The sequence below is a fragment of the Amycolatopsis sp. A133 genome (genome assembly GCF_031082405.1).
Lineage (GTDB): Bacteria > Actinomycetota > Actinomycetes > Mycobacteriales > Pseudonocardiaceae > Amycolatopsis.
In genome coordinates, this window is sequence record NZ_JAVHJU010000059.1 from 57,064 (window position 1) to 114,734 (window position 57,671).

General features: G+C 68.3%; 42 protein-coding genes and 3 pseudogenes (1 of these 45 running past the window's edge). 24 read left to right on the forward strand and 21 right to left on the reverse strand.

Annotated features, from left to right (window positions below):
* Positions 1–445: 445 nt before the first annotated feature.
* Together Q5425_RS35430 and Q5425_RS35435 are read left to right on the forward strand one after the other, a co-directional pair.
* The gene (locus Q5425_RS35430; protein ID WP_308676738.1) at positions 446–850 is read left to right on the forward strand and encodes an effector-associated constant component EACC1; all 405 of its coding nucleotides are present in this window, start codon (positions 446–448) and stop codon (positions 848–850) included.
* 4 nt (positions 851–854) lie between these two features.
* Positions 855–5,030, forward strand: coding sequence for a caspase, EACC1-associated type (locus tag Q5425_RS35435; protein WP_308676739.1), 4,176 nt, complete (start codon positions 855–857; stop codon positions 5,028–5,030).
* 82 nt (positions 5,031–5,112) lie between these two features.
* Here the strand turns inward: Q5425_RS35435 and Q5425_RS35440 are convergent, their stop codons facing one another.
* From Q5425_RS35440 to Q5425_RS35475, 8 genes are all read right to left on the reverse strand, one after another.
* A complete protein-coding gene (locus Q5425_RS35440; protein WP_308676740.1) occupies positions 5,113–7,218 on the reverse strand; it encodes a DEAD/DEAH box helicase in 2,106 nt (701 codons plus the stop codon).
* Entirely contained in the window at positions 7,215–8,537 is a 1,323-nt protein-coding gene (gene brxD / locus Q5425_RS35445) for a BREX system ATP-binding protein BrxD (protein WP_308676741.1), read from the reverse strand. Before brxD ends, Q5425_RS35440 begins: the two co-directional genes overlap by 4 nt.
* Positions 8,534–11,206 carry a BREX-2 system phosphatase PglZ gene (pglZ, locus tag Q5425_RS35450; protein WP_308676742.1) on the reverse strand — a complete coding sequence of 891 codons (2,673 nt, stop codon included), beginning with the start codon at positions 11,204–11,206 and terminating at the stop codon, positions 8,534–8,536. Before pglZ ends, brxD begins: the two co-directional genes overlap by 4 nt.
* Positions 11,203–14,991, reverse strand: a complete 3,789-nt coding sequence (locus Q5425_RS35455; protein ID WP_308676743.1) for a PglY protein — start codon at positions 14,989–14,991, stop codon at positions 11,203–11,205. Before Q5425_RS35455 ends, pglZ begins: the two co-directional genes overlap by 4 nt.
* Positions 14,988–18,611, reverse strand: coding sequence for a BREX-2 system adenine-specific DNA-methyltransferase PglX (pglX, locus tag Q5425_RS35460; protein WP_308676744.1), 3,624 nt, complete (start codon positions 18,609–18,611; stop codon positions 14,988–14,990). Before pglX ends, Q5425_RS35455 begins: the two co-directional genes overlap by 4 nt.
* A 14-nt stretch (positions 18,612–18,625) precedes the next feature.
* Positions 18,626–22,972 carry a BREX system serine/threonine kinase PglW gene (pglW, locus tag Q5425_RS35465; protein ID WP_308676745.1) on the reverse strand — a complete coding sequence of 1,449 codons (4,347 nt, stop codon included), beginning with the start codon at positions 22,970–22,972 and terminating at the stop codon, positions 18,626–18,628.
* A 282-nt stretch (positions 22,973–23,254) separates the two neighbouring features.
* Positions 23,255–24,562 carry a hypothetical protein gene (locus Q5425_RS35470; RefSeq protein ID WP_308676746.1) on the reverse strand — a complete coding sequence of 436 codons (1,308 nt, stop codon included), beginning with the start codon at positions 24,560–24,562 and terminating at the stop codon, positions 23,255–23,257.
* A complete protein-coding gene (locus Q5425_RS35475; protein ID WP_308676747.1) occupies positions 24,559–25,155 on the reverse strand; it encodes a hypothetical protein in 597 nt (198 codons plus the stop codon). Before Q5425_RS35475 ends, Q5425_RS35470 begins: the two co-directional genes overlap by 4 nt.
* Positions 25,156–25,749: 594 nt before the next feature.
* Between Q5425_RS35475 and Q5425_RS35480 the strand changes: the two genes are divergently transcribed.
* Positions 25,750–27,693, forward strand: coding sequence for a DNA/RNA helicase domain-containing protein (locus Q5425_RS35480; RefSeq protein ID WP_308676748.1), 1,944 nt, complete (start codon positions 25,750–25,752; stop codon positions 27,691–27,693).
* A gap of 627 nt (positions 27,694–28,320) precedes the next feature.
* On the opposite strand, the gene Q5425_RS35485 is transcribed toward Q5425_RS35480, so the two are convergent.
* Together Q5425_RS35485 and Q5425_RS35490 are read right to left on the reverse strand one after the other, a co-directional pair.
* A complete protein-coding gene (locus tag Q5425_RS35485; protein ID WP_308676749.1) occupies positions 28,321–29,487 on the reverse strand; it encodes a hypothetical protein in 1,167 nt (388 codons plus the stop codon).
* Positions 29,488–30,338: 851 nt separating this feature from the next.
* A pseudogene (locus tag Q5425_RS35490) lies at positions 30,339–30,752 on the reverse strand (ATP-binding cassette domain-containing protein); the annotation flags it as partial.
* Between Q5425_RS35490 and Q5425_RS35495 the strand changes: the two are divergent.
* A pseudogene (locus tag Q5425_RS35495) lies at positions 30,738–30,950 on the forward strand (alkanesulfonate monooxygenase); the annotation flags it as partial. The pseudogenes Q5425_RS35490 and Q5425_RS35495 sit on opposite strands and share 15 nt — an antisense overlap.
* Before the next feature lie 141 nt (positions 30,951–31,091).
* Here Q5425_RS35495 and Q5425_RS35500 read toward each other — a convergent pair.
* Entirely contained in the window at positions 31,092–31,931 is an 840-nt protein-coding gene (locus tag Q5425_RS35500) for a TIGR03620 family F420-dependent LLM class oxidoreductase (protein ID WP_308676750.1), read from the reverse strand.
* 90 nt (positions 31,932–32,021) lie between these two features.
* Between Q5425_RS35500 and Q5425_RS35505 the strand changes: the two genes are divergently transcribed.
* A complete protein-coding gene (locus tag Q5425_RS35505) occupies positions 32,022–32,870 on the forward strand; it encodes a LysR family transcriptional regulator (RefSeq protein ID WP_308676751.1) in 849 nt (282 codons plus the stop codon).
* A 65-nt stretch (positions 32,871–32,935) separates the two neighbouring features.
* The gene (locus Q5425_RS35510) at positions 32,936–33,349 is read left to right on the forward strand and encodes a GNAT family N-acetyltransferase (protein ID WP_308676752.1); all 414 of its coding nucleotides are present in this window, start codon (positions 32,936–32,938) and stop codon (positions 33,347–33,349) included.
* 28 nt (positions 33,350–33,377) lie between these two features.
* Here the strand turns inward: Q5425_RS35510 and Q5425_RS35515 are convergent, their stop codons facing one another.
* Positions 33,378–34,493, reverse strand: a complete 1,116-nt coding sequence (locus Q5425_RS35515; protein ID WP_308676753.1) for an LLM class flavin-dependent oxidoreductase — start codon at positions 34,491–34,493, stop codon at positions 33,378–33,380.
* 25 nt (positions 34,494–34,518) lie between these two features.
* On the reverse strand, positions 34,519–35,004 hold the full coding sequence (locus tag Q5425_RS35520; RefSeq protein WP_308676754.1) for a winged helix-turn-helix domain-containing protein: 486 nt from the start codon (positions 35,002–35,004) through the stop codon (positions 34,519–34,521).
* Positions 35,005–35,120: 116 nt separating this feature from the next.
* On the opposite strand from Q5425_RS35520, the gene Q5425_RS35525 reads away from it, so the two are divergent.
* Positions 35,121–36,242, forward strand: a complete 1,122-nt coding sequence (locus Q5425_RS35525; RefSeq protein WP_308676755.1) for an LLM class flavin-dependent oxidoreductase — start codon at positions 35,121–35,123, stop codon at positions 36,240–36,242.
* Between the two features lie 4 nt (positions 36,243–36,246).
* On the opposite strand, the gene Q5425_RS35530 is transcribed toward Q5425_RS35525, so the two are convergent.
* The 3 genes from Q5425_RS35530 to Q5425_RS35540 form a co-directional block, all read right to left on the reverse strand.
* On the reverse strand, positions 36,247–37,581 hold the full coding sequence (locus Q5425_RS35530; RefSeq protein ID WP_308676756.1) for an NtaA/DmoA family FMN-dependent monooxygenase: 1,335 nt from the start codon (positions 37,579–37,581) through the stop codon (positions 36,247–36,249).
* Between the two features lie 11 nt (positions 37,582–37,592).
* Entirely contained in the window at positions 37,593–38,798 is a 1,206-nt protein-coding gene (locus tag Q5425_RS35535) for an LLM class flavin-dependent oxidoreductase (RefSeq protein ID WP_308676757.1), read from the reverse strand.
* Positions 38,799–38,910: 112 nt separating this feature from the next.
* Positions 38,911–39,399 (reverse strand): carbonic anhydrase, encoded by a 489-nt coding sequence (locus tag Q5425_RS35540; protein ID WP_308676758.1) that lies wholly within the window; start codon positions 39,397–39,399, stop codon positions 38,911–38,913.
* A gap of 261 nt (positions 39,400–39,660) precedes the next feature.
* Between Q5425_RS35540 and Q5425_RS45895 the strand changes: the two genes are divergently transcribed.
* From Q5425_RS45895 to Q5425_RS35585, 9 genes are all read left to right on the forward strand, one after another.
* Complete coding sequence (locus Q5425_RS45895) at positions 39,661–40,200, forward strand: hypothetical protein (protein ID WP_396135322.1); 540 nt, start codon at positions 39,661–39,663, stop codon at positions 40,198–40,200.
* Positions 40,179–40,637, forward strand: a complete 459-nt coding sequence (locus tag Q5425_RS35550; RefSeq protein WP_308676759.1) for an MFS transporter — start codon at positions 40,179–40,181, stop codon at positions 40,635–40,637. Before Q5425_RS45895 ends, Q5425_RS35550 begins: the two co-directional genes overlap by 22 nt.
* Positions 40,634–41,293, forward strand: a complete 660-nt coding sequence (locus tag Q5425_RS35555) for a hypothetical protein (protein WP_308676760.1) — start codon at positions 40,634–40,636, stop codon at positions 41,291–41,293. Before Q5425_RS35550 ends, Q5425_RS35555 begins: the two co-directional genes overlap by 4 nt.
* Positions 41,294–41,430: 137 nt before the next feature.
* The gene (locus Q5425_RS35560) at positions 41,431–43,041 is read left to right on the forward strand and encodes an ABC transporter substrate-binding protein (protein WP_308676761.1); all 1,611 of its coding nucleotides are present in this window, start codon (positions 41,431–41,433) and stop codon (positions 43,039–43,041) included.
* Positions 43,038–43,991 carry an ABC transporter permease gene (locus Q5425_RS35565; protein ID WP_308676854.1) on the forward strand — a complete coding sequence of 318 codons (954 nt, stop codon included), beginning with the start codon at positions 43,038–43,040 and terminating at the stop codon, positions 43,989–43,991. Before Q5425_RS35560 ends, Q5425_RS35565 begins: the two co-directional genes overlap by 4 nt.
* On the forward strand, positions 43,984–44,805 hold the full coding sequence (locus Q5425_RS35570) for an ABC transporter permease (protein WP_308676762.1): 822 nt from the start codon (positions 43,984–43,986) through the stop codon (positions 44,803–44,805). Before Q5425_RS35565 ends, Q5425_RS35570 begins: the two co-directional genes overlap by 8 nt.
* Complete coding sequence (locus Q5425_RS35575) at positions 44,802–46,364, forward strand: ABC transporter ATP-binding protein (RefSeq protein WP_308676763.1); 1,563 nt, start codon at positions 44,802–44,804, stop codon at positions 46,362–46,364. Before Q5425_RS35570 ends, Q5425_RS35575 begins: the two co-directional genes overlap by 4 nt.
* Before the next feature lie 165 nt (positions 46,365–46,529).
* Complete coding sequence (gene sfnG, locus Q5425_RS35580; protein ID WP_308676764.1) at positions 46,530–47,660, forward strand: dimethylsulfone monooxygenase SfnG; 1,131 nt, start codon at positions 46,530–46,532, stop codon at positions 47,658–47,660.
* Complete coding sequence (locus tag Q5425_RS35585) at positions 47,657–48,832, forward strand: acyl-CoA dehydrogenase family protein (RefSeq protein WP_308676765.1); 1,176 nt, start codon at positions 47,657–47,659, stop codon at positions 48,830–48,832. Before sfnG ends, Q5425_RS35585 begins: the two co-directional genes overlap by 4 nt.
* A 606-nt stretch (positions 48,833–49,438) precedes the next feature.
* On the opposite strand, the gene Q5425_RS35590 is transcribed toward Q5425_RS35585, so the two are convergent.
* Entirely contained in the window at positions 49,439–49,615 is a 177-nt protein-coding gene (locus tag Q5425_RS35590) for a hypothetical protein (RefSeq protein WP_308676766.1), read from the reverse strand.
* A complete protein-coding gene (locus Q5425_RS35595) occupies positions 49,609–50,361 on the reverse strand; it encodes an alpha/beta fold hydrolase (protein ID WP_308676767.1) in 753 nt (250 codons plus the stop codon). The genes Q5425_RS35590 and Q5425_RS35595 overlap by 7 nt, the downstream gene beginning before the upstream one ends.
* A 193-nt stretch (positions 50,362–50,554) precedes the next feature.
* Here Q5425_RS35595 and Q5425_RS45900 point away from each other — a divergent pair.
* A pseudogene (locus Q5425_RS45900) lies at positions 50,555–50,671 on the forward strand (SDR family NAD(P)-dependent oxidoreductase); the annotation flags it as partial.
* A 73-nt stretch (positions 50,672–50,744) separates the two neighbouring features.
* The gene (locus Q5425_RS35600) at positions 50,745–51,035 is read left to right on the forward strand and encodes a hypothetical protein (RefSeq protein ID WP_308676768.1); all 291 of its coding nucleotides are present in this window, start codon (positions 50,745–50,747) and stop codon (positions 51,033–51,035) included.
* Here Q5425_RS35600 and Q5425_RS35605 read toward each other — a convergent pair.
* Positions 51,001–52,578: a glycoside hydrolase family 44 protein gene (locus Q5425_RS35605; protein WP_308676769.1), complete on the reverse strand. Its 1,578-nt coding sequence runs from the start codon at positions 52,576–52,578 to the stop codon at positions 51,001–51,003. The two genes, Q5425_RS35600 and Q5425_RS35605, sit on opposite strands and share 35 nt — an antisense overlap.
* Positions 52,579–52,726: 148 nt before the next feature.
* Here Q5425_RS35605 and Q5425_RS35610 point away from each other — a divergent pair, with 148 nt between their 5' ends.
* The 3 genes from Q5425_RS35610 (at position 52,727) to Q5425_RS35620 (ending at position 53,899) form a co-directional block, all read left to right on the forward strand.
* Complete coding sequence (locus Q5425_RS35610; RefSeq protein ID WP_308676770.1) at positions 52,727–53,131, forward strand: hypothetical protein; 405 nt, start codon at positions 52,727–52,729, stop codon at positions 53,129–53,131.
* A 113-nt stretch (positions 53,132–53,244) separates the two neighbouring features.
* On the forward strand, positions 53,245–53,652 hold the full coding sequence (locus tag Q5425_RS35615) for a hypothetical protein (RefSeq protein WP_308676771.1): 408 nt from the start codon (positions 53,245–53,247) through the stop codon (positions 53,650–53,652).
* A complete protein-coding gene (locus Q5425_RS35620; RefSeq protein WP_308676855.1) occupies positions 53,624–53,899 on the forward strand; it encodes a tetratricopeptide repeat protein in 276 nt (91 codons plus the stop codon). Before Q5425_RS35615 ends, Q5425_RS35620 begins: the two co-directional genes overlap by 29 nt.
* Before the next feature lie 171 nt (positions 53,900–54,070).
* On the opposite strand, the gene Q5425_RS45905 is transcribed toward Q5425_RS35620, so the two are convergent.
* Both Q5425_RS45905 and Q5425_RS35625 read right to left on the reverse strand, forming a co-directional pair.
* Complete coding sequence (locus Q5425_RS45905; RefSeq protein WP_396135323.1) at positions 54,071–54,307, reverse strand: hypothetical protein; 237 nt, start codon at positions 54,305–54,307, stop codon at positions 54,071–54,073.
* Positions 54,308–54,676: 369 nt separating this feature from the next.
* Positions 54,677–55,603, reverse strand: coding sequence for a hypothetical protein (locus tag Q5425_RS35625; protein ID WP_308676772.1), 927 nt, complete (start codon positions 55,601–55,603; stop codon positions 54,677–54,679).
* Between the two features lie 324 nt (positions 55,604–55,927).
* On the opposite strand from Q5425_RS35625, the gene Q5425_RS35630 reads away from it, so the two are divergent.
* From Q5425_RS35630 to Q5425_RS35640, 3 genes are all read left to right on the forward strand, one after another.
* Entirely contained in the window at positions 55,928–56,299 is a 372-nt protein-coding gene (locus Q5425_RS35630; RefSeq protein ID WP_308676773.1) for an NYN domain-containing protein, read from the forward strand.
* A gap of 88 nt (positions 56,300–56,387) precedes the next feature.
* Positions 56,388–56,897 carry a hypothetical protein gene (locus Q5425_RS35635; RefSeq protein WP_308676774.1) on the forward strand — a complete coding sequence of 170 codons (510 nt, stop codon included), beginning with the start codon at positions 56,388–56,390 and terminating at the stop codon, positions 56,895–56,897.
* 361 nt (positions 56,898–57,258) lie between these two features.
* Positions 57,259–57,671 carry the 5' portion of a nuclear transport factor 2 family protein gene (locus Q5425_RS35640; protein WP_308676775.1) on the forward strand. It continues 79 nt past the right edge of the window, so 413 of the gene's 492 nt are visible here — the first part of the coding sequence; the start codon lies at positions 57,259–57,261; its stop codon lies beyond the right edge, outside the window.

Here is a 57,671-nt window from a genome sequence, read left to right on the forward strand (position 1 = left end):
ACTTCGGTACTGCCAACGTTGCGGCTCCCGGCTACGAGCGTTCCCGAAGCAAAGTCGCCGATTGTTGTGATATTCACAGAACCGGCGGTCTGAATTGTAAACTTGCCGCAAGTGGCCTATCTGAACTATTCGTTATCCCGGTGTTTACCCCTCGATACCAGCGCGCGTATCCGTGCGATTCTTCTGGCTCGACTTCATCGCGAATCCACCTCGATCCTGGGCGCTGTACCGGGCGTGCGGTCCCATAGCTGACCGGCCTACCTGCTCGGGTGGCCGACGGCGCGGTGTGCAAGCCCCGTGCGAGCGCTCCAAAGGCGTTACATCGACTTTCCCACCGGATTTGCCTATTGCATACTGAATGGTAGCCTGGTATGGGCGTCATTGTATTGCTGTTTGTTCCGGGAACCGGTTCCGGGGTGAAGAACGGCGGTGGCATGATGGCAGAATGCCAGTGATCAACCAGAAGCCTGGTGACGCTCATGCGTCGGATCCGTCCGAGTTGCAGCTGGTCGTGAGTGGGGCCGGCGCAGACTCGCAGCTGCGTGCGCTGCGCGAATGGCTGCTCCGCGAAGACGACCTGCGGGGCTGCCTGGAATTGCGGCATCGAGCGGTTGCGCCCGATGAAATGGGCGGAGTCCTGGACCTGCTCGCGGTGACGCTGGGCACCGGCGGCGCGGGAGTTGTGCTCGCTCAGTCTCTCTCGACATGGCTGACGCAGCGAAGGACCGACGTCACGGTCACCGTGAAAGCGCGAGACGGCCGCGAGGTCACTGTGGACGTGCGGCGCGCCCGCGATCCTCAGGCAGTCATCCGGGAGGTCGCGTCCCTGGTCGAGCCCGACGAGGGCTGACCGGATGACCACTCCCTGGTTCCCGGAGGCAGGTAAGTGTCGGGCGGTCTTGATCGGCACGAGCACCTACGGGGCGGCGGATCTGACCGCCATTCCCGCGGTAGCGAACAACCTGGCAGCACTGCGGGACGCCTTGACGGACCCGACGACGGGGCTGTTGACTGCAGAACACTGCGCGGTCGAAGGCCTCGACAGGCCGACATCGCTGGCCAGGGTCGGTATGGCGCTCGGCCGTGCCGCCCGCGAGGCCACCGACGTCCTGGTGGTCTACTACGCCGGTCACGGACTGCTTGACGACGACGGAAGCCTGCATCTCGGGCTCGAGGACACCGAGCCACAGAACGTCGGCTATAGCGGCCTTCCGGTAGCGCGGATCAAGCAGGATCTGGGGCAGGCCCGCGCCCGGGCGCGGGTCTTGATCCTCGACTGCTGCTTCTCGGGCCAGGCGATTGCGGCCATGGCTACTCCCAGCAGCCTCGTGGCCGGTCAGCTCACCCTCACCGGGACGTACACCCTCACGTCCAGCTCGGCCAACGTTCCTTCCCACGCCCCGGCCGGGGCCCGGTACACGGCGTTCACCAGTGCGTTATTGAGCGCGCTCGCCGAACCCGAGCCCCGCACACTCGACGAGATCTACCAGCACGTGCACGGCCGGCTGGTCGGGCTTGGCCTACCCGCGCCTCAGCGTCGGGCGACGAACACGGCCGGTCGGCTGGCGCTCGTCCGCGGCGCTTCGGCTGCATCCGGGGGCAGTGGCTCGGAACCCGACGTAGAACCGGCTGTTGACCCGCCTCCCACGTCGTCACGGCCTCGGACGAGCACGTTGGCCCGGGTGCTTGCCGAGGCCGGATCCACACCGGCGAAGGCTCCCCAAGTCCGGCGTCGGTCGGGCGCGTCGCGGCCCGGACCGCGGCCGATGCCCGGGACCGACGCGGACCGCGCAGCGATCGTCGAGTTCTGGAGCACGGTGGAGATGTTCAGCCCGCAGCCGGTGAAGAAGGTGAGCCGGCGGGAGAGGATCAGTTCGGTGGTGCCCGGTGAGCCGTTGCCGTGGGAACCCGAACACGAGCTGGCGCGCTACCGGCTGTCCCCCAAGCAAGCCTGGCGGCACTCGGTCTACCTGGGCGTCTACCAGCTCGAGCCGGTCTTCGACTTCCTCAACTCGGTGTTTCCGCCGGACGAGACGAGCTATGACGAGCGCCCGGCGGGGGAGAGCGCCTTGGCGGCGTTCGTCGTCTCGGGAGCAGGGCGTCCGCTGGTCGACTCGCAGGTGCTGTCCGGCTGTGCGTGGGCGACCGGCCGCGTGCTGAACCCCGGGCCCGACGCGCCTGGTTGGCTAAGCGGATTCGAACGGACCCGGCTTGACTTCGCAGCTCTGTTCGAGGATCTCGTCACGCCCGGCGGGGAGGCGGTGCGGGAAGCCAGGCAGTCCGGACGGGTGCATGAGGTGGGGAACCTGGCCGACGAGGAATTGCTCGCCGGGTGCTTCCGGTTGGTCGAGGACCTCGTCCGGCTCGCCGGCGTGGTGCCGCACGGTGAGATCCGCGTGCACAGCCAGATCGTGGCCAAGCGCAACGCTTTTGGCGTGGACGGCCACGACTTCCTCAACAGCATGATCGCCGACGACCTGGTCGCCGTGGCGACGAGCGCCGCGCAGGGCGGTGCCGGAGCGGCTCTTCGCGACTACCTCCGCCCTGATGCCGAGCTGGATCTCGGAGCCCGCGTGGACGTGCGGGACCGACCGGTCGCTGTGCTGCACGCCACCGCGCCCGCACAAGTCCCGCTGGGGCGGTGGCCGAGCAGCCCGGACCACTCATTGGCACTCGGACAGCAGCTGGCGGTCACCAGCGCGGTGCGGCCGCGGGACGGCGCCGGGCGGATCTTCGCCGTCAACGGACCGCCGGGCACCGGGAAGACGACCATGTTGCGAGACCTTGTCGCCGCGCTGATGGTCGAGCGGGCTAGTGTCCTGGCCGGACTCAGCCGGCCCGACGACGCATTCACCGGGACCACTGAGACGTGGATGACCGGTGACTACAAGCGGGTGATCCACACCCTCCGGCCCCAACTCACCGGGTTCGAGATGGTCGTCGGGTCGGCGAACAACGGCGCCGTTGAAAACGTCACGAATGAGATGCCGGCGCGGGAGGCCATCGACGACCACTGGCGTCGGACGGCCGAGGAGATCGACTACTTCGCGGGCACCGCGTCAGCGCTGCTCGCTGCGGACAAGGACCCGTCGACCCGCGGCTCGCAGCCGGTCGACGAAGAACAGGGTGGTTGGGCCCTGCTGACTGCGCGGCTGGGCAACAAGAACAACCGCAGCCGGTTCGTTGACGCGTTCTGGTACCGCACACCACCCAAGCAGCAGGCCGGCGCGAACGACGCCACGCCGGAGGACGACGAAGACGAGGAAGCTACGGACTTCGACCACTCGCAAGCCGGTCTGTTGACCATCCTCAAGGACTACGAGCTGACTACGCCGTTCGAGACGTGGCCGGAAGCCGTGGCCGAGTTCAAGCGGGTGCTCGAGCGCGCCGAGGCTGGTCAGACCGAGCGTGATCGCGTCTACCGGGCTTGGTGTGCAAAGCCGGAGGCGGAGAAGCACTTGTGGCAGTGTCAACAGGAGCTGTCGTCCGCCGGCAGACGGCTTGACGGCATCCGCGCTCAGCTCGCCGAAGCGAACAATCGCGTGCAGGCCTGGTACGCGGAGGGCCGGCGCCTCACTGGGCTACGGATCGAACACCAGCGGTTCCGGCCGGGGTTCCTGGAGTGGCTTACCTCGTGGGGACGCGCCCTGCGGGAATGGCGAAACCGCGATGCGAAGCTGGCCGGAGAGCTCACCGCTGCCGAGCGAGCGTTCGACCTGGCCCGTGATGTGGGGGCCCGACTGGCGAACGAAGCCAATACCGCCGCCGGAGCACAAGCTCGCGCGAAGACGCTTACGGAGCGGGCTCAGCACGCGCTGAATACTCTGCTCGCCGAACTCACGCGCGCGGAGGCAGCCCTCGGACCGCACTTCCCCGACGACGGCTGGCTCGACGACCGGTCTCGCCGCGAGTTGACGGCGCTCTGGACCGACTCCGAGTGGAATTCGGCGCGGACGGAGCTGTTTCTGGCGGCTTTGCGTCTGCACAAGGCTTTCCTTCGGCACGTGCCGAAGAAGATGCGCCAGAGCCTTCAGGGCGCGATGGACGTGCTATCGAGCAGCGCACCGCGAGACCTGTCCCAGAACGCTGCACTGGCGGCGTGGCAGGCCCTGTTTCTGGTGGTTCCGGTGGTGTCTACGACGTTTTCTTCCTTCGCTCGCATGTTCTCCCACTTGGGCGCGGAGACATTGGGTTGGTTGCTGATCGATGAGGCCGGGCAGGCGACACCGCAGAGCGCCGTCGGAGCCCTCTGGCGCGCGAAACGCGCGGTGATCGTCGGTGACCCACTGCAACTCGAACCGATCACGACGGTGCCGTTTCGGGCCGAACAGGCCATTCGCCGGGAACTCGGCGTCGATGAGCAGTGGTTGTCGGGCCGCACGTCCGTGCAGCGCCTGGCCGACCGCCTCACGCACCTGGGGACGTTGCTGCCTTCGGACGACGGGAAGATTTGGGTAGGCGCGCCGTTGACCGTGCACCGTCGCTGCGACGAGCCGATGTTCGGAATCGCCAATGATATTGCCTACGATGGGCTGATGATCCACGGCAACACGGTGGCGCACGCCGACAGGTTCGCCGAGGAGTACCCGTCGTTACCCGAGTCCAAGTGGATCGATGTGGCCGCCAGTCACTCGGAGGGCCACTGGATACCTGCGGAAGGCCAGCAGCTCGACCGGATCCTCGCGGCACTCGGCGCGTTGGATTTCGACATGTCCGACGTGATGGTCATCGCGCCGTTCCGGGACGTTGCCGACCGAGTTCGCCGGCGCTGCGACCGCTATCCCGACCTGGTGGCCGGAACCATCCACACGGCCCAGGGAAAGCAGGCGGATGTTGTGATCCTCGTGCTCGGCAGTGATCCCCAGCGCCCCGGAGCCCGGCGTTGGGCGGCGAGCAAACCCAATCTGCTCAATGTCGCGGCCAGCCGGGCGAAACGTCGTCTCTACGTCATCGGTGACCGGCGAGCATGGTCCAGCCAACGCCACTTCGACGTGCTGGCCAGGCGCTTGCCCTTCTCGGCTCCGCGGTAGCTCGTCGAGGGGCAGACTGACTCAGGAACCGGCTTACCTTGTGCTGTCCGTCCAGCGCTTCTTCAGTGCGCCGCTGGTGTCCTCATCGAATGACGAACCGAGTGGGCTCGCCGAGTACCTCCGCCGCCGCATCCAGGTCGGCGAGCCGAGCTCCCAACGTTGCCATGGCGAGCCGGCGGGGAAGGGCTTCGCTGAACTTCAGCCCCTCCATCGCCCGCTCATCGATGTCCGGGAGACACAGGCGCTGCGCGGCATCCGTGACACCTGACTGCCACATTTCGCGGGCCAAGTCAGAACGGAGCCGGACGGACACATCGTCGAACCGTTGCTTCTCGTCGGCCAGGTGACCCAAGGAGGTGGCCAAGGTCGCGTTGGCGCGGAATCCGGCCCACGTCCACCAGCGCACGTCGGTGCCCTGCCTGCTGATCACTGTGCCGCCGGGGTGTACCGAAGCGAGCCGGTCCTCGCGCAGTTCCGCGATGACCCGCGTAGCCCGCTGTGTCAGCTTTACCGGCGGATCCTCGCCGAGCAGCACGTCACGCGCGGCACGCGACAGATCGAACCCCACGCCACCGATGCCCGAGGTCATCCAGCGTGCGCGGCCTCCCGACTCCGCAGGCTCCACGAAACACCGGCGGCGTTTCCAGTCGATCCACGTGACCTTCCAGCTGCGTCCGCCCAGCAACAGCAGACGGGGGCCATCGACCTTTTCGGTCAGCAACGCCGGATCGGTTCGGCCGATCTCGCGGCGCCCTTCGAGGACGGTGAACTGCGGCGGAGCGGTGAACACGGCGGTCATTCCCATGAAGTGCTGGCGGCCGAAGCGACGTTCGGCCTCCTCACCGATGAACAGGAGTTCACCGTCTTGGTCGAGGAAGCCCTCCTCAACGAGGTAACGGGTGATCGGCTCCGCGCTGCGGTCGAACGGCGCGAGCCCGTTCCATGCGTCGCTCCACAGCCGATTGCCGACCGAATTCTCCTGCAGACACAAGGCGAGGATCTGCTGGGCGACGATGTGACGAGGCTCGGGCGGCGCGTGCACCGGCTCGACGAAACCGCGGCTCCACAGCAGGACCAGCGCATACGCCCACAGCAGAGAGTTCTCGTCGAGGGCGAGAAAGAGACAGTTCCGTGTGCTGCCGGGCCGGCGACCCGTCCGGCCGAGGCGTTGGAGGAACGAGGCCACTGTGGACGGCGCGTTGATCTGGATGACGCGGTCGAGGTCGCCGACGTCGATGCCCAATTCCAACGTGGAGGTGGACACGATGACACAGTCTCGCGCTTCGGCGAATGCCAGCTCGGCTTGTCTGCGTTCGTCGAGGGAGAGAGAAGCGTGCGAAAGATAGGTCGTCACGCCTCGCTCGCGCAGCGATGCCCCGATTTCTTCGACCAACTGCCGGGAGTCGCAGAACACCAGACGTTTCTCACCGCGGTGCAAGGCCGCGATCACGGTGGCTGCGTTGTGCACCGAGCCGACGTAGTCGATCTCCACGTCGCCAGGCGGAGCCGCCCCGGACGCTATCTTGATGTCGGGGGCCACCACACAGCCTTCTCGCGTGGCGCGGTTCGAACCCTGCAACCAGGTCACCAGCTCGTGCGGATTGCCGACCGTTGCCGAGAGCCCGATGCGCTGGATCGGCGCGCCGGTGATCCGGGTCAGGCGTTCGAGGACGGCGAGCAGGTGCCATCCGCGGTCGTCGCCAGCGAACGCGTGTACCTCGTCGACCACGATCGCCCGCACACCGGCGAAGAGCTGCTTGTGATCGACGTTGACGCTGACCAGCATCGCCTCGAGCGACTCGGGCGTGGTGAGCAGCAGGTCGGGCGGGTCGCGAAGGATCGCGCGGCGGGCGCTCGCCGTGACGTCGCCGTGCCAGACCCCGACTCGCCGGCCGAGCCACGTCGCATAGGTCTCGAGCCTCGGCGACAAGTTGTTCAGCAACGCCTTGAGCGGGCACACGTAGAGCACCGACAGACCGGTCCAGCGCTGTTCTTCCATCGCGGTCAGCAGCGGGAAACTTGCCGCTTCCGTCTTTCCGCCGGCGGTCGGGGCGAGCAGCACCGCATCGTCTCCACCAAGGACCGGCTCGATCGCCTGCTCCTGCAGCGGCCGCAGCGACCGCCAGCCCAGGGTGTTGACGATGTGGTGCACCAGCGCGGGATGCAGCCGCGCCAACGCCTGGGTCACGGCAGATCCAGCTCGACGTCGTCGGCGCTCGCAGCAGCGTTGCGCTCGGACTCAGTCAACTCCGTGTTCGACACGGTCAGCGCATAGTGGACCCGGGGATCGAAGTCATCGAACTCGTCGACGCGGTCCAGCACATCGGCCACCAGCTTGCGCAGATACAGCCGTGGCGCGACACCCCCTTTGCCGCCGAGCTGACCGGTCAGAGCCGAGGCCAGGGTCCGCAGGTAGGCGTCGTCGATCAGCGCGGCGATTCGATCGGGATGCTGCGCGACGCTTGCATACAGTTCGCGAACCTGCTGTCCCAGCTCGACAAGCCGATTCAGGTCGAAGCCCAGCAGCCGCAGCTGCACGGCACGAGGGGAGTCGAACCGAGCGTCGGTACCGAAGTCCGTCGCCAGCCGCTGGGCCAGCGGTGGCAGGCGCTGGACACCTTGCTGCCCGTCGAAGAACGCCGGCGTGCCCGTCATGACGACAAAGAGTCCCGGGAAGCGCCCAGCATCGATTTCGTCGAGCAGCTGCCGGAGCGCATTGAGCCCCTTCTCCCGCACGTCACCGCGCACACGCTGCAGTGTTTCGGTTTCGTCCAGTACGAGCAGGAGACCGGGGTGCCCGCAGTCCCGCAACACGGTCAGCAGCCCTTGGAGGAAGCCGAGCGCACCGAAATGGTCGAGGTCGCCGCGCACTCCGGCGGTCCGGCGAGCGGCCGCGGCGACCGACTTCTGTCCCCCGAGCCAAGCGATGAGAGCCTCCGCCGTGGCGTTGTCGCCGGCAGTCACCGCCTGCTGGTAGCCCCGCAGCGCCGCGGCGAACGCCGGGGTGGTCCGAGCGACTTCCGCGAGGCGTTGCTCCATCAGCTGCCCAACAGCCGCGGTCAGGGCCTGTTCGTCGTCCTCGGCGACGTCGCCGGTCTCGAGGACCTGCTCCTCGAGAGTGTAGAGCCAGGAATCGACGACTGCGCGCAAAGCGCTGGGCTGGTGGGTGGCAGTGGTCAGCCGCTCGGTCAGGCGCCGGTAGACGGTCTCCAGCCGGTGCAGCGGTGTTTCGGTCTCGGAGATCTGGATCTCGGTGGTCGCCAGGCCCCGGCGTTTCGCGCGCTCGGCCAGCCAGCGCGTGAAGAACGTCTTTCCGGATCCGTACTCACCACGCACGGCGTGGAAGGCCGCACCTCCGCGCGCCACGGTTGCCAGATCGTCCTCCATGGCGCGGGCGAACCGGTCCAGGCCGACAGCCAGCAAGTCGAGCCCCGACTGCGGCACGGTGCCGCGCCGCAGTGCGTCCACCGCCTCGCGTCGCCGCGCCTCACTCGCCTGGACGGTCATCGCACTCGCACTCCGAACTGGGTCTGAAGCATTTCGCGATCAAGCTTGACGCTCCGATCTCCGTCGCGCAGCGTCAGCACGGGGTAACCATCGACGTTCACCAGGCGCTCCAGGGTCCTGACGAAGAATTCCGGACGGCGTGCGGCCCGGCCGACCCGCTCCGCGACCGCGCTGAGCGACAGTGATCCGTCGGCATCGAGCAACGCGTCGATCACGGTCGCCACGACCTGCTTGTCCGGCGCCTTCGGCACGAAGGCCCGTTGGGCTGCGTAGAGCTCGGTGGCCACGACCTGCGTACCGACGGATTCGACCGGCGCGTCCACCGCGAACAGCGGTACGGCCGAGTCGGGTTCGGGCTTGCGACGGCCGAGCTTGCGAGCCGGCGTGGGCTGCTCCGGGAGCACCGTGCGCCGCTGCTCCCACCAAGCGGGGGTCACGGCCTCGGGAGAGAGGACGTGCCACCCGGCCGGCACGAGGTCGTCGGACGGCAGGAGGACCAGGACGGGCACGATCATTTCGGCGAGCGACGCGCCTCCGTGGTAGCCGGACTTCCGGGCGGTGTAGCGGATGTCCTCGCGCCATGGCACAGTCACCCGGCCGTCGCCGAGCAGCACGCGCGGTCCGGCCAGCTCGACCTCGCCGTTGCCCGCCGGTCCAGTGCGCCATCGTGCCGACGTCCCCTCGGCCTTCGACGGCTTCTCCGTCGGCCGTTGCAGGACGTGCCCGTGGTCGGATACGAGCACGACCGGGCGCCCATATCCCCTTGCGGCGTCCAGGAGTTCACGCAGGTAAGTGACGTCGCGGATCGACCAGCCGGCGCGCTCGCCCTCCTGACCGTGGTCCAGGGCGTCGTCGATCGTGTTGAGGACCACGCCGACGACACCGTCATCGGCGAGCGCGGTCAGCAGTCCTTCGGAGAGCCGGTAGCCGGCGTCGCCCGCCAGGTCGTTCTTGTGGAACAACGCGGCTTTGCGCCGGTGTTTCTGCCAGAACGCGGTGAAGCCGGCTCGCTCGGCCGATTGGTCGCCGGCCTTCGGCACTCCGGAAAGCAGGCTCGCGCGGCCCACCTGGGTCACCGAGGGGAACACCGTGACCGCGGCGACGCGTTCGCCCTGGCGCGGCGAGGCTTCTCGCCATCCTCCGGTAGCGGCTTCCTCGCCGATCGCGGTGGCGATCGCTGCGCTCATCCCGTCGAGGACGATGACCAGCGGTGCGCGCCGGCTCGCGACCGGGCGAGCGACGGTGTCGAGGACGTCCTCGATCAGCAGGCAGCCGCCGGGATCGATGCGCGACGCGCGGGGAACCCAGCTGGCCAGTCGCGCGGCGAACTGCTCGTCAAGCCGGTCTCGCCGGGCGCGGGCAGCCTCGTGCAGGGCTCGGTACGCCCGAGCGACGGCCGGATCGCCGCCGGTGTCGCCGACCCACAATGTTGTCAGGGCGCGGTCCACCCACGCCCAGTCCATGACCTGCCGGTTCGCGGCGACCGCGACCGAGCCGATGTCCGGAAGCGGCAACGCGAGCCATCGGTGGACTCGTACCGCCATCTCCGCCGCTTTGAGCCGGTGCGGTTCCAGCCGCGCCAGCCCGTGGTCGCGGACTTCGTCGAGCGCTCGCTCGACCGCGGTGATGCTGCCCTTGACGGGGGCCGGTGACAGCGCACTCGCCAGCGTGCCCAGCGCCGCCGCGTAGCTGGACGGCAGGAACCGGCTGTCGCGTAGAGCCTCGGTGAGGTGGGCGCTCGCGGCGAGCTGCTCGGCGCGCCTCGCGACGTCGAGGATCCGGTCCCGGGCGAGCTTGCCGCCGGACTCGGCCTCGCTGAGCCAGCGCTCCAACGTTCCTTCGACCGCGTCGGTGAAGGCGCGCAACGCCGGCGGCCGGACGCCGGCCAGCAGCCCGCCGAAGGCGAGCGCGGCCTCCGGGGAGGCATCCGGCTGGGTCGCCACCCTGCCGACCAGGCCGAGCGGCATGGCGTCGGCTGCCTTTCCCGCAGCCGCCAGCCGCAGGACGATCGGAGCGACTTCGCCGACCGAACCGGCCAGCCAGTCGGTCATGCCGGTCTGCTCGACTTCGGCGAACCGCGCGAACCGGTCTGGCCCGGTCGAATCGAGCGACCAGGCGAGCATGGCACCGGCATCGAGCGCGTCCTCGCGCAGCGTGCCGATACCGAGCCGGGCGCCGATCAGCGTGCGCATGGCCGTGTCGCGCGTGAGCACCGACCCGCTGCGGGGCCAGCCACCGGGCGGTTCAGCCTCGAGCAGCGCGTCGATCAGCCACGGCTCGGCGCGAACGCGCGGGTCGACGTCCGCGGCACCGAATCGCTGCGCCACGATCCGGGCCCGGTCTGCGGTTTGGGTGGAGCGCCCGAGCGCGTAACCCAGGATGTCCCAGCCGAGCTGGGCGTCGTCGACGCTCGTGGTCACCACGAGGACGTCGTCGGCGCCGCGCTCGGCCTGATGCCGCTGCCACGCTTCGACGATGCCCAACACGGAGTGTTGATCGGTGACGTGCACCCGCTTTCGGTCCGCCTCGGTGCTCAGGGCGAAGTCGCTGCTCCCGTCCTCGTACCGGCCGTAGATCAGCACAAGCCGACGCTCCTTGGCTCGCGGCAGCCAGTCCGTGAGCAAGGTTTCGATCATCCGCTTGGTCAGCTGCGGCGGTGCGGTGGTCACGACCGATCCTCGTGGACGATGCGCCAGTCCAGGACGATCTCGACGCCCGGATGGTCCTTCGCGTAGTCGCGAATCTCGGTCGAGAAGTCGTCCAGAATGGCTTGCAACCGTTGTTCGACGACGCTGGTCGTGATCCGGCGTGCGGCCGGCTTCGCTTGCCCGCCAACCGGTTGCGCGTTCTCCTCAGAACGGGACGACGGCGAGTCCAGCGGCAGACCCTTCTGGACCGGTGGGAGGGAAGGTGCAGGGGGAGGGGGCGCCACAGCGGCGAGCCCCGCGGCTTCCTCGATCAGCGTGACGGCGCGTCGGCGGACACCGCTCAGCACCGGCGGCAGCGAGCGGGTGAACTCGTCGACGGCTGCGGTGTCGCCGATGTCGGCCAGGAGCCGCCCTGCCTGCGCGTCGACCGAGTCCCCGCGTCCGACGAACCGGCGGACGGATTCGACGAGGTCCCACTCGACCCGGTCGAGGGCATCGAGCACCTGCGGCGCGGTAGCGATGGCATTGCCCAGCACCTGGTCGTTTACGGTGTCCTGGGCGGGTTCAGCCAGTTCACGCACGATCGCCGTGGCGTCGCGAGTGGCCGAGAGCCGGGCGAGCAGGTTGGCGGCGTAGCGCGCGATGGTGATGCGAGCGGCGGTCGCGGGCACACCTAGCTGATCGGCCCGCGTCTCCAGCGTCCGGCGGAGGTTGTTGACCGCTGTTTCGAGGCTTGTCACCTTTTCGCGCACGTCGGAGGCGAGGCGGTTGACGTTGCGCGCGACCAGGTATTCGGGCACGTTCACCCCGAACAGCACCGACGCCCGGGTGCGCGCGGTGGCGAACTCGTCCGACGAGGGGAGTTCCTGAGCCCGCAACGCGTGTCCGGGACCGATCTTGTCCAGCTCCGGCGCCTCGCGCAGCGGTGAGCCGTGCATGACCCAGGCGCGGTCGGACAGCAGTGCGTAGGTCGCGATGATCAGGTTGGCGACCGCCTTGTCCAGCCCGGTGTAGCCGAGCTCCTCGATCCACGAGCGGATGTTCTCGACGGAGTAGTCGCCGTCCACCCCGTGCTGTCCGGCCGCCTGATCGATGCGACGCCGCCACTCCGCGGAGACGTTGAGCGGCCCGTCGGAGACCTCGCCGAGCTCGAGCGGATGCACGATCCGCCGGACCAGCCCGAGCTGCGACCGGTCGACCACGATGCGGCGCTTGCCCTCCTCCATGGCCTGTGTGATCCAGCCGAGGACGGTCTTCAGCTCGCCGACGGTGATCGCCTTGCGGTTCCCGGTCGTGTCGAAGTTCGGGTGTTTCGGGTACAGCGCGGAGAACAGGCCGTCCGCGAGGGCGAGCCCGTTCTGCTCGAAGCCCGCGCCGGCCAGCAGCCGTGGCGTGTGCCCGGGCTTCAGCGACAGCACGTGTCCCTCGTCGCCGACCTGCGCGCCCAGCGTGGACTCTTCGGCCCGCGCGATGCCGTAGACCTGCATCAGGGACGCGGTGAGCTGTGATTCGAGGGTGTCGGCCTGGGCCTGCAGCTGGTGGCGGATCTTGACCCGGTTGTCCGCGGACATCTCCCCGGCGTAGTCGTCGAGCCGGTTGCGCTCAAGCAGGTACCGGATCTTGAGCAGCCGGCCCAGCTGGTTGGACTTCTGCGTCGACAGGAAATGCGGGACCCAGGTGATCGTGGCCGCGACGAATTCCGCCCGCTTGAGCCGGTTCACCCGTGCGATGTCGTCGCTCGGCGGGTGGCCGTGCTGGTCGAAGGGATAGTCGAGGATGATCCGGATCCGGCCTGGCACGCTGGGCTTGAACTGCACGTCTGGGAGGTCCTGGCTGTCGCGGATGTTGGCGAACACGAACTCCGCGGTGCGGCGCGTGCCCTTCCAGACGACCTCGCGCTCGCAGACGAACTCCTCGGCATCGCGGATGCCGAGTTTCTGCCACAGCTGTCGTTTGGTCCAGATCCGGCGGACGCCGATCGAGTCCTGCTCGCCGACGGCGTCCAGCAGCGGTTCGATGTTCAGATCGGACAGTTGCAGGCGGAACACCGGGTCCTCGTCGCCTTCGGAGCGCAGCTCGCCGAACTCCGCGGCCAATTCACGCAGCCGGCCGACCACCATCGTCCCAGGCGCGACGGTGCGCGAGCGGATGGAACCGTGGTTCAAGGCCGCCAGCCGCGCCCCGGTCAACCGGGCCAGCGCGGACACGTTCGGCGCCAGCGCGGCCAGCATCAACGTCTTGACGAACTGGTCGTCGGCGACGAAGCGCGGGTCGCTTTCGCTGCCGTACTTCTCGAGCAAGTGCGCGCGCACCTTCGCGTGGAACCGTTGCGCGGTCTCGGAATCCTGCCGCAACCGCTCGGTGAAGGGCTCCTGGGTGCCGTCCGCGAGGACGTCCCAGAGGGCACCCAGGGGAATCAGCTCACCGAGCTTCATGTCGGCGCGGCGCCGGTACAGCATTTCCTGCAGGAGCTTGAGACCGGTGCGTTCGCGCTGGAGCGCCCCGGACAGCGCGACGAGCACGTTGAGCAGGGCGGGAGAGAGCGGGTAGACGTCCCGGAAGTCCGTCCAGTCGGCGCCGGTGGCGCCGTTGGCGTCCAGCAATACGTCACGGACCGCGGAGTTCGTGGACTCGATGGCGGTGAACGCGCTTTCCAGCGCGGTTTTCGCCTGCGGCGTTTTCGGTTTGAGGACGCGCTCCTTGATGATCGCCGGCAGGTTGCGGTCTTCGAGCGAGATGATGTCGAACCGCTCGGCCAGGTACTGCACCTGTGCCTCGAGGTTCTTCACGTCCGCTCCGGTGACGTCCTCGCCGACGAGCTTGGACAGGTCTCGCTGGCGGGAAATGAAGGAGACGATCGGCAGCGCGCGGTCGGCGTTGCCCGATTCGATCAGCTTGACGAGCTTGCTGACTTGCGTGTTGACGAATTCCTGATCGGCCATGTGCGACTGGAGCCACAGGATCAGCTCGTCGAGGAAAAGGAGCAGTCCGTCGTAACCGAGGTCACGGGCGTGGCGGCTGATCACCGACAGGCCGTCCTCGAGCGGGATGAACGCGTTGGCGTCGCCAGTCGCACCCCGGATATAGGCCGTCATTGGCCCGGACAGCAGCGCCGAGACCAGGGCGTCGCGCACCGGGTCGCCCGCGGGAGCGCTGAACGCGTGATCGAGTTTGGCGGATGTCCAGCTGCGGACAGTGGTTCCTTCGATGACGTCCAGGTCGTCGAGGTCGTCGTCAGCGGCCGGAGCTTCGCTGCCCAGCCATTCGGCGAACCTGGCGTCGTCGGCGAGGAACTCCCGCTGTCCCTGGGCGTCGACGAGCATCGCGTCGGCGCGGTAGACCGGCGGAGTGGGCTTCCCGGGGTGCAGGTCGCGGACGGTGCGGACGTAGCCGCCGAGGATCGCCGAGTCGATGTCGGTCTGACCCACCAGGTGATAGGGCACCATGAGGAACTTCTTGCCGCGCAGCCAGTCGTCGTGCTCGGCGATCACAGGCTGCAGCCCGGGCTTGGCGCGGGCGACCGGAGCGTTGTTGAGCACCGCGTGCAGGACGGTCAGGAAGTGGCTCTTACCGGAGCCGAACGAGCCGTGCAGGTAGGCGGCGTGGGAAGCCCCGTCTCGTACGGCGGCCCGCACGAGTGACAGCGCCTTGCCGAACGCCTGTCGGAGCTGATCGGTCACTACGTACTCGGCGACCCGGGCGTCGGTCTCGACGAACCCCTTGGTGAGGTCGATCTTGAAGTTGCCCGCGTGGACGGAGTCCGGGATGTCGATGACGTCCCGGAGGTACATCTCGGTGCCGCTCACTGCTGATCACCCTTTGCGCTGCTGCGGCGCCCGCGCCGCGAAGCCTCGGGACGCCATGCGGTCAGGTCCTTGATCGCCAGCTGATGCTTGGTCAACTGCTCGTCAAGAAAGGCTTGATATTCGTCGGCCGGTACTCCGCCCCACTCGGCGTCGTACTCGCCGTGCCACTGCTTGACCCATGGCATGACCTCGGCGAGTCCGGCCAGCAACGGCTTCAGACGCTCGGCTTCCCAGCCGGCTTCCTGGGTGCGGTCGTTGATGACGTTGACCAGGGCCTGTGCTTGGTCCTTGTGGTCCCAGCCGGCCCAGCCGAGCAGCAGCGTCGGGTCGCCGTCCGGGCTTGCTTCGGGGTAGGAGATAAAGCGTTCCTTGGGTACGTCGAGCTTGCCGCGCTGGGACCAGTAGCTGATCTTGCGAAAATCAGCAGAGGTGTACTTCGGCGGCACCGGGATGTCGAGGCGCTCGCCGGTCTTGTCTTCTTCCCGCTGCTGCTCCCAGACCTTCTCCCACTGCGCGCGCTTGCGCAGCCCCAGGTCCCTGTAGCGCATCGCGGGGAGGAACGGGACATGCTCGTCTGCGATGATCTTTTCCAGGACCTGGGCCAGCGTGAGGTCGCGTTTGTCGAGGTGGTCGGTGGCGTAGAGCTGCGCGACGGACTGCATGTCAGCGTCGTCTTTGAACGCGTCTGCGAGCTGACTGATTGTTAGTACTCGCGGTTGTTCGAAACCGTCACGCAGGCTGTACCAGAGGTCGCGTCGCTCGCAGCGGTCCAGCAGCCAAGTTTCGAGCGCTTCGGCTTCCTTCTTCTCCCACGGCTGTGTCGCCCAGCGTCGCTTGCATTCCGGACGCTCGATCAGCGCGATGTCGCGGCGCTGCTCGATGATATCGATCCGTGCCTGTACGATCGCTCGGTACCACTCTGGCCAACGCGCGGGCATTTCGGTGACAGGCGTGGAGCCGTGGCGTTCGAACCACGCAGTCTCAATCTTGCCCGCAGCAGCCTTGCGTGCCAGCACGATTTCAAAGGCCCGCTCGCCAAGGTGGATCTCGGGAACATCGTCGCGGTCGGCGGCGGTGACCCGCGCGAGATCGCCACCCATCAGCAGCTCGTACAGGCGGTAGGTGTGCCAGTCGAGCTCTTCCTGCAGCGCGATCATCCGGCTCCGAACGCGCTCGTGCTCGCGTCGCGTCGCGTCGCGTCGCGCCCGCGACGGCACCTCATGGCCGGACAGCGCGCCTGGAGCCTGAGCCGCGAGATGCTGGGCGAGGGAATCCATGGTGCGGCCGAACTCAAGTGGCAGCTCACGCGGCAGCGGGAAATCCTGCAGCTTGGTGCTCGTGAACTCGTACCGCTCTTCCCATTCTTCGTCCTGGTGCCCGCGGCCGAGCCCGCTGCCACCCTTCCCCTGACTCACTTGCTTGAGCCAGAAGCACGCCGTCGACGAGTTCAGTAAGGCCAGCAGCGCCAGATGGTCATCCTCGCTCGCCCTCTCCGGCAGCTTGATCACCGGCGCTGACTGCTTGAAGACTTTTCCGCCCCGGTCAAGCACGAAGTGGTTATGTGTCGCCACAAACGCAAACGCGATTCCCATGGCGATTGAGAACCGCTCCGGGTGCCAGCGGCTCCATTCATACCAGGTCAGACCGATTTCTTCGTGGGTACCACCCGGTTCGCGGCGCTCTCGGAGATGAAAACGATGCAGCCAGAGGTGATGCGCCATCGGTCGATCACTCAGATCTGCTTTTAGGTCTGAATCGTATGGGAATAGGGCCTCGGTTGCGGCTGTAAGGTGCCAGTCTCGGACTACATCTCCCTCGACTAGTGGAATGAAATGATCGGATCGAACTCCTTGACGTCTCCAGGACTTGATAGGGGTGAAATATACCTCGTCGCTACCGGTGTGAGCAGTCCTGCCAGTGAGTCGAATATTTTCTACAAATTTTCTTTTGGCAGCAGACTCTATTTTGGTGAATAACTCTGAAGCTCCACCGCCGCTAAGTGACCACGGATGACTTGACAGGGTTGATCGTTCAATGTCTTCGACAGAAATCCAGTCGGACTCGCTGCCTGGTTGGTCAAGTTGCTCAACAATTGCTGACCAGGTCAATCCCTTTGCGGGGTTCTCCGGTTGACGCGGCTCGCCTCGGACGCTGAGAATGGCCCTGATTGGGTCGTTTTGGCGGTACTGGTGGTTGCGACCGACAAGGATCACTGTCGGTGTCCCGTGTCCTGGAATGTAAGCGCCTGAGGTGTCGATAACGTGGGTCAGGTTCACGGTCTTGAAGAAGCTCTCGATGAGCTTCTTTCCAAACTCGCGCTTCATGAATGAGTTCGCGGTAATTTGACCAACAAATCCGGCGTTGCGATCGTTGCCGTCGCGGCGGATCGCGAGCTGGAACAGTCGCTGCGCAAAAGGTACCGACAATGCGAACGCGCCGGAGCACGCATCATAGCCGTCGCGGTAGTTCTGGTTTTCCCGCTTGTCTTTGACAGTAATGTAGGGCGGGTTGCCGGCGACAACGTGGTAGGACGCCCGACCCAGGAAGTCGCACGAATTGATGAACTCGTCGACATCTTCGGTGGCGTACGTGTGGGGCTTGTCGGATGGGAAAAATTCGCCCTGAACTCCTGGTGCGCCTCGGCCGTGCATTAGGGAGTCACCGGCTGCGACGTTGACTGGGAACGTCGGGGCAGCTGCCAGGCGCGTTTCACCCGTCGCGCGCAGCGCCACGACAAGCAGGCGGAATCGCGCGATAGACACCGCGAACGGGTTCTTGTCGCAACCGTGCACCGACTCCAGTGAGCGCTTGATCAGCTCCCAGTCGTCGGTTCCGGGCTCTGCGTGGCGCCACTTGGCAAGCAGGCGCTTAAAAATGCCGAGTAGGAAGTGGCCGGAGCCGCAGGCAGGGTCGATCGTCCGCAGGCCCTTGAGGCCGAACTCCCTGACCGCCGGCTCCAGCGTCAGGTCGAGGATGAACTCCTCGACAAACTCCGGGGTCTGCAGCAAGGCAAAGGTCTTGCGGGCGTGCTCGGAAAGATCTTGATAGAGGTCGCCGAGAAAGCGGGTGTCCCACTCGGAATCGGTGAAGTCGTAGCGGAGCTCTTCGTCGGGACGCCGCCAGAACTTCAGCAGCGACGTTGCAGCCTCGTACGACGGTGTGATCTCCCACAGGGGGTTATGCCGCTTGTCGAAAAGCCCGGCCGCAGTGGGGTGAGCGTCGGCGATGTGATCGAACGCAGCGATCAGCCAGTCGCGGTCGTTGTGACCCGTGAACTTGCGGTTGTATGCCTCGTGGTGTTCCTCGGCATCTTTGAGCCGCTCGCCGGGGCCGGAGATGAACGGCCGCTCAATGAGCCCGTTGTCCTCGCAGAACCGCACGAACACTGTGCCGAGCACCCACGCGGCCGCGACCTGGGTGACCCGGGCGTCGAGCCATGACTCGTACGTAGCAGCAGTGCGCTTCTTCTCATAAGCGTCGTCGTACTCGGCCCGCAACGCGGTGGCGAACTCGGGCTCTTCGCCGGCGCGCACGCGAAGATCGTCCTCCAACAGTAGCACCTGGCGCTGCAAGTCCTTCACCAGCTGCTTGCCGTCCACCGCGCGCCCTGCCGTTGTCACGAGTAGTCCTTCATTCACGCCGCACCATCCGTGGTGTGGACTTCTTCGAGGAATGCGCGGTCGAGCACCACGCGTTCGCTCTCGGTCAGTACTTCGACGATCTTGCCGTCCAGCTGCGGCGTGTCGAGCGCCGACTCCGCCGGGCACAGGAGCCACAGGCCGTGCGGCGCGTCGTCGGGTCGGCGGGCGGCGTTCTGCAGCTCCGTCAGGAAGGCATGGCCGCCCTCGTCGGAGTAGCGGGCCACCATGCCCGCATGGTGCAGGAACAGCACCGTGCTCGCCCCAAGCGCCGCGTCGCCGATTCGGGTGCGCACCCGTTCCCACGTCGCCCGCACGTACGACGCCAAGCCTGGCGAGATGACGCCGGTTTCGCTGAACCTCGCGTCCAGCTTGCCAACCTTCGCCCACTCCTGCCCGCGCTCGGTGACGAGCGCCCGGAACGCTGTGACGAACTCGCGGTCGACGTCGATCGAACGCACCGGGTACCGGGCGGCGATGCCCTCCGGTGTGCCGGGCAGGTACGCCCCTCGCAAGGTAAGCGCGAGGAATCCGCCACGCTCGATCGCCGCGGCGAGCTTCCTCGTCAGAACCTCGTGGGGGTCCGTGCCGGCCGCGCGCCAGTGTCCGTGTCCGCTGAGCGCGGATGCAGAGGCGGAGAAGCGTGGCTGCTCGAGCGGCGGTGGCCGGAACACCTTGTCCGACGTGTCGTAGTTCAGCGGAAAGCCGGCGGCGTGCAAGGCATCCTCGAGCTCGACGTGGGTGAGCCGCTCGGCCACGTCGAGGGCGGGGAAGCGGGCCCGGACCTTGGCGATCAGGTCGGGCTGGGTGATGCCGCGGTCACGCACCCCGGCCGCGGCCTGCGAGATCCGCAGCGCGCGCACCAGGTCCAGCTCACGGGGGTACAGCTCCAGCCGCGGGGACGCCGCCGCGTGCTCGGACATCGCCGACGCTAGTTCGACGAGTCGGGTGTCGGCCAGCGGCGGCAGGCCCTCCGGTGGCGGCACCGCACGCAGTTCGCGCACGATGACGCCCCGGCCGGGCAGCGGCTCCCGTCCCACCAGTTCGTCGGCTCGGACACCGAGAGCGAAGGCGTAGTCCGCCATCTCCGGGGCACTCGGGTCCTGGGAGCCGGGCAGCGACTCCAGCGCGATCAGCACCCGGTGCCCACGTCGCTGCACCGCCAGGCGCGGGCCGGTGCCCTCCGCGTCCTCGGTGTGCAGGCCGGCCCAGACTTCGGTCTCTACGGCGGCCCGGACGATAGCCATCGCCCGCGCCATGGTGCGTTCCGCGTCGTCCTCGCCGGCGCCGTGCCGGGTACGCAGCGCAGCGGCCAGTGCATGGACGGTGACGACCCGGCCTGCCTCGGCCACGGCGTCGACGAGCTCGTTGCGGATCCTGGTCAGCCACTCCGCGGCCGCCCACTCCCTGAACGCGGCGTTGAGATGTCGCGATACCGAGGGCTGCGAGATTTCGAGGCGCTTGGCGACCGCACCTTGCGAGGCCCACGACTCTAGTGACTCGTTGCCGTTCGGCAGGCCGAGCGTCAACCGGATGACATCGGCCTTGTTCGACCCCCGGCGCGTCTGTGCAGGTGTGAGGAGCGCGGCCAGATCCTCGATGGTCAGGTGGTCTTCCCCGGCCGGGCGCGCAGCCGCGGATTCCGCCGCCTGCAGCAGCTGCTTGGACCACTGCTTGTGTCGACGGTTGAGCTCCTTGCGCACGACCGCGCCCGCGCCGCGAGCCTTCGCGATCAGGTGCAGCGGGACGTCGAGTAGCTGGCCGACCGTGGTGGCCTCGAAGCCTTGAGCCACCGACACCGCGCGCGGTGTGAGTCCGGCCAGCTCCAGCGGGGTGTCCAGCTTGGCGGCAGCCGCGTGAGCGTCACGGGTCGCCTCCAGCGATCCGATTTCCAGCCCCACCGTGGCCTGGGTGGTGGGCGGGGCGGCGGTGTCGGCATCGACGAACACTGCGCGCCACTGGTCTTCCATTTGCCGGTACGTGTCGAAGCGCCGGTCGACGTCGCGGTGGAAGGCACGCAGGAAGAACTCGGTGAGACCGTCCCGAAGGGCGGGGTCGAACAGATCCGACGCGATCGTCGGCGTCTCATCGGTCGTGGTCTGCGGGTTGTTCATGCCGTCGCCCCACACCGGGCGCTGCCCCGCGGCCATCTCGTGCAGGGTCACCGCCGCCGCGTAGCGCTCGGCGTGGTCGTCGAAGGCAGGGCGCCGCGCGGAGCCGAGGAACGGATCGAGGTAGCCGCGAGTCCCAGCGTGAACGTCGCGATCGGAGGCGTCAGCGAGCGAGAAGTCAAACAGCATGAGCTGCGTGGAGCGATCGGCTCGCCGGTATACCCCGAAGTTGTCCGGCTTGAGGTCCCGGTGGCGCACACCCTTGCCCGCCAGGTGATCAAGCGCGGTGAACAGGTCTTTGCCGTAGCGGTCCAGGTTGTGGTAGCTGAGCTTGCCTTCGGCGCGCAGCAGTGCGCCAAGCGTCGAACCAGAGATGTCCTCGCCACCGGCGAACTCGAGGTCGAGCACGGTTCGGCCGGCGAGCTCACGCGGGCCGTCGAGCAGGCGGACAATCACGCCGCCGCCGACCTGCTCCAATGCCGTCGCTTCGGCGCGGAGCCGAGCGGCCTTGGCATCATCCAATGCGACCTTGAAGACGCGCCGCTCGCAGTACGGCTTACCGTCCTCATCCTCCAGGTCTCGTTTGACGAGCAGAGCACGGGCGGTCGCGCCGGTGCCCAGGACCCGTTCGACCTCCCAGTCACCGTCGACGTTGTGCCCCGGCGACGCGGTGAGGGGGTCCACCTGCACCGCGGTCTCCTCGGCGGGAGAGGCGTCCTTCGCGGCAGCATCGAGGCGTGCCAGGAACGCCTCGGCTGAATCGAGCCGATCCGCGACGTCGGTGCGAGTCGCGTCGAAGATCAGCGCGTCGAGCTGGTCGGAAATGACGTCGGAGACGGCGTAGGGGTGCAGGCCCTTGTCGGTGGCCAGTCGTTCGATCAGGGCGCTGCGCTGGGCGGCGGGGGGTTGGCCGGTCGCGATGAAGTAGGCGATTGCTCCGAGCCCGAAGACGTCGAGGTCGACCGGATCGGCGAACTGCGTGTCGACCTCCGGCGCCAGGTACACGTCGGCCGAGTTCGAGACGTGCTCGCCCGGCAGGGAGGTGTTGCCGATCGAGGAGAACCCGGTGGTGTCGAAGTCGCGTGCTGCCGCCTGCCAGTCGATGATCCGCATGACCGGCTTGGAGCCGTCCTCTTTCGCAGACACGTAGACCGACCGCGCGGCCAGCGCACGGTGGTAAAGCGAGCGGCTGTGCGCGTAGCGGACGGCCTCGGCGAGCTGGCGCACCATGTCGAGGCGGACCTCGGCGCCGAGGTGCTCACCATGCACCGCGAGGTACGAATCCAGCCGAAGATCGTCCGCGCGGTGGTGGAACAGGATGGCCGGTCCGCCCCCGTGATCGCGGATCTGCACCGCCTGCGCGATTCCGCGATGGGTGATGCCTTGCAGCACCTGGTACTCGCGGCGTGCGGCGCGTTCGACGGACTGCTGCCGTTCGTCGCTCGCTTGCAGGGCCGTGAGGTAGATCCTGACCCGGCCCTCTTCGCGGACGATGTCCTTCCGCTCGGCAAGGCGGTCTTCCCAGGTCGGGCCGGCGTCGAGCAGGTCCGGACTCAGCGTCCAGTCGTCGCCGAAGCGCAGATGAGCCGTCGAAGCCCGGATCCCGATCTCTTCCAGGAGCTTCGGCAGGACCGACGAGAAGGCCGGCGTGATTCGCTGCGAGTCCCGTTGCGGCGGACGGGAGAGCAGATCACCCCACAGTTCCGGCAGACCGTGGGGGACACCGTCGCGGCCGTAGACCCTCGCGCGCTGCACGTCGTCCAGCTCGGATCGCAGATCCGGCGCGGACAGGAACACGGCGGGTTCGACGCGCGGCACCCGCTGGCTGACGTGCAGTCGCTTGGCGGCCCACTCCAGCCGGCCCTTGAGCTCCTTGGACTTAAGGTCGGTGAGGTGCAGAGGGTTGCGGAGAATGCGCGGCCGACGGGAGCCGTCTTGGAAGAACCGCCAGGTCTCGCCGTTGTTCACGACCCGCCCGGGGTGTCCTTTGAGCTCGACCAGGTAGAGGCCGCCCGGAACTGCGATGAGGAGGTCGCATTCGTTGATGCGGCCTGAGGCACCGGTGAACGAGAAGGTGGTCCACGCGCGGTAGGGCTCGGCCTTGGGCATGAGCCGGCGGACGTGGTCGAGCCCGTCCTGCTCCCACGGGTAGGGCGACGTCCGTTCCTGGAACCAGCGCTTCTGCTGCGGCGGGGGCGCAGGTTTGGGTACTGATGGTCCACCGCCCGACACGCAGCCTCCCCTTCTTCGCTGAACAACCGACCGCCGACGATCCTAGGTGCCTACGCCAGGTAGGTTGCTGCACCCCGCGGTGTCGAGCAGTTGATGTTCACTCACTCGGTATCGAGTCGGTGTCACGCAGCGTTACGTTACAAGCTGGCTGTGGTTCGGAACGGAGTTGGCACGCGACTCGCGTGGTCGAACAGGCTCGGCGGCGCGTCCCCTCGCACGCGGGCCAAGCGTGATTGGTTGCCGGACGAAGGGCATCTTCGCAGGTCAAGCAGCTCTCCGTGGTCAGCTTGCAAGCCTGGGCGCCCAGCTTCGTCTCAGTGGGCTATTTTCAGGCACGACGTGGTCCACCATCGCGGCGAGTTCACGTCGTCTGCGGTGCAGCATCGGCAGCACCGCTGGGATGGGTGTCGAGCTGGGGAAGGGCATGTCGGCAACCAGGTCCCGGAACCCGAAGTCGCCGTTCAGCCAGCGAGCCAACGCACGAAGGTGTTCGGCAGCCTTCGTCCTCAGGTCGGTGCGGGTCAAGTCGAGCCGGTAGTCGGTCCGGTCGATCCCCGCAGCAGACAGAAGGCCGGAGTGCCGGATGAGGCACGGGTAGCAGTGACCGCAGTTGAGCTGGCCTTGGTGGGAGTAGCGCGCGCTGCTGGGGTCGCCACAGCTGACGGTGCGAGCAAGATCGTCTGGTGTAAGTCCCGCCGTCAGAGCCTGACTGCACACCTCGCCCTTCGTGAACGGAAGCAGCGGGTTGACCACCTCGACAGCACCGCCGAGACCGCGGATCAGGCGGTTCGTCAGCTCCAGCGTCCACGGATGGACCGAGCGGGTCGAGAGGCCGGCCAACCGGTTCGGGGTTAATGGTGGGTTGATCGCGAGCTGCCCGTTCTCCGGTGCCTTGACCTGGCCGACACGGTGCGCCGATGCCGCCGCTACCGCGGTCGCCATGTAGAGCAGACCGCGTGTACGGGTGCTGCGCTCGAGCTTGCCACCGGGCCCCGAGAGCACTCGCTGGCCGATCTGTACCAGCTTGATCGGCCTGTGCCGGAGCTGGTTGATGAACCGGTGGACTTCTTGCTGCCGGGCGCGCATGTTGTCGTCGTAACCCATCAGCAGCAGAGTGCCGGTTGTCGCTTTCGTAGCAGCTTGAGCGGCATACGATGTCGAGTCCACACCTCCCGAGAACAGGGCCACCTCTAACGCTCGTTCTTCGTAGTCCATCCACTGCCGGTAGGCGGCACCCCCTACCACGCGGACGTGCCACGTATCGCTGGTCAGCGCAGCCAGCAATGCTGTCAGGTCCTCCAGCTGCGGCGTACCCCACCGCTCTGGCTCCGCGGCCTCGACCGAAAGGTCGATCGTGCGCGACCAGCCGTCGTCGGTCCGCCGGACATAGCGCTTGTCCACCAGATAGGCGGCGCGTGCCACTTGCAGGAGATCGCGTGCCCAGGGTTCCGCGGGCCCGGCCAAGGCCATTCCCTGATCGAGTCGAGCCTCCCGATCGTGGAAGTCTGCGTCGGAGAGTGGTTCACGCTCGGGGCTCACACGACGGCGGCCGTCCGCGGTGAAGCAGAACCGCCGGCCATCGCCGGTCACGTGTCCACCCGGGGAAGCCCCAATGCCGTGACCACTGCGTCCTGCAGCATGTCGCGGGCCAGTTCGACGATGGAGCGAGGATCGTCCGGGTGCTCGTTCTTCTCGGCACACGGCATCGGGAGCACCGCAGTGATCTGGTCGGCAACCCAGTCCGCGATCTGGCCGCTGGGGTCCGCAAGAACAAGTGCCGGAACCACAAGCTTGACCTTTTCGGCTATGACCGCATGAACAAACTCGGCCACATAGTCGGCGAAGAAGAGCTGGTAGATCTCACAGAACAGACCGTCGGGAAGTCTCCAGCCCGGCTCTCCCCGCTCGATCGCTTCTGCCGTGGCCGGACTAGCAAGGATCTTCTCGGCGCAGACCGTGGCAGCGCGCCGTGCGACGGCGTCAGCGATCGCAGTGTCTTCACCAGCCACGACGGAAACGAACCGATAGAGGAACCATTCCTCTCGGCTGCCGGGCCAGTCGGAATCGGGTACCAGGGCCACCAGCCCGTCGGTTTTGCCGATGCCCTCGACCGCATCGATCAGAGATCCGCCTGCCCGTGTCATTGTCGTTCGCAGCTCGTAGGCATCCGGGTCGTCACGCACCGCCGCTGTGAGCGCGTCCAGGCAACGCTGTCCTCGTTTCGCTGCCGACTCGTCCGAGATGGAGGGGTCCTCCGGCTGCCTCGGGCTGGGGATGTCTGCGGCGGACGTGGCCACTCCGGCGGCCGGTCGAAGCTGCGCGACGCTCCGTGACACAGCTGCCCACGCGGCCGTCTGTGGCCCGGCCCATCTGCTCGAAGTACCCACGCAAGCTCCTCGCGCCGGCGACCCCCTTCACGGTTACGCACAGATAGTCACATCGCAATAGCTATCAGTGAGACCACCCGTTCGGCTCAAGCCGGTCGTCCGAAAGCAAACCTCCAGGCTGCGAACGCCGTTGCCGGTGTAACCATGCCAAAGGCGCGCCCATTCACTCGATCGTGTAGAACTGTTCGGACGTACGGACGGACCGGTTCGAAGCCCGGGGGAGGTGGGGCCTGCGAACGCGCCCTGGCTGCGGACGACTGGTGCCGGGGGTGCAATCCGAGAGGTCTCGCGGCCTACGCCTGACCGACATGACCCGCTCGAGCACTTCGTCTCACTTGGCCACGTCTGATCGGTGAGAATTGCAAAAATCTTTCAAAGAAACTCGGTGGAATGGTTCAGAACAGGGCGGCAACGAATGGGTGGGAACCGCTGGAAGCTTATTACTCCGCCCGGGAGTTCCTTCGGGACAGTGCTACGCTGATACCGAAAATCGAGAACTGTTATAAGGAAGCGCATCCCCGTGGGGAGGCACCTAGTGACGCCGACGTGACATCCTGGCGGGAAAGCGTATACGCGCTGGCGTCCTTGCTGGACAGTCTGGGTCTAGATCGGGTCTGGATGTTCGTTGAATACCGCGTCGCTCCGGAAATGGCTCCCATCGACGTGGTTCTGGCCGGTTGTCATCCGGACGGTGGCCTGAGTTACGTGGCGATCGAACTGAAGCAGTGGAGCCGGATCGCACGTCCGAGGTCGGATATTGCAGACGGTCTGTGTTCGGCCTGTCGCCGAGCGGGGCCAGGGGTCCTGTGCGACAAGTGTGCCGTTGACAAGGTCTACTTCGATGCGTACGGCAGGCACAAGAAACATCCGGCCGTGCAAGTGTACGATAACGTGCTGGCGCTCAAGGTGTACCACAGCATGTTCGATGATCGTTACGTCCACCTCGCCGGTGCGTCATATCTGCACAATCTCAGGAACCCGGAACATCAATGGATCAGAAACGTCTCACCTCGCCGCGGGATGCCGACATTCACGGCTCGCTACCCCGGCGAGCTGGAGAAATTCCTGAAGAGCAACTTCAGTGCGGAGTCGGGCGCCGGTGCGTCAGAGGCCTTGCTCGGGCGGCGTCGCGCCAGGTCCTTGATCGGGCCCGATGCCGGAGCCATCGTGGCCGGGTACACGCAGTTCAGTCTCGTGGAGAACCAGCTGGTCGCCGTCACGAGCGTCACCAAGGCGCTGACTGAATGGTCTCCAGTCGGCGCGAAGAAAGTATTCGTCATCAGCGGCCGGGCCGGGAGCGGGAAGTCGCTGGTCGGACTGACGCTGCTCGGCCAAGCCCTCAACGCCGGACGGAAAGCCTGCTATGTATCCGGGGGAGTCGCTTCACGTGAGACCTTCAAACGCGCTTCTCGTGGGCGGCGCCAAGCTTTCGCCACCCTGAACAGTGTCGCAGACAGCCGAACGGCGAACGAGCTCGACCTGATTCTGTGCGATGAGACGCATCGGATGACCGCGCGCCCGATGAAGGGCTCCTACTCCATGCGGCCCGGCGAGTCGTCGGTCTCAGTGATCGTCACGCGGGCGAAGGTGCCGGTGTTCTTCATCGACGGCGACCAGCGTTTGTTCTCCGACGAGGTCTGGTCACCAGAAGCGCTCATCGACGAGATCCAAAGTCTTGGCATGGAGGTTGTGCCCATCAGCCTGGACCGGGTACTCCGCGCCGTCGGCAGCTCGACGTACGACACGTGGATCCAGCGCCTACTCGCCGGTGACCCGCTCCCCTGGAAGCCGGACAACGGGGACGAGCCAGAGCCGTTTCAGCTCTACTACGCCGACAGCGCCGCCACCATGGAGCGCTTCCTGCGCGACAGGGAAGACAGGGGGGAAAGCGCTCGGATGAGCGCGGGGATCTGCTGGAAGTGGGAAGACCGCAGCGGCACCGACCCGGAAGTCACCCCGGAACCAGGCTGGGCGCGCCCGTGGAACGCTGGCGACCAGCACGACACGCCAGGAGTCCCGAAGCGGCGTTTCTGGGCAACGGAATCCGGCGGGTTCGGGCAGATCGGCTGTGTCCACACCGCGCAAGGCCTGGAGTACGAGTGGGGCGGCGTGATCATGGGACAGGATCTCACTTGGGATGGCAATGGCTGGGCAGTCCACCGTGAACATGTGCTGAGCAAAGCCAGCAGGATTCGTGAGGACCACGACCTCGAACGTGCGATCCGGAACGCATACGGCGTGCTTATGACTCGTTCGATCCGCGGCACAGTGCTTTACTCAGTCGACCCGGCTACGAGAAGACTCTTCGCTGATCTGGGTGTTCACAAGCTGTGAAGGTCGAGCCATCCGAAGGCTCGAGGAAGCCGGTCCGCGGCGCACCCGGCCGCCGAGGCGACGCGGGCAACGCAACGGTTGAAGACACATCGACGAAGCGCATCGTCGATTCGAAGGATCCGGTCGGATTTCGCGATGCTGGAACGCGGACGGCTCACCCTGGCTCGGTCGATAGAAGGGGGCACTCCGTCGGCGCGCGCCACAGTCTGGGTCGTAAGCCTGTGAGCGGTGATGCTTTGTAGCTCTGACCTGCACGTATGCTTCTTGCTCAACGGAGCTCGAGCGTTGTGGTTAGCGAGCTCGGACACTCAATTACCCCATGAGGTGCGGGGTGGCTTCGGGGTTCAACTCCCGGAAACCTGCAGGTCAAGCATGGACTTGCAGGCGTGTGAACTGCGCTGATGCGTAGCATGCATGTTCGCCACGTGACCGGGTGCTGATCACGACCGCCCGTTGGGTGATCTTGCAAGGCAGCCCGGCCGCCGGGGTGGGTGGTCGGACCGCAGACACGGGTGCGCTTGCTTGTTGCGCAGGTGGTTCGGTCTGAGTCATGCGTAGTATCTGGGCTGCTGCCGAGAAACACTTCACGGCCTGCACTGGGCCATAAGGATGGCTGCGGTATTGGATCTACTGCGGACGGCTGCGCTTTCGCTTGGTGCCGAACAACCTGCGGCGCCCGTGAAAGTGCACAGCGTCGATGTGCCCCGCCTGCACAGCGGTTCCGTGCACCGTCCCGGAGATGTCGTTGTGGGTTGCGGTGTTCGCGCCATCATCGGGTGGCGGGCCGATTGGCGTCATCGCGTGTATTCGCTGCGTGGGATAGCCCCTGCCGATGCCGATGTACTCGTCTAGTTCCAGCTGGGCGATCTCACATGCGCCCAGTTCGGCTCTGGCCGCGGTCTCGCATGCGGCCGCCAACCCCGGCCTGCTATTCAACACTCGTTCCAGTTCGGCCAATCTAACCTGGGCTCGCACGCGGTCCGCCTCTCGTTCGGCCCCCGCGGCCGGACTTTCGGGGACATAGCGCCACTTCAGAGGTGGATTCGCGGCCTCCTTGACGGCGCGCCCAACCTTGCGGACCTTCTTGTCCAGACCAAGAAACTCGGTCCTGCGTGGGTTCGAGTGGACAACTTGTGCCATCTCAGATAGGTAGGACAGCACGGCGTTGTGGTCGGCGTCCGAGTCGGTGAGCTCATCGAGTTCCCTGCACCACGCGAGGTTCCGATCGGAATCGACATGCGCGATCATGCTCAGGTGTTTGCGCAACCCCTCGAACTGCGCGCTCACCTTCGCGACGGTCAGCAGCCTGCCCATGGTTTGTGGAGGGTCGCTGTCCGGTACCCACGCATGGTGACCACGGCCGATCGCCAGGTATTCGACCAGTTTAGTGAGTTCGTCGCGTTCCTCCAGTCGGTCCTGGTCGCCCGGCTCGTAGCCGGGGTGCGATGCGATTTCCTTGCACAGCCGATAGATGCTCGTCTGCGACCGGAGTTGGATCAGCACGTCCCGTTCGTCTCGCAAGCACAGCATGAGCACCGCAGGGAGCCGGCTTTCGCGAATGCCGAAGTAGGTGGCACAGCGGGTTACGGCCTCGGTCCAGGCGGCCTGCTGCACGTCCGCCGGATAGGGCGAGAGCGGGACCGGTCGGCCACGAGGAAAACTGTCCTGGCCAGGAACCACCAGCCGGGTGTGCGGAAGGTCGCGAGCCTCGTCGAGGGTCAGGTTCGACCAGTATCTGGTGACACTGTTCTCGTGCGTGTAATACCTGCCCTCCTTGTCCGACTTCTTCAGCACGAACCGGGGGTCCGGGCAAAGCACGGCAATGCTCTGGCCGATCAGTGTTCACGGCGCGCCGCGTCCACGACGTACGGCAGTGCCTCCGGAGCGGTGACCGGTACCTTCCACATGTCCGCATGATATTAGTGTTTGCTGCGATTCGGTCATGTGGCGGCGGAGGCTTCGATCCGAGCGGCGCAAGAAGGCAGGTGATGCTGTGACCTGCGGGTTCGGTGTGACCGTAAGAGCGGGCACGGCGTGTCTGGTAACGATCGTGGTTACCACACCCCGATCGGTTCGATGGTCGCTGCCGTGCCCACACGGTTCGCGGCGCACGGGAAGTTGCGCCTGCGCCGCTCGACCCGGGCCGAGGCCGCGGCCGGAGGTCGGGCCCTCTGGACGTCGGCTTCGATGGCGAAGGTGTTGCCGTCCGGGTCCTGGAACCAGGCGATACGCCCGCCGATTCATGGGTTTGATCGAGAACATGCGGCTAGGCCGCTACGGGATCACTCCTGGGCTAGAGCCCGGAGGCCTCGGCCGAAAGCTGACTGACCACAGGGGCACGCGCGAAAAGGGCCAGATAGTTTGACGCTGGTGTCCGCTGGCACATCAGGCTAACTGTCCCGCTGCTGGTCAGCACCTCGTCCGTGGCCACCCTCGCCGTCGCCGCCTACAGGGCTTCTCTCGCAGACTCACCTGACCGGTGCCGTCCCACCCACACGGTCGCGGACCTGCGAAAACGAATACCGCACGTTCAAATACTGCCTCTCCGCCAGCCGAATATCGCGGGATCGAATACGTGCACCGCACCAGCAGACCGGGTAGACCATCGCCGACCGTTCGGAGCGGGGACGCCCCCGGATTCACCGTCACGCTTCGGTGTCACGGCGAAGGCATCCGGGTGCCGCCAGCCGCCCGGACCGCATCGCGACCACGCGGTCGGCGAGGAGGATGGCCTCGTCGGCGTCGTGGGTGACGAGCAGGACGGCCGGGCGGTGCGCGGCCACCAGGTCCCGGACCACGGCGTGCATCTTGATCCGCGTGAGCGCGTCGAGGGCGGCGAACGGCTCGTCGAGCAGCAGCAGCCGGGGCTCGCGGACCAGCGCCCGGGCGAGGGCGACGCGCGGGGCCTCGCCGCCGGACAGCGTGACCGGCCAGGCGTCGAGGTGCCCGGCCAGGCCGACCTCGGTCAGCGCGCGAGCTGCTGCCTCCCGGGGCCGGCCGACGGCGACGTTCTGCCACACCCGCCGCCACGGCAGCAACCGGTGCTGGTCGGCAGCCATGCCGAAGTCGCGGACCTGATCGAGGAGTACCACTCGGTGGGCATCACGGAGTTCGTGCTTTCGGGTTACCCGCACCTGGAGGAGGCGTACTGGTTCGGCGACGGCGTCCGGCCGGAGCCGGCCCGGCGCGGCCTGCTGGCCGGCGTCCCGGCGTTGCCCCGGCCAGCGCACCCGGAGCGGAGCGTCGCCGCGCTGTGAAATCTCGGACGCCGGTGACTGCCGGCGGGGATGGAGGCCGCCGACCTCACGTCGAGTACGAGCCGACCGACATCGGCAGAAGCCTGGTGAAGCCGATCGACGCATGCGCGAGCGGAGTCAGCACCACCTGGCCGGGCCCGATTACCCGGCCTTGACGGCGTGCACCGCTCCGGCAGCCGAGAGCAGAGTGGCGATCGGGTCTTCGCCGAGGGGGTAGACACCGACCTGGTCGGCGCCGGCGTCTTGGTGGGCCAGCAGCCTGGTGGCGACGGTGGCCGGGTCGCCGTGGGCGACGAGTGCGTCGATGAGGCGGTCGCTTCCCGCATGGGAAAGGTCGTCGTCGGTGAAGCCGAGCCGCCGGAGGTTGTTGGCGTAGTTGGTGACGCCCAGCGCGAACCCGGGCGGGTTGGACCGGGCGACCGCCCGGGCCCGCTCGGCGTCGGCCTCGGTGAGGGCGAAATGGCCGGGAAGCAGCAGCTTGCCCGCACCGAGGATCGAGCGTGCTCGCCGGGTGTGTTCGACGGGAACCATGCACGGGATGGTCCCCGCCGTGCGGTCACGGGCCAGGCGCAGCATCCTCGGCCCGAGTGCGGCCAGCACCGTCCGGTCAGCCGGAACGCCCCCGGCGGCGAGCCGGTACAAATAGGACACCAGCGTGTCATACGGCGATGCCCATTCGGCGTGGACCTCGCGGTGCCCGATGCCGATACCGAGCAGGAACCGGCCGGGGTGCTTGGCTTCGATCCGGTGGTAGGAGGCGGCGACGGTGTCCGCGTCGGCGGTCCAGACGTTCACCACGCTCGTGCCGACGACCAGCCGGGTGGTGGCGTCGAGCAGCTGCTCGACGAGGGCAAGGTCGGCTGGCGGTGAGGCGTCCAGCCAGAGCGTGCCGTAGCCGGCTCGCTCGACTTCGGCCGCGGTTTCCGGAGTGACTTCATGCTCGCGCAAGTGGGCGCCGAGCAGGCCGAGATCGATGTTCATGCCCCGACTTCAGCACGACGGCGCGCCGCGAACCAGGATCAGGGTGCACGCGCAGCGATAACCTGAAGGCATCGTCGCAGGGGAGGGCCGGTGGAACTACGGGCGTTGCGGTACTTCGTCACGGTCGCCGACGAGCTGCACTTCGGCCGGGCCGCCGACCGGCTGCACATCGCCCAGCCCGCGGTCAGCAGGCAGATCGCGCAGCTGGAACGCGAATTGGGGGTCCGGCTGCTCGACCGTTCACCGCGCCAGGTCCGGCTCACCGCGGCTGGGCACCGGGTGCTCGACGCGGCGCGCGAGGCGCTGGCGGCCGCCGACCGCGTCCGGGTCGCGGCGAGCCCGCGGGCGGGCGTGATGCGCATCGGAACCGGCACGGGCCAGTTCACCGCCCGCCTGGAACGGGGGATCGACGCGTTGCGCGAGCAGGCCCCGGCCTTCGACGTGGTGCTCGTCGACCTGCCGCTACCCGCGCGCCTGAACGCCCTGAGACAGGGTGAACTCGACATGGCGCTCGCGCGGGGCGTGCGGGCGGCGCCCGGGCTGCGGGTGCTGCCGACGTGGACCGAGTCGCTGTTCGCGGTCGTGTCCGCGCGACATGCCGCTGCCGGTCGCGCGGCTGTCGGCGTGGCGGAACTGGCCGACGGTCCCTTCCGGACTTCCCAGGACCACGACCCGTCCGTGGTCACCACGCTGCGGGAGGCCGGCGTCCCGGTCCGGATGGGGCACCGGGCGGCCGCGGTCGGAGACACGATCGTCGAGGTCGGCTCCGATCCGCACAGCTGGACGGTGCTGCCTGCCGATCAGGTGGCGGAGCTTCGCTCGACCCGGGTGCGCGCGATCCCGCTCGACCCTCGTACGACGATCACCGGCAGCGTCGTCGTCCCGGACGACCTGCCGTCCCACTGCGCGACGGCCCACCGGGCAGCTTTCGGTGACTGACGCCCGGCCCCGGCTGGTCGCCCCGCCGGGCGCCTGCACGCCGCTTGGCTCGACGCGCACACGGAGTGGGGCCCGGGCTTCACGAAGACGGCTTCGGCCTGCTGGCCACCGACGAGGTCCGGACCCCGGCCGGGTTCTCCGCGTGGGTCACCCGCCTCGCCGGCGACGCGAGCTGTACGTACCGGTGGATCGTCGAGGACGGTCTGGTGCTCGGCGGGATCGCCTTGCGGCACGGAACCGGCGAATTCGCCCGGCGAGCCGATCGCATCGGCTATGGCATCCGGCCGTCCGCCCGGGGACGCGGTTTGGACACCTGGGCGCTGGGGGAGATCCTGGCGGAGGCCGCCCGACGCGGCATGGACCACGTCGTGCTCGTCTGCGCGGCGGACAACACCGCGCCGGCCAGGACGATCGAACGGCACGGTGGAGTCCTCGAGAGCCCCGGCGAAGTCCGGCGCTACCGCATCGCCATCGCTTGAGGATCAGCCGCCGGAGGCGGGGCTGGGCTCAGCGGTTCCAGTGCTCGGCGAGCAGTTCGTAGGACCGCACGCGGTCGGCGTGCGCGTGGGTGATGGTCGTGATGACCAGCTCGTCCGCGCCGGTCGCCTCTTGCAGCTGCCGCAGCCGGGCGGCGACTGTGGCGGGGGAGCCGGCGAACTGGGTGCCGACGCGGTCGGCGACCAGGGCCCGGTCCTCGTCGCTCCATTCGTGCATGGCGGCTTCTTCCGGTGCGGGGAAGGGAATCGCGCCCTCGGCGCGGCGGATGCTGCGTACCCAGAGACCATAACCCGACGCCAGTTCACGGGCGGTGGCGTCGTCTTCGGCGACGACGACGTCCGCCGACACCGCAAGGTAGGGCCGGGGGAGTTCGTCCGATGGACGGAACGCCTGTCGGTACGCCTCGACGGCTTCGAGCACACTCGACGGGCTGACGTGATAGTTGGCGGCGAACCGGAGCGAGTTGCGGCCGGTCACGGCCGCGCTCTGCCCGCCGCTGCTGCCGAGGATCCAGACCTGCGGCCGCGCGCCTTCTCCGGGCACCGCGTGGGCTTCCAGTCCCTCGGCAGAGCGGTAGGTTCCGCGCAGGAGGGCGAGGATGTCGTCGACCTGCTCGGCGTAGTCGGGCGATTCGGCGCCGGGCTGCTGCAGCAGCCCGAAGGTCAGGCCGAGCCGGGATGACCGGGTCAGGCTGCTGAAGTCGGGCTTCGGTGGGATGAGCAGGCCGTTGGCGGCCTGGGTGGGTGCTGGTCGTGGTGCCGCCGTGGCGTATTCGCGGACGAGCTGCTTGCCGCTGCGGCCGAGCCCGAGGTCGAGCCGTCCGGGGTGGAGCGCGTCGAGGAGACCGAACTCCTCGACCACGGCCAGAGGTGTGCGGTGGGCGAGCTGGACGCCGGCGGAGCCGAGCCGGATCCGTTCGGTGGCGCCGGCCACGAGGGCGATGAGAACCGGCGGGGACGCTCCGGCGACGCCGGGGTTGAGGTGGTGTTCGGCGAACCAGTAGCGGTGGTAGCCGAATTCTTCGGTCCGTCGGGCGAGGTCGACGGTGTTGCGCACGGCGTCGGCGACGTCGGACCCGGAACTGACGGGAACGAGGTCTAGCACCGACAAGGGGACGTCAGCCACGATGATTCTCCTGTTCGACAGCGGCTCAGAGCAGGGCTACCGGTGCTGATCTCTCGAAGCGGTACCCCACGCCGCGGACGGTGGTGATCGGATCCAGGTGCGGCTCGAGCTTGGCCCGGAGCTTGCGGACATGGACGTCGACCGTCCGGTCGCCACCGTGCTGCCGCGGCCAGAGCGCGGATTTCAACGCGGCGCGGGTGAAGACCCGGTCCGGGTGCGCGCGCAGGAAACGCAGCAGATCGAACTCCAGCCGGGTCAGCGTGAGCGGACTGCCCAGCAGGACCGCGCGCCGGGACTCCGTTTCGATGCGCAGGAGGGGATCCGAGACCAGGGTGAGGTGGGCGGCGTGCCGAGGGCGGGCAGTGGTGACGTTGACGCTCGCCAGTCCGTCGAGCGCGGTGGTCAGCCGGGTGGCGATAAGAGCGGCGTCGGCGGATCGGCCGGTGAGGTCGATCCGGATGTCCAGGTGGAACACCTCGGAGTTCGCGCGTTGTCCGGGCTGGGTCGTCATGAGCGCGATTGTGGGCCGTGACTGCCGCGGCGTGAAGGATGCCCGGCGGGTGGAACGACTTGACGGCACACGGCTCGTCGGCGGCACGATGACGGTGTTGCACGAAGGAGCGCGTGATGAGATTCCAGGTCCTGGACATCCTGCCCCACCTCACGAACCCGGTGACCGGTCGCCGCGTCCGGACCGACGAGCGCTTCGCCCAAGCACTGACGTCCGCGCGTTATGCGGAGGAGTTCGGATTCGACGCCGTCGCGCTCGGCGAACGGCACGCGGGGCACTTCCTGAGCAGCGGCGTCACCGTGCTGCTGGGCGCGATCGCGGCGACGACGAGCCGGGTGCGGATCCAGACCGGGGTCTCGGTGCTGTCGATCCACGATCCGCTGCGGGTGGCGGAGGACTACGCGACGGTCGACCAGTTGTCCCGCGGGCGGCTGGAGCTGGTGATCGGCAAGGGCAACGAGCTGCGCCAGCTGCCGATGTTCGGCATCGAGAACGGTGACCAGTGGGACGCGCTCGCCGAGAAGTACGAGCTGCTGCGGCAGCTCTGGCGCGAGGAGGACGTCACGTGGGAGGGCCGGTTCCGCAGTCCGCTGGACGGGGTGACCAGTTTGCCGCGTCCATTCGCCGGCGCGCCGCGGGTGTGGCATGGTTCGGCGACCACGGTGACGTCGGCGGAGCTGGCGGCGAAGTGGGGCGATCCGCTGTTCTCGGCCAACGCCCTCCAGCCACGGGACAGGTACACGGTGCTGATCGAGCACTACCGCAAGCACTACGCCGAGCACGGCCACGACCCGCGGTTCGCCTTCGTCGGCGCGGGATCGGGTTTCCTGTACCTGGCGGACACGACGCAGGAGGCGCGGGAGGCGTTCGGCCCGACCTACGAGAAGATCGCCGAGTTCTTCAACCAGCCGGGGAACCACACGCCGGGAAACCCGATGGAGTTCCCGACCGTCGACGACGCCATCGAGCGCGGTCCGGTCCTGGTCGGCAGTCCACAGCAGATCGCCGAAAAGATCCTGTGGTGGCACGAAGCCTACGGACACGATCTGCAGTCGTTCAGCCTGCCCACCATGATCCCGCACGAGCAGCAGCTGGACATGCTCGAACGCTTCGCCTCGGAGGTCGTCCCCGTCGTGCGCAAGGCCGCGCCCACGACACTGTGGACGGACGACGACCCCTACGGCGGCCGCCCGGCCGTGCACGGGCGCACCGCCGTGGACGCGGCGAGCGGCCGCTGACGGTTCAGGTGTCCAGGCCGAGGTGGCCGCGCAGGGTCGTCCCGGTGTACTCGGTCCGGAACGACCCTCGTTCCTGCAGCAGCGGCACGACCGTGTCGGCGAACTCGTCGAGCCCGCCGGGGGTCACGTGCGGAACGAGGATGAAGCCGTCGCTCGCGTCGGCCTGGACCAGGTCGTCGATCGCCGCCGCCACCGTCGCCGGGGAGCCGATGAACGTCTGGCGGCCGGTGACTTCGATGATGAGGTCGCGGGTGGAGAGGTTCTTCGCCTCGGCGAGCTGTCGCCATTCCCGTGCGGTGGCGAGGGGGTCGCGGTACATCCGGACGCTGGCGCGGCCGGGCGCGATCGTGGATCCGCCGACCACGGGGTCGGTCGAGGGCAGCGGGCCGTCGGGGTCGTGGCCGGACAGATCGGTGTTCCAGACCTGCTCGAGGAACTTGATCGCGGTCTGCCCGCTGACCTGCTGCCGCCGCACGGCGTGGGCGCGCTCGTGGGCGTCGGCGTCGGTGTCGCCGAGGACGAACGTCGCCGCGGGCAGGATGACGAGCTGCTGCGGGGTGCGGCCGTACTTCGCCAAGCGGCCCTTCACGTCGGAGTAGAACGCCTGGCCCGCTTCGAGGGTGCCGTAGCGGCTGAAGATCGCGTCAGCCGTGGCCGCGGCGAATTCCCGGCCCTCGTCGGAGTCGCCGGCCTGGATGATCACCGGGCGGCCCTGGGGGCTGCGGGGCACCGGGAAACGGCCTTCGATGTCGAAGTGCCGGTCGTGGTGGGCGAAGGCTCCAGCGCCGGGATCGCTCAGGAAGACGCCGGTTTCGGCGTCGGCGGCGATCTCGTCGCCGCGCCAGGAGTCGAACAGCTCCCAGGCCGTGCGCAGGAACGTCTCGGCGCGCTCGTAGCGCTGGTCCTGGGGAAGGAACCCGCCGCGGCGGAAGTTCTCGCCGGTGAAGGCGTCCCACGACGTGACGACGTTCCACGCGGCGCGCCCGGCGGAGAGGTGGTCGAGCGAGGCGAACTGGCGGGCGACCTCGAAGGGTTCGTTGAAGGTCGAGTTGATCGTGCCGGCGAGGCCGAGCCGTTCGGTGACCGCGGCCAGGGCGGAGAGCACGGTGAAGGTGTCGGGGCGGCCGACGACGTCGAGGTCGTAGAGCTGCCCGTTCTGCTCGCGCAGCCGCAGGCCTTCGGCGAGGAAGAAGAAGTCGAACTTCGCGCGTTCGGCGGTCCGGGCGAGTTTGACGAAGGAGCTGAATTCGATGTGGCTGCCGGCTTCGGGGTCGCTCCACACGGTCGTGTTGTTCACACCGGGGAAGTGCGCCGCGAGGTGGATCTGCTTGCGGGGCATTTCGGGTCTCCTCAGACGGCGGCGTAGCGGTTGGCGGGCCGGGAAAGTCCGAGCAGCCCGCGCAGGGTACTCGCTTCGTACTCGGTGCGGAAAGCTCCGCGCGAGCGCAGTTCGGGGGCCAGGCCGCGGGTGACGGCGGTCAGGTCGTGCGGGATCGCGCCCGGCCGCAGCCGGAAGCCGGAGAGCCCGGCGTTCTGCCAGTCGAGCAGCAGGTCGGCGAGGCCGGCCGGGGTGCCGGTGAAGATGTACGCGTCGGAGGAGTACTGGGCGCCGAACCGGTCGTCGAGGCGGGCTTTGCGGCCGGCGGCGGCCTGCTCGGTCTCGTCGAGGAACACGACGAGGTCGCCGAAGACGTGCAGGGTTTCCGCGCCGCGGCCTGCCTTCTCCTGCTCGTCGCGCACCGCGGCGACGATCGCGCCGGCCTGTTCCCGGTCGAAGGGTGTCACGTAGACGACGTCGGCGGAGCGGGCGGCGAGCCGGTAGGGGATGGCGGCGTGGGCGAGCGCGGTGACCGGTGGCTGGCCTTGAGGTGGCCGAGGGGTGATCGACGGGCCCTTGACCGAGAACCAGCGCCCGGTGAAGTCGATGTAGTGCAGCTTCTCGCGGTCGACGAACCGGCCGGTGGCGACGTCGCGGATTTCGGCGTCGTCCTCCCAGCTGTCCCAGAGCCGGCGCAGCACCTCGACGTAGTCCGCGGCCTCGTCGAAGAGGTCGGCGAGCGGGCTGGGCTGGTTCGGTTCGGCGGAGTCCTCGAGCCGGAACTCGCCGAACTCGCGGCGCCCGAAGTGCCGGTTGTCGGCGGCGCGCCCGGCGACCTGCACGCGCACGCCGGCGCGGCCGGTGCTGACGTAGTCGAGCGTGGCGATGGCCTTGGACAGGTGGAACGGCTCGGTGTGGGTGACCACCGCGGTCGGCACGAGCCCGATGTGGGAGGTCAGCGGCGCGACGCGGGCGGCGACCAGCACCGCGTCGAGGCGGCCTCCGACGATGTCGGTCCGCTCGCCCGGCCGGTCGAGGTAGCTGACGGTCGGCAGGGCCAGGGAGTCTTCGATGGTGACGAAGTCCAGCTTGCCGGACTCGGCTTCCCGGACCAGGTCGGCCCAGTAGCCGGCGGTGAGCAGCTCGCGCGGCCGCGCGCCGGGTTCCCGCCACGCGGTGGGGTGCCACCCGGCCCCGTCCAGCGCGACCGCGATCCGTGGTCCCGTTCCTGCGGTCATCCCGGCGTTCCCTTCTCCCGACCCATGTGCGCAGTGTGCGCCGGATTCCGCGCTTCAGGCGGGACCGGCCAACTGCTGGGACGCGCGTGGAACGCCGGGAATAAACCGCGGGTCACTGCACTTCGTTCAGCTTTCCGGTGGCGACGTCGAAGACGAAGCCCCGCACGGAGTCCTTCTTCGGGATGAACGGGCTGTTCCTGATCCGGGCAATCGACTGGCGGACGTCCTCGTCGAGATCGGTGAAGGACTCCGCGGCCCAGGCGGGTTTGACGCCGACCTCCTCCTGGATCGACTTCTTGAAGCCGTCGTCGGTGAAGGTGAGCATGCCGCAGTCGGTGTGGTGGATGAGGATGATCTCCTGGGTGCCGAGCAGCCGCTGGCTGATGGCGAGCGAGCGGATCTCGTCCTCGGTGACCACGCCGCCGGCGTTGCGGATCACGTGGGCCTCACCTTCGTTGAGACCGAGGACGCCGTAGACGTTGAGGCGGGCGTCCATGCAGGCGAGCACGGCGACGTGCTTGGCCGGCGGCAGCGGCAGCGGCCCGGTGAAGTTCGCGGCGTAGTCGGCGTTGTTGGCCAGGAGCTCGTCGGTGACCGACATGGTGGTCCCTTTCGCGTAGAGGAGTGGACCGAGTGGACGCGCCCATGCAGTCATGCGCAACCGTGCCCATGACCTGGGAGACCGTCCATTGCGGACGCTGTTCCGCTTGGCGGACACGAAACGGACAACGCGCGGCAGAACACCCGCACGGCGGGACACTTACCGTCCATATACTGAGACAGCGAATCAATCACTGGGTTCGGTAGGCCAACTTCCTAAAAGTCCTGAGCGTCACTCGATCGGCTGAACCTTGAAGGTGCTGTGGTCAACCCTCCGCCGACACCCACCGGTGTCCCGGCCCTCGCGGCACGTTCCCTGCCGGCCGCGGTGTGGCGCGTCGTCCGCTCCGGGTGGTGGACGTCCGTCTGCGCGTTCCTGATCGTCGTCATCGTGCTGCTCGCCGCCGGGGCGGACCTGTTCGTTCTCCTCGAAGGGCAGAGCCTGACCCCGGACAACGCGACGCCGACGCCGAGCGCGGTGCCCAGCACCGTCGCGCCGAGCCCGACCAGCAGCGACCCGCGCGCCGTGGGCGACGAGCGCGAAGAGGTCGACACCGGTCAACGGCTCGACGCCGAACCAGTGCGCCCCGCTCACCCCGCCCAGCGCCCCGGCGGGCAGCCCGGTCGGGCCGACACGAAGGAACTGCCGCCCAACCTGTGGGCGCCGATCATCGTCGTCGCCAGCCTGGCCATCCCGTCGATGATCGGCAGCGAGGCCGCTGGGAAAGGCCTCGCATGCCCGCGCTCCTGCCCCGTGGCGGACCACCCCGCCTGCTCGCCGTGGCGACTCTGGTCACGATGACCGGCTACGGCGTCTACCTGACCGCCGGAGTCCTGTACTTCACCCGGGCGGTGCACCTGCCCGCCGGTCAGGTCGGCGCCGGCCTGACCATCGCCGGCGCGGTGTCACTCGCGGCCGGGATCCCGTTCGGCCACCTCGCCGACCGCCACGGCGCCCGCACCGTCTACGCACTCACGCTCGTGCTCGGCGCGATCTCCATGACCGGCCTCTGCCTGGCCCGGGACTTCTGGTCCTTGTGGCCTTCGCGAGTCTCGGCGCCGCGGCCCAGACGGCGGACCGGCGGCACGCAGCCCGCTGGTCCAGGAGTACGGCGGCGACCGGCCGGCCGAGTTCCGCGGCTACCTGCGCTCGGTGACCAACCTCGGCATCGCGCTCGGCGCGTTGCCGGCGGGCTGGGGCGTCGCGGCCGACACCCCGCAACGCATACCTGTTGGTGATCGGCGGCAGCGCGGTGTCCTACGCGGCGAGCCCGGCCATCGTGCTGTTCCTCCCGGCGGTCCCGCCGAAGCCGGCCGGGACGGGACCGCGCTGGGTGGCGTTGCGAGACCGTCCGTACCTGGCACTGACCCTGCTCGACGGCGTGCTGGCGATCCAGTACCGGGTGCTGACCGCGGCGGTCCCGCTGTGGCTGGTCGCCCGGACCACGGCGCCGAACTGGACGATCTCCGGCGTGATGGTGGTCAACACCGTGATCGTCGTGTTCTTCCAGGTCCGGGCGAGCCGCCGGATCGATACGACCCGGGCGGGCGCGGTGGCGTTCCGACGCGCCGGCTTCGCGTTCCTCGCCGCCTGCGTGGCGATCGCGGCCAGGGCGGGCGCCCCGACGTGGCTGGCTCTCGTTTTCCTGCTGTCGTTTGCGCTGGCGCCCCCGCACGCGGTCGGCCAGTACCAGGGCCTCTTCGGGATGGGACTGGGGCTCGGCGTGACGCTGGGCCCCGCGGTGCTGATCGCCCTGTGCATCACTTGGGGCACACCGGGCTGGTTCGTGATCGGCGGCATTTTGGCCGCGACCGGCCTGGCCGTTCCGGCGGTGGTCCGCTGGGCCGAGCGCGACCGGTCGCGACAGGCCGCGGTCGAGCCACAGGTCGCGTGACCGTTTTGGCTTGTGTGTCAAGGGTCTGTCGTAACGGTGCCAGGGAATGAGACTCCGGTTCGCACAGTGGGACGGCCTCAAGCGCTTGGCTAGCGTCGCACTCGAAGACGCAACCGTTCCCTGCTGGAGGCCGTCCGGTGTCCCCACTTTCCTTCGCCCGCAACGCCGCGGCCGTGCTCGCCTTGCCCGTGCTGCTGACCGCCTGTTCCGCCGCGGGCACCGAACAGGCCGCCGACGCCGGTCCGCCGAAGCCAGGCGGCACGCTGCGGCTGGGCATCTCGTCGGCGCCCGACTGCATCGATCCGCAGCAGGCCGCCACGAACGCGTCGATCAACGTCGGCCGCCAGCTGGTCGACTCGCTGACCGACCAGGACCCGAAGACCGGGGAGATCAAGCCGTGGCTGGCCGAAAAGTGGGAGATCAGCCCGGATTCGACGGCCTTCACGTTCCACCTGCGCTCCGGCGCGACCTTCTCCGACGGCAGCCCGGTCGACGCGGCCGCCGTGAAGACGAGTTTCGACGGCATCAAGGCCCTCGACACGAAGGCCCAGCTCGGTTACGGCTACCTCGCCGCATACAAGGCGTCGACCGTCGTTGACCCGCAGACCGTGCGCCTCGAGTTCTCCGCGCCGAGCGCCCAGTTCCTGCAGGCGAGCTCAACGATGTCGCTCGGTCTCCTCGCGCCGGCGGCGTTCAAGCAGACCCCGGAGCAGCGCTGCCAGGGCACCGGCCTGATCGGCTCCGGGCCGTTCGTATTCGAAAGCCTGAAGCAGAACCAGGAAATCGTCCTGGCCAAGCGCAAGGGTTACGCCTGGGGCTCGTCGCTGTTCAAGCACCAGGGCGAGGCCTACCTCGACAAGATCGACTACAAGATCGTGCCGGAGCCCGGTGTCCGCACCGGCAGCCTCGCGTCCGGCCAGCTCGACGCGGCCACCGACATCCAGCCGGTCGACGAGCCGCAGTTCACGGGCAACGGCTTCAGCGAGAACATCCGGCCCAACCCCGGAGTCGTGTTCAACCTGCACGCCAATACCACCCGCGGCGTGCTCGCCGACGAGAAGGTGCGCCAGGCCGTGCTCAAGGGCGTCGACCGCACCGAGGTCGTGAACACCGTGCTGACGGCGTCCTACAAGCCCGCCACCAGCATCCTCGGCTCGGCGACGCCGCTCTACGACGACCTCTCGCAGCAACTCGCGTACGACCAGAAGGGCGCCGCCGCGCTGCTCGACGCCGACGGCTGGGTGCCCGGGCCCGACGGGATCCGCGTCAAGAACGGGCAGCAGCTGAGCGCGTCCGTCGTGTTCTCGCCGGTGTTCAACCAGAACCGCAGCGTGCTGGAGCTGGTCCAGCAGCAGCTCCGCAAGATCGGCTTCGACCTGCGGATCGAGCAGCACACGACGGCCGAGACGACGCAGATCCAGCTGTCCGGAAACTATGACTTCCTCTGGTACAACGTGACCCGCGCCGACCCGGACATCCTGCGCGGCCAGTTCTCCACGAAGGCGGGCAACCGCAGCAAGCTGACGCCGGGCAACCCGCTCGACGTCGCGCTCGACGCGCAGTCGTCCACCGTGGACAACTCCAGGCGCAAGCCGCCGGCCGACGAGGTGCAGAAGCTGATCGTCGACCACGCCTACGCGATCCCGGTGTTCGAGCTGACCCAGGTCGTCGCGCTCAGCTCGAAGGCGCACGCCGTCGGCTTCGAGGCGTCGTCACGGCTGCAGCTGTTCGACGCGTGGCTCTCGTGAGGCGGTACCTGCTCCGCCGCGTCGGGCAGGCGGTGTTCGTGCTGTGGGCGGCCTTCACGCTGTCGTTCTTGATCCTCTACCTGCTGCCGGGGGACGCCGTTTCGGCGAAGCTCGCCAGCGGGGAGGCGGGGTCGTCGGCGACGCCTGAGCAGCTCGCGGCCGCCCGCGCGGAGTACGGCCTCGACTCGCCATTGCCGGTCCAGTACCTGAAACGGCTAGTCTCGGCGCTGCACGGTGACTTCGGCCGCAGCGTCGCCACCGGCGATGATGCGACGCACATGGTCGTCACGGCGCTGCCGCCGACGCTCGCGGTGACCGGGCTGGCGCTGGTCTTCGCGGTTCTGTTCGGCGGCGGCTCGGCGTTCCTCGGCACCTTCACTCGGTTCCGCTGGCTGCGGCAGACGCTGCTGTCCCTGCCATCGCTGGCCATCTCGCTGCCGCCGTTCTGGGTCGGGCTGCTACTCATCCAGTTCTTCTCGTTCCGCCTGCGGCTGCTGCCGGCGCTCGGTACGCAGGGCTTCGCCGCGGTGATCCTTCCCGCGATCACCCTCGCGCTGCCGACCGGCGCGATCATCGGGCAGGTGCTGGCGAAGAGCCTGGCCACGCAGCAGGAGCAGCCGTACGCGGAGATCGCTGCGGCCAAGGGCGCGAGCCGCTGGCGCGTCCATTTCGGACACCTGCTGCGCAACGCGGCCGTGCCGACGCTGACCGTCGCCGGGGTGGTGGCGGGCAACCTCGTGGCGGGTTCGGTGATCACGGAGACGGTGTTCTCGCGCGACGGCGTCGGCCGGATCACCGCGGCCGCCGTCACCGCCCAGGACGTCCCGGTCGTGCAGGCAGTGATCGTGCTGGCCGCGCTGGTGTTCGTGGTGCTCAACCTGATCGTCGACCTGCTCTACCCGCTGCTCGACCCGCGCATCGCCCGGACGCCGGAGGCGGCCCGTGGTTGACCTCGCCACCCCTGCTCGCGTGGTGCGCCGCCCCGGTCTCGTGCTCGCCATCGCGGTGCTGGCGTTCGTGCTGCTGGCAGCCTTCGTGCCGGCGCTGCTGACCGGGTACGACCCGATCACCGGCATCCCGAAGGAACGGCTGCAGGGCCCATCGCTGCAGCACCTCTTCGGCACCGACGAGACCGGCCGGGACGTCTACGCACGGGTCATCCACGGCGCGGCGCTCTCGCTGCGCGCTACCGCGATCGCCGTGCTCGTCGCTTTGGTCGCGGGCTCCGCGCTGGGCCTGCTGGCCGGGTTCCGCGGCGGCTGGGCGGACACCGCGATCATGCGGATCGTCGACGTCTTCCTGGCCATCCCGCCAATCCTGCTGTCCCTGGCCCTGGTCACCGCGCTGGGCTTCGGCACGACGAACGTCGCGATCGCCGTCGGCATCGCCAACCTCGCGTCCTTCGCACGGGTCATGCGCGCGGAGGTGCTGCGCGTGCGCAACGGCGTGTACGTCGAAGCCGCGCGAGCCTCCGGCGTCCGCTGGTCGGGCGTGCTACTGCGGCACGTCCTGCCCAACGCGGCGGGACCAGTGCTCGCCCTGGCGACCCTCACGCTCGGCACGGCCGTGCTCGAGGTGTCGGCGCTGAGCTTCCTCGGCTTCGGCGCGACGCCGCCGACACCGGAGTGGGGTGCGCTCGTCGCCGGCGGGCGCAGTTTCCTGGCCACGGCCTGGTGGATGACGACGTTCCCGGGGCTGACGGTCGCGGCGGTGGTGCTGTCCGCGAACCGGCTGTCCCGCGCACTGGACGGAGGAGACCGATGACCTTACTGCGGATTTCCCAGCTCGCCGTGTCGTACAAGACGGTCCCGGCCGTCCGTGACGTCAGCCTCGACGTCGGCGCCGGTGAAGTGGTCGCCGTCGTCGGCGAGTCGGGCTCCGGCAAGTCGACCACCGCGCACGCGGCGATCGGCCTGCTGCCCCGGGGCGGGCGGGTCGACGGCGGCACGATCACGTTCGAAGGCCGCGACCTGCTCGCGCTGTCGGACAAGCAGTGGCGCGGGGTGCGCGGGCGCGAGATCGCACTGGTACCGCAGGACCCGGCGGTGTCGCTCAACCCGGTGCACCGGATCGGCGACCAGGTCGCCGAGGTGCTGAAGATCCACGGCCTCGCGGACCGCCGGTCCGCCGGCGTGCAGGCGATCGAGCTGCTGGAACGCGCGGGCGTACCGCAGCCGGAGCTGCGGGCACGGCAGTACCCGCACCAGCTGTCGGGCGGCCTGCGGCAGCGTGTGCTCATCGCGGCCGCGCTGGCCGGACAACCGAAGCTGATCATCGCCGACGAGCCGACCAGCGCACTCGACGTCACCGTGCAGCGGCGCATCCTCGACCACCTGACATCACTCGCCGCCGAATCGGGCACGGCGATCCTGCTGATCACCCATGACCTCGGCGTCGCGGCCGACCGGGCGTCGCGGATCGTGGTGCTCTCGCAAGGTTCGGTCGTGGAGGAGGGCTCGTCGGTCGTCAGCGCTCCGACCCACCCGTACACGCAGCAACTGCTCGCGGCAGCGCCGAGTATGTCGAGCGCCCTGCGTCCGGCAGCGCCGCCCGCCAAGCCGCTGGTCTCCGTGCGCGACCTCGCGAAGACGTTCGACGCCGGCATCCGCGCGGTCGACGGCGTCTCGTTCGACATCCCGCGCGGGCAGACCCTGGCGCTGGTCGGCGAATCCGGCTCCGGCAAGTCGACGACCGCGCGGATGGTCCTGCGGCTGGAGCGGCCGTCGGCGGGTTCGGTGCGGTTCGACGGCCAGGACATCACTGCGCTCGGCGGCGACGAACTCCGGCGGTTGCGGCGGCGGATGCAGATCGTGTACCAGAACCCGTACGCGTCCCTGAACCCGAGGTTCTCCATCGAGGACGTGGTCGCGGAGCCGTTGCGGGCGTTCGGGGTGCCGGACCGCCGGGCCCGCGTTTCCGAGCTGCTGGAGCAGGTGGCGCTGCCGTCGTCGGTGGCGCGCCGGAAGCCGGCGGAGCTGTCGGGTGGCCAGCGGCAGCGGGTGGCGCTCGCGCGGGCCCTGGCGCTGAAGCCGGATCTGGTGGTGTGCGACGAACCGGTGTCGGCGCTGGACGTCTCGGTCCAGGCCCAGATCCTGCGGTTGCTCGCCGAGCTGCAGTCCTCGCTGGGCCTGTCTTACCTGTTCATCTCGCACGACTTGGCGGTGGTCCGGCAGCTCGCGGACCACGTCGGGGTCATGCGCGCCGGGGAGCTGGTGGAGCTGGGCCCGGCTGCCCACGTGCTGGAGAAACCGGAGTCGGAGTACACGAAGGAGCTGCTGGCGGCGATTCCGGGGCGTTCGGTGCTGAGTGCTGCGAAAAGGTAACCCATGGGGCGGCTTTGCTCGAATCGGAGCCCATGACTACAGGACTGTAGGCCTCGCCGCGCCGTCGTAACAGTGCAGCGCCGGTTCGTTCAGTGCTTGGGAATCCGGGTTCTCATTCTCTGGATGCCGTTGCTGTGCGCGGCGCGGTACCCCACTCTGCCGATCATGACCCAGCTCCACGAACCTCTGAAATTCGCCTATTGGGTGCCGAACGTCAGCGGCGGGCTCGTCACCAGTGACATCGAGCAGCGCACCGACTGGGGGTACGAATACAACCGGGACCTCGCGGTCATCGCGGAGAACAACGGTTTCGAATACGCGCTCACGCAGGTGCGCTACACCGCAAGCTACGGCGCCGCCTACCAACACGAATCGACCGGCTTCAGCCTCGCCCTCCTGCTGGCGACCCAGCGGCTGAAAGTCATCGCGGCCGTGCATCCGGGACTCTGGCAGCCCGGTGTGCTGGCCAAGTTCCTGGCCAGCGCGGACGTCCTCTCCGGCGGCCGGGCCGCGGTGAACGTCGTCAGCGGCTGGTTCAAGGACGAGTTCACCGGGCTCGGCGAACCGTGGCTGGAACACGACGAACGCTATCGCCGGTCCGAGGAGTTCATCCAGGTGCTCAAGGAACTGTGGACGAACGACCACGCCGAGTTCTCCGGCGACTTCTACCGCATCCACGATTTCGACATCAAACCCAAGCCGATTTCGGGAGAGGGCCGTCCGCATCCGGAAGTCTTCCAGGGCGGGAACTCCACCGCCGCGCGCAAGCTGGCCGGCCGCGTGTCGGACTGGTACTTCAGCAACGGGAAGGACTACGACGGCTTCAGCGAGCAGGTGGCCGAGGTCCGCGGCTACGCCGCCGAAAACGACCACGCCGTGCGATTTGGCCTGAACGGGTTCGTGATCGCCCGCGAAAGCGAGTCCGAAGCGCGGGACGTGTTGCGCGAGATCGTCGCCAAAGCCAATGTGGAAGCCGTCGAGGGCTTCCGTTCCGCCGTGCAGCAGGCCGGCAACTCCACCACGGACAAGAAGGGCATGTGGGCGGATTCGGAGTTCGCCGACCTCGTCCAGTACAACGACGGCTTCCGCACTCGGCTCATCGGCACCCCGGAGCAGATCGCCGAACGCGCCATCGAATACAAGCGCCGCGGCGCGAGCCTGCTGCTGCTCGGCTTCCTGCACTTCCAGGAGGACGTGGAGTACTTCGGCAAGCACGTGCTCCCGATCATCCGGGAGCTGGAAAAAGACCTCGACCACAGCGCCGCAACACCCGAACCCGTGAGGAGCCGAGCATGACCGACTGGATCGAACGCGCCCGCGAGGTCGCCGCCAAACTCGCTGTCGACGCCGTCGAACGCGACCGTCGCGGCGAAACCCCGTACCAGGAAGTCCAGTTGCTGAAGGACGCCGGCCTGGTGACCCTCCTCGGCCCGGCCGAGCACGGTGGCGGCGGACAGACCTGGGAAACCGCGTACCGGGTGATCCGCGAGATCGCCGAGGCCGACGGCTCGATCGGGCAGCTGCTGGGCTACCACTACCTGTGGGCCTGGGCCGCGCGCTTAGTGGCCACGGACGCCCAGGTGGCCGCGGTCGAAGAGCTTTACACGACGGGCAATCTGTTCTTCGGCGGCGCGGTGAACCCGCGCGACTCCGACCTGACGATCACCGAGGACGGCGACTCCATCGTCTACAACGGGCACAAGTCGTTCTCCACCGGCGGCAAGGTGTCCGACCTGACCGTGCTCGAAGGCGTCCTCGAAGGAACCGAGGACCACATCTTCGCGATCGTCCCGTCGCTGCAGGAGGGCATCACCTTCCACGACGACTGGGACAACATCGGCCAGCGGCTCACCGAATCCGGCAGCGTGACGATCGAGAACGTCCGGGTGCCGTGGGAGTCGGCGGCCGGCTACGTCGACCGCAAGTTCCAGCCGCTGGTGTATAACACCCTCAACGTCCCGGCGATCCAGCTCGTCTTCACGAACTTCTACCTCGGCATCGCCCAGGGCGCACTGAAGACGGCGCTCGCCTACACACGGGACCGGACCCGGGCTTGGCCCTACGGCGGCGACGACAAGCAGGCCGCGTCGGAGGAGTGGTACATCCTCGACGGCTACGGCGACCTGCAGGCCAAGCTGTGGGCGGTCGAGGCCCTGGTGGACAAGGCCGGTGCGGCGATCTCCCGCGTGCTGCACGCCCCGCGGGAGGAGTTGACGCCCGAAGCGCGCGGCGAGGTGGCGGTGCTGATCGCCGCGGCCAAGCAGCGCACGGTGGACACCGGCCTGGAGATCGGCACGAGGATCTTCGAGCTGACCGGGGCGCGGGCGAGCGCGTCGAAGTACGGCCTCGACCGGTTCTGGCGCAATCTGCGGACGCACTCGCTGCACGACCCGCTGCCGTACAAGCGCCGCGAGGTGGGCGTGCATGCCCTGCTCGGCGAATACCCCACGCCGACCTGGTACACCTGAGCGGAGTTCAGGCCGGGGCGGGGACGATCCGGCCGAAGACATCGCCGGTCATCCGCCACGACGTGGTCATCGAGCTGTGCCGAGCGTCGCTCGTTCCTTCGTTGGGGACACCGACGTGGTCCGAGCTTCAGAGAACCGATGACCCGTCGTGGCGCGGGCGCCGACCGGCCGCTTGCCAGAGTGATAACCGTGAACACACCGACGTGGGAAATCTCCCGCGCAGAAGCGGGTCACCCAAGCGGCAGGTCAGTGGCGAACTTCAGGGTGGGGTTATGGATCAACTCGGTCTCTGCCACAGTAGATAGGTCTTGGAACAACGTTTCGGTGAGCACGCCGCAGTCGTGGTCATCTTCGTGTTCGGGCAGGTCTGCGTAGCGTTCGTCGAAGCTGGCCGCCTCGTCGTCACGGCGGCTTCCGCTGAGCGGAGGATGAGGTGCAGCGCCATCTCCTCGGCTGGACAGCGGGGTTGGGGCCAGTTGCCCAGCGGCGAGGTCGACGCTGAGGTCGTCGAAGGAGCGTGCGGCTTGCCGGCGCCGGTTTCGCCAGTCTGCGACCCAGGACGGCGGCCTCCGTGATCGCGACCGTCCCGCGCATGTCGGCGTAGCTTCACGCTGCGAGCGTCCGGATCAGCAGCGCCAGTTCCCGCGGTTTCGAAGCGAATGGCGAATGGCTGCTCTCGAGCGAGCCGATCCGGAAGCGGTGGGCTGGTGCGAACCGGTCGGCCTCGGCGATCATCCTGCGCTGCAGCGCGGGGGTGACGACCCGGTCCTGCGTCGTCAGCACGTACGAGCGCGGTATCGATCCCCGCCGTTCCCGGGTCGCGCCGACCTCGGCCGCGGCGATCCGGGTGGGGTTGTCCGGGACCAGACCGTTGGCGAAGGCCAGGAACCGCTTTTCGTCGACGTCGCCGTAGAAGGTGCGGTGCAGCAGCGCGCGGTAGCCGGTGTCGTGCTGCGGAAGTTGATCCGGGTCGCCCCGATCGCTGCCGGGTCGCCGATGTAGAGGTCCGGGTAGCGGGGTCCGGCCTCGGGCAGGCGGAGGTAGGCGGCGGCCGACCCGAGCAGCGTGGGCACGAGGGCCGCGACGTAGACGAGGTGGTCGACCAGGCCGGGAGCCTGCTTCACGGCCCGCGTCACCGTGAGCCCGCCGAGGCTGTGCGCGACGAGGACGAGCTTGCGCCCGGCACCGCGCAGCCGCCGGAGAGCGGCCACGACGACGTCGGCGGTGTCGTCCAGCGTCAGGTCCCGCAGCGGCGAGGCCTTGGTCGTGAGCCCCTGCTGCCCGGTGGTCAGGTACGACACCGGGAACCGCGCGTTCGGTCCTGCGCCCGGCAGGTCGAGAGCGCAGACGCGGGCGCCCGCCGCCGTGAGCTCGAAGCTCACCTCCGCCCAGACGGCACCGCTGTGCCACGCCCCGTGCGCCAGGACGAAGTCCGTCTCGGCTGCCGTGCCGTGACCCGGCGGCGGCTCGAACCCGGCCAGCAATGCGCTCCCGAGGATCGTGCGCCGGTTCGGCGGCGAGCTGGTCAAAGTCGGTTCCCTTCCCGGCTGTACCGCGCCGCGTGCCGGGCCGCGAGGTAGCCGGACGTCACGGCGCAGCCGATCCGGCATCCCGGTCCCGGATACTCCGACGCGGTGAACGAGTGTGCGTCGTCGCCACAGACGTACAGACCCGGCACGCCTGCTCGCCACGATGACGGAGATTTGCGCGGCCCTGCCGGGGATGACCGCGCGGGGCCGCGGCCACCTCGTCACCGTTTGCAGCATGAGCTCGTTCCTGCCGCTGCCCGGATACGCCGCCTACGGCGCCACCAAGCGCGCGGTGCGGGCCTTCCACCACGCGGTGGCCCTCGAGGAACGCCGTGGCCCGCTGGACTTCACGATCGTCCACCCCGCCGTCCACGCGCACGAAGATGCTGGAGCAGGAGCTGGCCGATCCGACCTCGGCGGTCGCCTTCGCGGAGAAGGCGGCCACCCCGGAGGACGTGGCCAAGGTCGTGGTCGCGGCGTTCGCCAAGAAGCCCGTGGAGGTCGTCTTCCCTGCCGTGGGCGGGCGAGTCCAGCGGCTCGCCGGCGCACTGCCGGTGCTGATCCGCCGGGTGATGCCCGTCGTCGAGGCGAAGGGGCGAAGGGCACGCGAACGGCTCGTCCGCGCCCTCGCTGATTTCCTCAGTTGCGGTGCTGTGGCAGGACCAGCAGGGTGATGGAGTTCGCCGGGTAGGTCGTGGTGACACTGCCGCGGTTCACCGGCAGATCGTCGCCCCGCACGATCGAGGAGAGATCGGCCGGGCTGTAGGTGAACCGCTGCGCCTTGCCGGTGCCGAACCCCGCGATCGACAGGGGAGAGCTGAGTTCGGTGCCGGTCTTGTTGATCACCATGAGCGTGAGTGCCCCGTCGCAGCGGCGTTGCGCGCCGTAGACGGCGAGCTGTCCCTGGTCGGTGCTGGCCGCCGAGACGCTGATGTCGCCGAACTTGCTTCCGGCGCCGTCGTAGTTGCGGTACATCCGGAACGCGTACGCGCCCGGGTCGGTCGGCTTCGGTTCTCCCCACATGGTGGCGAGGTCGAGGCCCTCGCGGCCGAAGACGCCGAGAATGTCGGCCTCGGCGAGCGCGCCGTTGATGTCGTCCAGCGCGCCCCAGTTGTACTCGGTGATGGCGGTCTTGGTGCCGGGGTTGTACTGGGCGATCCACGACTTCATCGTGCGGATGAACTGCAGCGGCGGCGCGTTGACGCCGCTCGGGCCGATCCAGGACTCCTCGACGTACGACGGGTCCCACAGCGACCGGATGGACCGCAGCCGCAATGCGTTGGCTTCGGGGGTCTTGTCGCCGCTGATCTGCGGGTAGAAGTGCTGGTCGAAGTAGTCGAGGTAGCGCTTGCCGCCGTGGGCGTCGCTGTAGTCCTTCATGTTCTTCAGGTACCACTGGGAGAGGTTGAGCCCGCCGTGCGCGGCCGAATCGGCGCCCGGTCCGCAACCGTCCACGCCGGACGCAACCCACTCGCAGTATCCCCAGCCGGACGGGCCGAGGACCGCCGCGCTGGGGTCGGCGGCCTTGATCGCCGCGGCGGCCGCGGTGCCCTTGCTGCCGAGTTCGTCGTTCGAGACGGGTTCGGGGTGCACGTCCCGGTGTGTGCTGGACCAGAGCACCGGTTCGTTGTCGAGTTCGTAGATCGGCACGCCGCCTTGGGCCGCCGTGCCGAACTGCGACACCAGGTGCGACACCATTTCGCCGTCGAACGCCGCGTCCGCGGGGATCGAGGTGTCGGTGGGGACGCCGGTGAGGTTCTGCTGGTTGAGCTTCCCGTTGCCGCAGTTGGGGTCCCACTGGTCGAAGCCGTCCTGCTGCGGGAACCGGGCCGCGGGGAACCCGCAGGCGAACGGGTGGGACGAGGGCGAGTCCTTGGCCACCCACCCGCTCAGGGGCACGGCGACGACCGGCTTGATGCCGCGGTCGAGGTTGGACTCGACCATCCCCTCGACGGAGTGTTCCTGGTCGGCGACGATGTTCTCGAAGTACCAGTCGCTGCCGGTGTTGTAGGTGTGGTTTTTGAAGTTGTAGCGGCTGGTGGCGTTACCGCCCCAACGCGCGACCGTCTGGCCGATTTCGGCGTTGAACGCCGGATCGCCGCCGTTGAGGCCGTAGATGTCCGGGCTGATCGGGTGCCGGCCCGCGAACAGGTTCACCGACAGGCTCAGCCCGGCGGCGGAAGCCGGTGGTGCTCCGGTGGTCAAGAGCGCTGCCACCAGGCAACCGCCCGCGGCGAGGGACTTGCCGGACCGTAAGCGATTCCGTCGCTGAACAGCCACCGGGAAACTCCTGACGTCGACGTGTGGGAGCGCTCCCATACGATACTCGCCGGACGTCGGTCGTCAATCGGCCGAGTGGAAGCCGGTGCCGTTCTCGTTGGCGGACCGGCACATTCGCGACGGCAGCGGTTGTAACTTTTCACCTGTCGGGACGGCTGCCTCGCTATTGGCGTCCGGGCGAGGCGACCAAGTCGCCAGGACCTCGCTGTTCTCCGTCAAGATCTCCATGACTGGTACTTCGGAGAAGAAGCTGGCGGCCTGTTCCTTACTCAGCGTGCCCAGAACAGTTATCCGAAGCTTCAAAATGCTCTGGGTCGAGGCCATGGACGTGGGCGAAACGCCCCTGTCCAACCACGAGACAAGGGCACTGCGCGACCTCGCCAGCGAACTCAGGCACCAACTCAGCGCAGACATCGGGACAGCCAGCCCGTCGCGGGTGAAGACCAAGCACCTCGGCTCGACGCCACCGCCGCCGGAGCGGTACAGCTGACCTTGGCCTGACCTCGTCTTCGTGGCGTTCGCCGACCCGGTCCCCGATCGAGCGACGTGGTCAGTACAGTTGGCCCGCGTCGTTGATCATGACGTTGACCTGGGGGATGGTCGGTGGGCGCTGAGCCTTTACCCGCTGTCGCGCCGGGCCTCGCCGCTGGTTTCCGCGTCGGGTTCCTCGGTCGCGACGGCGCTGATCAGCGTCTTCCACTCGACGCCGCGGCCGCGACCTCGCTGGCGGCGACCCTCACCGATCTGGATCCACGCACTCCGGCGGACTGGCCTGCCTATCGGATTGCCCTGTTCCATGCGCGGGCTCTGCTGGACCACACCACGCACGACATCGACACCACGCAGACCAGTCGGCTGCTCAACGCGCTAGGCGTCTACCTCCGCGACGTCGGCACCGCCATCGGCTACCTCACCCGCGCCTGCGACGGCTCAACGCCTCAACGGCCCCGACCACCCCAACACGCTGGGCGCGCGGAACAACCTGGCAAGCGCCTACGTGTCGGCGGGTGATCTCAGGCGGGCGATCCCGCTGTACGAGGCCACCCTCGCTGACCGGGAGCGGGTGCTGGGGCCCGACCACGCCGACACGCTGGGCGCGCGGAACAACTTGGCCTACGCTTACCAGGCGATGGGTGATTTGGTGCGGGCGATCCCGCTGTACGAGGCCACCCTCGCCGACAGCGAACGGGTGCTGGGACCTAACCACCCCGCAACCAGCGCCATCCGCTCGAACCTCGCCAGGGCTCGATCGGCCTGAGCCGCCACCGTGCGGTGGTTGCGGAACCGACCGACCGTGGCGCCGAATGCCCGCTCATCGGCATGACAGGACGTTCGCTGGTGCGAGAACACCGTCATGGCCGCCGACGGGCGCCTGTCGTCAAACGATCGTTCGACGACAGATGAGTCGGCTGAGCTGTTCCGGCGGGGGTCACCGGTCCGCGAGTACGCGTCGTACGAGGGCTGGAAGGGTCGTCGGGTCTGCCGGGATGGTGCCGCGCCAGGCGATGTGTCCGTCGGGGCGTACCAGGAGTGCGGCGTTCGCGTGGTCGGCGCCGAGGAGGCGTGCCCACTGTCGGGGGTCGGCTTCCTGCTGTCGGGCGGTGCGTACGGCCCGGAGGGTGAGGGGGTCCCGGCGTGCCGTACGGCTTCGGCCTGCGCCTGCCACCAGCGCATCCCGGGCGGCCGAGCGGTCGCAGGTACACCGGGAACAGCGGAGTCTCCAGCCACTGCACCAGCTCGGCCGGCTGCCACTCCGGTGGCGGCGGCTTCCGCGTACCCGATCCAGCCCGCATCATGACCCCGTCCGGCGAAGCCGCTCGGCGAGCTTGACCCGGGTCTCGTCATGGGACTGCTGGACGACGTCGTGGTAGGACGTCTCGTACCACGCACCGGCCGGACCATCACCGGTCGGCGGCCGGTGGCCAGCACGGAACCTGGGAGCACCGCTACGGCCGCCCGTGCACCCAGCCGACGTTCGCCGGCTCCCTCGTCCTGATGGTTTCCCGCCCCGCCGGGTCGTGAGCCCGGCGCGTCGTCAGGCCGGTCCGGTACCCGGCCGGCGCTCCGGCGGTGGTGTGAACGCGCGGACCTTGCGTTGCAGATGCAGAAGTGTGGTCGGCGGGTCGTTCGCGAGTTTCCGCGTGATCTCGTCGAGGACAGCCCAGTATTCCTGCTTCCGGTTCCAGGGCACGGAAGTCGTGGCGATTCGCGCGATGGCGCAGCGCACGGCGAGCCGGACGCGCAGTACGGTGTGCTCGCCTTCGTAGGCGGGTGTGTCGCATAAGGCCGGTATGGCGGACAGCTCGTCGACCAAGGCGGTGTGGGCCGCTTGCGCGGTGGTGCGGAGATCGTCGCCGTGACCCAGCACGCCGCGGACCGTGCGTTGCAGCGCCAGCGCGACGAGTGCGGTGATCGCGGCCTTGACCACTTCCTTGACCAGCGTGTCGCCGACCGCGAGCGCCGCCGGAAGCGCGGAGCCCGCTGCGATGCCCAACAGGACTCCGACCTTCACGATGAACCTGATGATGCGGTCCAGCAGCGAGTGGTCTTTGGTGATCTCCACTTGCCGCAGCTGCTTGCGGAGCAGTTCGATCCCGGTGAGCGCGTCGTGCCGCTCGGCCGGGCTCAGCCCGCCGTGCCGGATAAGGGAGTCGGTTACCGTGCTTACGTCCGTGGCAGGCAGGTTCAGGATGTCCGCCACTTCGGCGAGCGGAAGCGCGGCCAGGCTCGAGATCGCGACGAACCGCGGCACCGCCTCCTTGACCGTCTGCCGGGCGCGCCCGCGATCCGACAACCGCAGCTGCGCCTCGGCCTGGCCGAGCAGGATGTCCAGATCGCCCACGACCGTCCTGAGCGCGTCGTCGGCGAGCTTCCGGTCGTCGGCCAGACGGGCGGCGGTACGAGCCTGCTCGTGTTCGATCAGGTGGCTGAGCACCGGCGGCCCGACGGCGGACTGCGTCACCTCCGGCCGGGGCGGGCGGGAAGGGACCGCGTCCGCCCGCTTCCCGGACCTGGCCGCCCGGCGCGCGGCTTCCCGTCGAGCGCGCTCGACGAGGGACTCCGCCTCCTGCTGGGGTGGGGTGGAAAGGTCGCGACGTCCTGGACCCGGCGTTATATAGCTCATCGTCCCCCTGCCGACAGCCGATGCGGACACCCAGAATAGGCCGGGTCGCCGAACGGCGCAGCAATTCGGCGGCCGGATGCCTATTCGGACGCAAGCAACTCCTGCAGTTCCAGTCACGGCGCGGCCCAGTTCCTCGGCGAAGCGCACCATCTCGCCCTCGACATGCTTGGGGGTGCTCAAGGAAATATCCAGCGTTCGGGCAGCGCTGGATGTTGTCCGACGGCGCGGAACTGGTGCTCAGGTAGGCGTTCCGCATCACCAGCCAGCCCGGCTAGGAGCAGAGCGCGGGGAATTCCGTTTCTACACGCCGTTTCCGGATCAGCTTGGGCACGGTCGTCCCGTAAGAACGGCGCGGACATCCGGATGACCGTGGACGCGGCGGAGACGTTGATCGAGTACCCCTCGGTGGATGCGTTCATGCTGGCCGGCGGGGACAGCGACTTCTCGCCGCTGGTGTCGAAGCTGAGGGAGCTCGGCAAGCACGAGTCATGTGCACCCACACGCAACCGCCACCCACCCGCGCCCGCCGCTTGATCACCGTCACGCCGCCGGAGGCGGCCCGCCGCACGAGCTCACCACCGCGACCGCCGGCCCGCCGATCACCGTTCCGCGACCGGCGCTGATGGCGGACCGCTTGATCTCCGACGGGTTCCCGGCGACCGTGGAAGGCGTGCTCGGCTGGCTGACGAAGTTGAACGAAACCGCGCTGCGCGGCGGCGACCCGGCCATCTACCTGCGGGCCTATGGCGAATCCGCGCTTCCACACGCGCCCGCTCCGCAAGGCAGCGGCCTCTACGCGCTCGTGACGTCCTTCCGCGACCACGCCGACATTCGCCCTGGCGAGCTCAAGCCCGGCTTGACCGTGACCTACGAGGTCACCCAGGGACTGATCAAGGGCACCGCCGACGGCGGCCGGTTCGCGGTGGTGTGCACGCTCGGGCAGCTGAGCTTCGACTACCAGGGCCAGGCCACGAGCACGGGCATCGGCGACTGCCAAGCCCTGCGCTGGACCGGCACCGCCTCGTGCATCGCCCCGGGCACGCGCGCGGCCTACGCGACCTGCGCGTGGCCGGGCAGCGCCGAATCGATCACCGCCGGCTACCGGCCCCTGCACCGGGACCGCGTCCGATGACGCCCCTGGAATTGCCGGAAAGCTGGGCGGGCCGGCCGGACTCGGGATCAGGGCGACCGCCAGCGGGGTCCTGGAGCCGCTCATGGCGGCCACCTGGGCCGCGGCCTCGTTCATCCTGCGCACCGCGTTCCGGCTGGGCGACCTAATTCTCCCTCTTCACCGTGTCCATCACGGACGGACCGGTCACGGCGCTCGTCCCCCCCTGGATTCACCCAGGCGAGTGATCCGCGATTGTGGCCGGCTGACAGCGGCCAGTTTCGAATTCCCCGCGGACGGCCAGTTCTGGGTCCACGGACAGCAGTCAGTGATGATGACGGAAAACCGCCAGCCCCTTGCCCGGCATCGGGCCTAGCGTGGCGGCATGTCCCACGACAATCGCGCCATCGTCCGGGCCGCATGGCAGGCGTTCGCCAGTCACGACGCCGATCAGATCTCCGCGGTCTTCACCGAGGACGCCGAGTGGCTCGCTCCACCGGAGAACGCCACCGCGATCGCACTGGACGGCCCGAGTCACCTGATCGGCAGTAAGGCGATCACTCGCTTCCTTGCCGAGGACTTCTCCCGGTTGTTCGTGCGCGACGTCGCCGTCACATTTCACGGCCTCCACGCCGACGGCGAGCAGGTGATCGTGGAGGAAACCATGACAGCGACGCTGGCCAACGGCAACCACTACACCAACGACTACTGCTTCGTCTTCGAGCTCCGGGACAGCCTCATCCACCGGGTCCGCGAGTACATGGACACCGCCCGCGGGCACCGGATGATCTTCGGGGA

Bases quoted from the DNA above. Each gene is read 5' to 3' on its own strand.
- Q5425_RS35430 (WP_308676738.1), top strand. From the start codon at position 446: ATGCCAGTGATCAACCAGAAGCCTGGTGACGCTCATGCGTCGGATCCG.
- Q5425_RS35435 (WP_308676739.1), top strand. From the start codon at position 855: ATGACCACTCCCTGGTTCCCGGAGGCAGGTAAGTGTCGGGCGGTCTTG.
- brxD (WP_308676741.1), bottom strand. From the start codon at position 8,537: ATGACCGTCCAGGCGAGTGAGGCGCGGCGACGCGAGGCGGTGGACGCA.
- Q5425_RS35480 (WP_308676748.1), top strand. From the start codon at position 25,750: ATGGTTCAGAACAGGGCGGCAACGAATGGGTGGGAACCGCTGGAAGCT.
- Q5425_RS35500 (WP_308676750.1), bottom strand. From the start codon at position 31,931: ATGAACATCGATCTCGGCCTGCTCGGCGCCCACTTGCGCGAGCATGAA.
- Q5425_RS35520 (WP_308676754.1), bottom strand. From the start codon at position 35,004: ATGACGACCCAGCCCGGACAACGCGCGAACTCCGAGGTGTTCCACCTG.
- Q5425_RS35525 (WP_308676755.1), top strand. From the start codon at position 35,121: ATGAGATTCCAGGTCCTGGACATCCTGCCCCACCTCACGAACCCGGTG.
- Q5425_RS35530 (WP_308676756.1), bottom strand. From the start codon at position 37,581: ATGCCCCGCAAGCAGATCCACCTCGCGGCGCACTTCCCCGGTGTGAAC.
- Q5425_RS35535 (WP_308676757.1), bottom strand. From the start codon at position 38,798: ATGACCGCAGGAACGGGACCACGGATCGCGGTCGCGCTGGACGGGGCC.
- Q5425_RS35540 (WP_308676758.1), bottom strand. From the start codon at position 39,399: ATGTCGGTCACCGACGAGCTCCTGGCCAACAACGCCGACTACGCCGCG.
- Q5425_RS35575 (WP_308676763.1), top strand. From the start codon at position 44,802: ATGACCTTACTGCGGATTTCCCAGCTCGCCGTGTCGTACAAGACGGTC.
- sfnG (WP_308676764.1), top strand. From the start codon at position 46,530: ATGACCCAGCTCCACGAACCTCTGAAATTCGCCTATTGGGTGCCGAAC.
- Q5425_RS35585 (WP_308676765.1), top strand. From the start codon at position 47,657: ATGACCGACTGGATCGAACGCGCCCGCGAGGTCGCCGCCAAACTCGCT.
- Q5425_RS35600 (WP_308676768.1), top strand. From the start codon at position 50,745: ATGCTGGAGCAGGAGCTGGCCGATCCGACCTCGGCGGTCGCCTTCGCG.
- Q5425_RS35630 (WP_308676773.1), top strand. From the start codon at position 55,928: ATGCTTGGGGGTGCTCAAGGAAATATCCAGCGTTCGGGCAGCGCTGGA.
- Q5425_RS35635 (WP_308676774.1), top strand. From the start codon at position 56,388: ATGGCGGACCGCTTGATCTCCGACGGGTTCCCGGCGACCGTGGAAGGC.